The following is a 54,706-nucleotide window of genomic DNA, read 5'->3' as shown; positions in this document are numbered from 1 at the left end:
CGAAGGCAACGCGCGGCTCGGCGCGCTTGCCGGTAAGCACGGTAAGATCAGCGCGGTCCAGCGGCCGGACTGCATCGATGCGCTCGTTGGCGGCGTCGATATAGGCCTGCTCGCGCTCGATGCCGACGAAATGGCGACCAAGACGCTTGGCCACCGCGCCGGTGGTGCCGGAGCCGAAGAAGGGATCGAGCACGATATCGCCGGGTTTCGTCGAAGCCATCATGATGCGGGCGAGCAGCGCTTCGGGCTTTTGGGTCGGATGCAGCTTGTCGCCATTTTCGTTTTTCAGGCGCTCGGCTCCGGTGCAGATCGGAAACAGCCAGTCGGAACGCATCTGGATGTCGTCGTTCGATGCCTTCAGCGCCTCGTAGTTGAAGGTGTAGCTCTTGCCCTTCTGGTCGCGCGAGGCCCAGATCATCGTTTCATGGGCGTTCTGGAAGCGGCGGCCGCGGAAATTCGGCATCGGATTGGTCTTGCGCCAGACGACGTCGTTGAGGATCCAAAATCCTAGATCCTGCATCTTGGCGCCGACCCTGAAAATGTTGTGGTAAGAGCCGATAACCCAAATGGTGCCGTTGGGCTTCAGCACGCGGCGCGCCGCCAGCAGCCAGGCGCGGGTGAAGGCGTCGTAGACCTCAAAACTGGCGAATTGGTCCCAGTCGTCGTCGACGGCATCGACCTTGGACTGGTCGGGCCGGTGCAGATCGCCGTCGAGCTGCAGATTGTAGGGCGGATCGGCAAAGATTACGTCGATGGATTTTTCGGGCAGCCGGTCAAGCGCCGCGACGCAATCACCCTTCAGGATCGTATCCAGCCATTCGGATTGTTGGGGAGCATGGGAAAGTTCGTCGAGAAGACGCACGGCAGACATTTGACACCCAAAGCACGCGTTACTGTTTACTCCCTGTTATGGTTACCGATCAGCGTAAATATTCGGTGAAGGCCTGGGGTGCGGACCCCAGGTAATTTGCGAAGACCGGGCTGTTGGTGTATGTCGCGCCGCCTGAGCGTCTCAGCCCTCCCCTCCCGCTTTCCGGATCGCCATGCCCCAGCCAGACCTTGTCATCTTCGATTGCGACGGCGTGCTCGTCGATTCCGAAATCATCGCCGCGCGCGTCGACGCCGAGCTGCTGACCTCAGCCGGATATGAAATATCGGCTGAGGAGATTTCCGAAACCTACGCCGGGCTGACCTTCAAGGACATCATGATGCGGGTAGAGGAGAAGTCCCGCATCCCGTTCCAGGCTTCACTGATCGACAGGGAGGAAGAATTGGTCGACCGCCGGCTGCGCAGCGACGTGCGAGCCATTGACGGCGTGCACGAGGCGGTCGCCGCGGTGACTGCGCCGCACTGCATCTGCTCGAATTCGCGCACCGGGCGGATCGAATTCATGTTGGAGAAGGTGCGTCTGCTGCCGTTTTTCACCGGGCGCATTTTTTCCTCGCTGGAAACGCCGAGCGGAAAATCGAAGCCGGCGCCCGACGTGTTTCTCTTTGCTGCGGAAAAGCTCAAGGCCGACCCGGCGAACACCTTCGTCATCGAGGATTCCGTGCACGGCGTCACCGGCGCCAGAACAGCCGGCATGCGCGTGATCGGCTTCACCGGAGCGGCGCACAGCTATCCCGGCCATGCGGATGCGCTGACCGAGGCCGGCGCCGAAACGGTGATCCGTCGCTGGGCGGAACTGAAAAGCGTGATCGCCGCCCTGTCCGAATGGTCGGATGCGTGATGCAGACGCTTCAGGCTGGAAATGGCTTCACGCCGCCGCTATTCGGCCGCGGCAATCTTCTTCCTGTCGGTCTTCTTCGCCGGGCCTTCGTCATAGCCGGCGAACGCCTGATAGTTCTGCGCAGTGGGCTCGGGAACGACGACGTTCGAATCGGTGAAGACGAACTGGGTTGCACTTGAGGGATTGGTAACCTGGACCTGATGTTGGTGAAGCTGCGAGTAAAGGACCTCGGTGCCATGCATCACGGCGACACGGATCGGCATTGTAATCGTGCCCGGGCTGAACATCGGTCCCGGAACGACCTTGCCGGCGACCGCGATCTTCATCGACAAAGAACCGTTGGCGCGGCTGCAGTCGCGGGTCACGTCGGTGATCGAGGCCTGGTAGATGATCTTCGCGGAATCATCCTGCTGCTCGCTGCCCGCGTCGAGCGCGGCGGCTTCGGCATCCTGAGCGGCGGCTTTTTTCTTGGGCTTCTGACTGCCCTTGGCATAGGTGTTGAAGAAAGCGGTGCCGTCGCGCAGCGTCACTTTCGGACAATAGGCCTGCAATTGGCTGGCAAGAACCTTCGGGTCCGGAGGTGGAGGCGGTGTCGTGTCCTTCTTTCCGAAGCCGAGCATGCCGTTGCCGCCTGATTGGCAGCCGGCGGCGGTAAGCATAAAGCCGGTGAGCGCCAGACCCGCAACAAGACGAACGTTGAATGAATGAAACGCCATCAACTGCACTTCCCTCTCGCAAAGCGGGTGACGTATATCAACCGCGCGGCAAAAATGCGACTGAGCAAGTGCCGAAATTAACCACTTTGCCGCGGATGAAGCCGCCCGGCAGCAATGGAAATGTGACGATGCGATATGTGAGTACCCGCGGCGAAGCGCCCATGCTTGGATTTTCCGACGCGGTGCTGACAGGTCTGGCGCGTGATGGCGGCCTTTATCTGCCTGACACGTGGCCGCAGTTTTCGACGGCAGAGATCCGCGCCATGCGCGGCCTTGCCTATCCTGACCTAGTCATCCGCGTGCTGTCGCCGTTTCTCGGCGATGAGATCGCGATGCCGGTGTTCGAGCGCTTGGTGCGCGAAGCCTATGCGACCTTCCGCCACGAGGCGGTCTGCCCGCTGGTGCAGACCGGCTCGAACATCTTCGTTCTGGAACTCTTCCATGGGCCGACACTTGCCTTCAAGGACGTCGCCATGCAGCTTCTCGCCCGGCTGATGGACCATGTGCTTGCCGAACGCGACCAGCGCGCCACCATTGTCGGCGCTACATCAGGCGATACTGGCGGGGCTGCCATCGACGCTTTCGCCGGGCGCAATCGCACCGACATCTTCGTCCTGTTCCCGCATGGCAAGGTCTCGCCGGTGCAGCAGCGGCAGATGACGACATCCACCGCCGCAAACGTCCATGCACTGGCGGTCGAAGGCAATTTCGACGATTGCCAAAGCCTGGTGAAGGACATGTTCAATGATCACGGTTTTCGCGACCGGGTGTCGCTGTCCGGCGTCAATTCGATCAATTGGGCCCGCATCATGGCCCAGATCGTCTATTATTTCTCATCGGCGCTGTCGCTCGGCGCGCCCGACCGGCCGGTTTCCTTCACGGTGCCGACCGGCAATTTCGGCGACATCTTCGCTGGTTACGCCGCCAAGAAGATGGGGCTGCCGATCGAGCGTCTGATCATCGCGACTAATGACAACGACATTCTGGCGCGCACGCTGTCGAGCGGCGAATACCGCACGAAAGGGGTCTTTTCGACCACCTCGCCGTCGATGGACATCCAGGTCTCGTCGAATTTCGAGCGCTTGCTGTTCGAGGCGGCAGGCCGCGATGCCTCGGCCGTGCGGCGCTATATGAGTGGCCTCAAGCAATCCGGCGCCTTTGCCATCGAAGCGGGCGAGATCGCCAGGATCCGCTCCGAATTCGATGCCGGCCGCTCGACGATGGACGAAGTCGCCGCCACGATCCGCTCGACGCTCGCAGCCAGCGGCTATCTGCTCGACCCGCACACGGCCGCGGCCATGCATGTTGCAGCTGCCAAGGCCACCAATGCAGTGCCCATGGTGGTGCTGGGCACCGCCCATCCGGCGAAGTTTCCGGCCGCCGTCGAAGCCGCCAGCGGCGTCTCGCCTGCCCTGCCCGCATGGCTAGGAGGGTTGATGACGTCAGAGGAAAAATACACGGTACTTCCATCCGACCTGAAAATGGTGGAAGATTATGTTAGCCGTCACACGCGGGCGGCAAGTTAGGGAGTATTTGCTATATGGGTGTTGAGGTAAGCCGTCTGTCGAACGGCCTGACAGTCGCCACCGAAACCCTTCCAAGCCTCGAATCCGTCGCTCTTGGCGCCTGGGTCAAATCAGGCGCCCGCAACGAGCGTATCGAAGAGCACGGAATGGCCCACCTGCTTGAACATATGGCGTTCAAGGGAACCAGAAGGCGCAGCGCCTTCGAGATTGCCTCGGAAATCGAGGATGTCGGTGGCGAGATCAATGCCGCTACCAGTGTCGAGACCACCTCCTACTATGCCAGGGTGCTGAGCGACGACGTGCCCCTGGCCGTCGATATCCTCTCCGACATCCTGCAGGAATCCGAGTTCGACCCGCAAGAGCTGGAGCGCGAGCAGCATGTGATCCTGCAGGAGATCGGCGCCGCGCACGATACGCCCGACGATATCGTCTTCGACCGTTTCACCGAGACGGCTTTCCGCCACCAGACGATCGGACGCTCCATCCTCGGCACGCCTGAGACCGTCAAATCGTTCACCTCGAAGCAATTGCACAAATTCATCGAACGGCAATATGGCGCCGAGCGCATGGTGGTCGTCGCCGCAGGCGACATCAAGCACGACAATTTCGTGCGCGAGGTCGAGAAGCATCTCGGCGGTTTCCGCAGCAAGTCCGACAACACGATGCCGGAATATGCGCAATATGTCGGCGGCGATTTCCGCGAGGACCGCGACCTGATGGACGCGCAGATCGTGCTGGGGTTCGAGGGCCGCGCCTATCATGTGCGTGACTTCTACGCCTCGCAGGTCCTTTCGATGATCCTTGGCGGCGGCATGTCGTCGCGTCTTTTCCAGGAGGTCCGCGAAAAGCGCGGGCTGTGCTATTCGGTCTATGCCTTCCACTGGGGTTTTTCCGACACCGGCATATTCGGCGTCCATGCCGCGACCGGACAGAGCGACATCGCCGAATTGGTGCCGGTGGTCATCGACGAGTTGCAGAAGGCCGGCGAAAACATACTGCAGGAAGAACTCGACCGGGCGCGCGCCCAGTACCGCGCAGGCCTGATCATGTCCGCCGAAAGCCCGGCCAGCCGCGCTTCGCAGATCGCCCGGCAAATGCTTCTGTTCGGCCGGCCGATCGCCAAGGAAGAGCTGATGGAACGGCTGGCGGCGCTGACGGTCGAGCGGCTGACGGACCTGTCGTCACGACTGTTTTCGACCAAGCCGACGCTAACCGCCGTCGGACCAGTGGGCACACTCGCTCCCTATGAGGCGATCCTCGACTCGCTTTCGGGCACCCAGACCACGGCCCGAAAGCTCGCCGGCTAAGCCCATCAAAGCGCCATGTTCGCGCTCCCTTTCTTTCGCCGCGACCTGCCGGCACTGAAGGGCGACCGGGTCACGCTGCGCGTGCCGCTGACCAACGACTATCGCGAATGGTCGGTGCTGCGCGGAGAGAGCCGCGCCTTCCTGGAGCCGTGGGAGCCGCGATGGAACCCCGACGAGCTCGACCGCACGGCCTGGCGGCATCGCCTCAGCCGCTACCGCGAAGATTACGCGCAGGGAACGGCCATAGCCTTCTTCATCTTCGAGAAGAACAGCGGCAAGCTTGTCGGCGGAATCACCCTCGGCAATATTCGCCACGGCGTCGCGCAAAGCGGCCACATCGGCTACTGGATCGGCGAGCGCTACAGCGGCCGTGGTCTGATGACCGACGCGGTCAAGTTGGTGACGCGTTTCGCCTTCGATACGCTGAGGTTGCACCGGATCGAAGCTGCCTGTATTCCCGACAACGCCCGGTCGATCCGCGTGCTTGAAAAAGCCGGATTCCGGCGCGAAGGACTTCTGCGATCCTATCTCAGGATCAACGGCATGTGGCAGGACCATTACCTCTACGCCCGGATCGAGGACGATCCGCCGGGCGCGGGAACGAAGGACTGATTTTTGACGAATTTCCTGCGAATCGGGTCGCTGTTCGCCTTTATCCTGACGGCAATCGTCACGCTCTGCGCGGCGTCCTCGGCCTTCGCGGTCGAACCGATCAAGATCGCTCGCGACGACGTGGCGCTCGACCTTTCAGGCGCCGTCGAAATCTACCGTAATCAGGGCGAGAATTTCCAGGTATCGACCGCGCCGGGACCGGATGGCATCGTGCGGCGCATCGAGGTCGAGGCCAATGATGCGCGCTCGACCGGCGACTGGGCGGTGTTCGCGCTTGCCAACACCACCGACCAGCAGCTCGACAGGCTGATCGTCGCACCGCATTTCCGGCTGGTGAATTCCGGCATCTTCTGGCCGGATCTCGGCTCGACCCGCATTGCCGCGATCACGCCCAGCGAGGGCTTCGCGCTTGACCGCCAGACCAGCCCCGACGCCGATGTGTTCCGGGTGACGCTGAATCCCGGAACTGTGATCACCTTCATTGCCGAACTTGCCTCGCCCAAACTGCCGCAGGTCTATCTGTGGGATCCGGAATCCTACAAGGACTCGGTCAATTCCTACACGCTGTTTCGCGGCATCGTGATCGGCATCGCCGGCCTTCTGGCGCTATTCCTGACCATCCTTTTCGTCGTCAAGGGAACCTCGATGTTCCCGGCAACCGCAGCACTCGCCTGGGCGGTGCTCGCCTATATCTGCATCGATTTCGGCTTTCTCAACAAGGTCCTGGAAATATCGCCCGGCAACGAGCAAATGTGGCGAGCCGGAACGGAAGTGGCGCTTGCGGCGACCTTCGTGGTGTTCCTGTTCGCCTATCTTAACCTAAACCGATGGCATGGCCATTTCAGCTACGGTGCGCTGGTCTGGATCCTGGGGCTGGTGCTGATCGCAGGCGTCGCAATCGTCGATCCGGCGGTCGCCGCCGGCATCGCCAGGCTGTCCTTCGCCGCCACCGCCCTGACCGGCCTCGGCCTTATCATCTTCCTCGGCATACGCGGCTACGACCGTGCCATCATGCTGGTGCCCAGTTGGGTCATGGTCTTGTTGTGGCTATGCGGGTCGTGGATGGCGATCACCGGCATGCTCGACAACGACATCGCCCAGCCTGCGTTGGGCGGCGGACTGATCCTCATCATCCTGCTGATCGGCTTCACCGTTATGCAGCACGCCTTTGCCGGCGGCGCGCTGCACCAGGGCCTGTTCTCCGATCTCGAACGACAGGCGCTGGCCGTCGCCGGATCGGGCGACACGGTGTGGGACTGGGACGTGATGCGCGACCGCGTCGTCACCAGGCCGGATGTCAGTATCCAACTTGGCCTTGCGCCCGACAGCCTGGGCGGGGCCGCCCGCAATTGGCTGCCGGTGCTGCATGCCGACGATCGCGACACGTTCCGCACCACGCTTGACGTGGTGCTCGAACACCGGCGCGGCCGGGTGTCGCAGAATTTCCGCCTGCGCGGCGCCGACGGGCACTATCACTGGTTTTCGTTGCGCGCCCGGCCGGTGATCGGATCGGACGGCGAGGTCATCCGCTGCGTCGGCACCATGGTCGACGTGACGGAGCAGAAGAAGTCGGAAGAGAGGCTGCTGCACGATGCCGTGCACGACAATCTGACCGGCCTGCCGAACCGGGAATTGCTGATGAACCGGCTGGAGGCGATCATCTCGATCGCGCGCACGGAAGAGAAGGTACGCCCAACCGTTTTCGTCATCGACATCGACCGGTTCAAGCAGGTCAATGACGGGCTCGGCATCTCGGCCGGCGATACGATCCTGCTGACCATTGCACGCCGGCTGCACCGGCTGCTCAAGCCGAAGGATTCGCTGTCGCGCTTTGCCGGCGATCAGTTCGCGCTGATGCTGCTTTCCGAACAGGACCCCGCCCGCATCGCGGCGGTCGCCGACGCCATCAAGCATGCGATCAACAATCCGATCACCTTTGCCAAACGCGAGATCGTGCTGACCGCCTCGATCGGGCTGGTCACCTGGACCTCGGCGCAGAGTTCGGCCGAGGACATGGTCAAGGACGCCGAGCTTGCCATGCACCAGGCCAAGCGCTTCGGCGGCGACAGGATCGAGCCGTTCCGCCCCGCCTTCCGCACCGTCGGCACCGACCGGCTGCAGTTCGAGTCCGACCTGCGCCGCGCCATCGAACGGCGCGAATTCACACTCGCCTACCAGCCGATCGTGCGGCTGGAAGATGGCAGTGTTGCCGGTTTCGAGGCGCTTTTGCGCTGGGACCATCCGCGCCGCGGCATGATCCCGCCGGGCGATTTCATCCCGGTCGCCGAGAGCTGCGGCCTGATCGTGCAGCTTGGCTTGTTCGCCATGCAACAGGCCGCCGAAGATCTGGCGGGTTGGCAAAAGCAGATCGGCGACGTGCCGCTGTCGGTTTCGGTCAACCTGTCCAGCCGTCAGCTCATCCGCCGCGATCTGGTCAGCGACGTCCGCTCGGTGATCGCGCGAGCCAATCTGAAGCCGCGCTGCTTCCGGCTCGAACTCACCGAATCGCTGGTGATGGACAATCCCGAGCAGACAGCGCATGTGCTGAACAAGCTAAAAAAGCTTGGTATCGGCCTGTCGCTGGACGATTTCGGCACCGGTTACTCGTCGCTGGCCTATCTGACGCGCTTCCCCTTCGACACGATCAAAATCGACAAGAGCTTTGTCGATGATGCGACGCCGAAGCGCGCGGTGCTGCTCAAATCCATGGTTAATATGGCGCATGAACTCGGCCTATCGGTCGTGGCCGAAGGCATTTCGGACGAAAGCGATGCGCTCGAACTGCGCCAGATGGGCTGCGAATATGTGCAGAGCTTCATGTTCGGCGCGCCGATGCCCGGCGATCAGGTGCTGAAGACACTGAAGGAACAGTATCCGCTGACTCAGGCTTGATGAAATTCAGGCGTGACCAGCCGCCAGGCTGAGATGCGCGAGGTCGATACCGATCGAAGCGAGAATCCGGTCGTATTTGCGCTCTATATCGGTATCGAACAGAAGTTCCGCACTTGCCGGGCAGGTCAGCCAGCCGTTCTCGGCGATTTCGCTTTCCAGCTGGCCCGCGCCCCAGCCCGAATAGCCAAGCGCCATCAGCGCGTGCCGGGGGCCGCGGCCGGACGAAATGGCGCGCAATATGTCAACGGTCGCGGTCAGGCAGATGTCATCGGAGACGGTCAGCGACGATTCCACCCGATAGTCGCCAGAATGCAGGACGAAGCCGCGGCTGCGGTCCACCGGTCCGCCGTTGCGCACGACGAAATCGCGGGCCTGCGCGGGCAAGCGGATCGCCTCCTGCTCGTTCATGATGCCGAGTTGCACGAGAAGATCCGGAAACAGCATCTGCTGCGTCTGGTTGATGATCAGACCCATCGCGCCTTCGTCGCTGTGCGCGCAAATGTAGATGACGGAGCGCGTGAAGCGGTCGTCCTTCATGCCAGGCATGGCAATCAGAAACTGATCGTCGAGAAAGCCGCGTCCTGCGACCATCCTCTTGTGGCGCAACAAGTCCATACCGGGAGCGTAACGCGTTTCTGGAGCGCCGAAAAGATGCGCCGCGCGCGATTTGACCTCAGCTGCGCATCTAAGGTCACGCCAAGCCGTGCCCGAGGTCACGCAAATATGATAACAGCGACGCCATGAAATCATTGCGCAGCCATGAACGGACGCTCAAATCACCGCCATGCAAAGCTTGAAAATCCTGCTGCTCGGCGCTGCCATTGGATGTGGAACCGGCCTTCCCGCCGCAGCCTCCTCGTCGATCTGGTACAACACCGAAGGCGGCAAAGTGCGGCTTCTGACCAGCGGCAAGCCCGACGAAGCCGGACGTATCCATGGCGTCCTCGACATTGCGCTCAAGCCCGGCTGGAAAACCTACTGGCGCGATCCGGGCGACGCGGGCGTGCCGCCGCAAATCGATATCTCGGCCAGCACCAACATTGCCAACGCGACGCTTTCGTTTCCGCCGCCCCAGCGCCACGACGAAGGCTACGGCAAATGGGCCGGCTATGACCATCCGGTTTCGCTGCCGGTGACGTTCACGCTGTCGGCGCCGAACGAGCCAGCTGTCATCGACGCCGACATCTTTCTCGGCATTTGCGAGACGATCTGCATCCCGGTACAGACGAAGCTGACCGTCGATCCGGCCTCCGATCCGGACAATGTCGAAGACGCTGCGCTGGTGAAGGCGGCGCTGGCAACCCTGCCTGTCCCCGCAAGGCCCGATTTCGGCGTCGACGTCCTGCCGGGCGACCACGAGACACTGATTGTCGAGGCGAGCTTTCCGGGCAATCCGGAGGCGGCGGATTTCTTCGTTGCGGGCGAGCGGGATTACATGTTCGGCGTGCCGGCTCGCAGTGAAAAGGACGGCAAGCTGGTGTTCACCGTGCCGATCCTCGACAGGCCGACGACAACGCCGACGGATGGCGGACTTTACTACACGCTGACAACTGGAGCCGGCGCGGTCGAGGGACTGCTGCCATTCCCTTGATACCGATCAGAGGATGTTCAGTTCGAACACCCTATGATCCAGGCGCCCCTGACGGTTGCGGGAAAGGCCTGAGTTCGCTATCGCAAGGATACTCCCTTCCATTTGGCAAATGAGGACCATCATGACGATTGCCGTTGGCGACAAACTGCCCCAAGCGACCTTCAAGACGATGACTGCCGACGGGGCAAAACCGATCACGACGGCCGAGATTTTCTCGGGAAAGAAGGTAGTGCTGTTCGCCGTTCCAGGCGCTTTCACGCCGACGTGCAGCAACAATCATCTGCCTGGCTACCTGGATAATTACGACGCCATCCTGGCGCGCGGCGTCGACACCATCGCCGTGGTTGCCGTCAACGACGTTCACGTCATGGGGGCTTGGGCCCGCTTCAGCGGCGGCGAAGGCAAGATTCTCTATCTTGCCGACGGCAATGGCGACTTCGCCAAGTCGATCGGCCTCGACGCCGACCTCTCCGGCGGCGGCATGGGACTGCGTTCGAAACGGTTCTCGATGGTCGTCGACGACGGCAAGGTCACTGCGCTCAATGTCGAAACAAAGCCCGGCGTGGACGAATCCGGGGCCGCTCATATTCTCGGACAGCTTTAGATTTCCGCTTGGGCTGTTAAAGCGCGTCGCGTTTAAAGAAATCATTGCATGTCGTTCTCCTAACACCGCTGCACACGTTCGGGCGACATGCATTAGGATTGCCTGTTTTGGGGGACCTCGATGTTTGACATCTTCTGGCGCGCTGTGGCGATCGGCATCGGCGCCACAGCACTCATGGACCTATGGGCGATTTTCCTGAACACGGTGTTTGCCCAGCCGCGGCCGAACTGGGGGCTGGTCGGTCGCTGGGTCTGGCATTTGCGTGACAAAGTCTTCCACGACGACATTGGCAAGGCGGCACCCTACGCGCAGGAATCGGCGCTGGGCTGGGCGTTCCACTATTTTGTCGGCATAGTCTACGGCGTCATCCTGGTCGTGGTGGCGGGAACGGGCTGGCTGGCCGCGCCGACATTCCTGCCGGCCTTCATCCTCGGCATCGTCACCGTGGGCGCCGGCTGGTTCCTGTTGGCGCCCGGCATGGGCGCCGGCTGGGCCGCATCGAAGCGCCCCAACCCCATGCAGATCCGCGCCCTCAATCTGGTGTCGCATACGGTGTTTGCGCTCGGGCTTTTCGGCACGGCGCTGCTGATCCGCTGAATACGGCGGACCAGACTCGTCAGTAGCTCTGGGTCGAGCGGCGCACTTTCTTGCCAGCCGGCTGCTTGGCTTGGGTGCTTTCCCTAGCCGAAACGGACGCGGGCCTGACCGGCTTGTTCTTGAACGGCGCCATGCCGAGCCGCGCCAGTTCGTCGGCACGCTCGTTTTCCGGATGACCGGCATGGCCCTTGACCCAATGCCATATGACCTGGTGGCGATTGCGCGCCTCGTCGAGGGCCTGCCACAGTTCGACATTCTTCACCGGCTGCCTGGCGGCCGTCTTCCAGCCGTTGCGCTTCCAGCCGTCGATCCAGCTGAAAATACCGTCCTTGACGTAGTTGCTGTCGGTGTAAAGATCGACGGCACAGGGTTCTTTCAGCGCATTGAGCGCCGAGATGGCAGCCAAAAGTTCCATGCGATTGTTCGTGGTAGCAGCCTCGCCGCCCGACAGTTCTTTCGTGACGCCGTTGAAGCGCAGGACCGCACCCCAGCCGCCAGGCCCCGGATTGCCCGAACAGGCACCATCGGTGAAGATTTCAACGCGCTTGGTCATGTCAGTCCGTATTCGGAAGGAGATTTGATCGCCCGGTGGAAACGCATCCGCCTGATATATTCGGTCGGGTCGCGTTTGATGACCAGCCCGCCATTGGCAACAGTCAGCCAGTCGTAAAGCCGGGTCAGCATGAAACGCAGCGCCGAGCCGCGCGCCAGCATCGGCAGCGCCGCTTTCTCCTCGCCGCTCAAGGGCCGCACGCTTTGGTAGCCGGCAAGCAGCGCCGTGCCCTTGGTCAGGTTGAAGGAAAAATCCTTCTCGAAGCACCAGGCATTGAGGCAGGTGGCGACATCATAGGCGTAGAGATCGTTGCAGGCGAAATAGAAGTCGATCAGTCCGGACAGTTTCTCGCCGAGGAAGAAGACATTGTCTGGGAAAAGATCTGCATGGATGATGCCTTCCGGCAGGCCTTTGGGCCAATTCCGCTCGAAATCGGCGAAGTCGGCGTCGACTTCAGCCGCCAGTCCCGGTTCGACCTCGTCGGCGCGCGCGTGGGACGCGTTCCACAGCTTGCGCCAGCCGTCGATGGCAAGGGCATTGGGGCGGGTCATCGGGAAATCCGCGCCGGCAAGATGGAGTTGCGCCAGCGCCTTGCCGACCTCACCGCAATGCGCTGCCGTCGGCCGCCGCAGCGAAAGACCTTCGAGGAAGGTGATGATGACCGCCGGCCGGCCTGCAAGCGTTCCGATCACCTCGCCATCCTGCGCGGTCACCGGAAGCGGGCACGAAATGCCCTTCCTGGCGAGATGGCCCATGAGGCCGAGGAAGAACGGTAGGTCGGCCTTGTCGACGCGCTTTTCGTAGAGCGTCAGGATGTAGGAGCCGCTGGTGGTGTGCAGCAGGAAATTCGAGTTCTCAGTGCCTTCGGCGATGCCCTTGTAGGACAGGAGATCGCCGACCGGATAGGCCTTCAGGAACGCGCCGAGCTCACTTTCATTGACGTCGGTATAGACCGCCATGGACCTTACGCGGCCCCGTTGACGAAGGCCATGTCGGCCGCCGTCAGTTCGACGTCGCGTAGCACCCGCATCACCGGAAAATCCTCCGTTTCAGTGGCCGTCACCGCCAGCTCGATCGTCACGTTGAAGCGCTGCCGGAAGGCGTCGATGATCTCGTCAACAATGATTTCCGGCGCTGAGGCACCTGCCGACAGGCCGAGCGTCGAGATGCCGGCAATGTCAGTCCACGGAATTTCGGAGGCGCGCTGTACAAGGAGTGACATCGAGGCGCCGGCGCGTTCGGCCACTTCGACAAGACGCCGCGAATTGGAGGAGTTGGGGGCGCCGACGATCAGGAAGAGATCGGCACCAGCGGCGGTCTCCTTGACCGCCTCCTGGCGGTTGGTGGTGGCATAGCAGATCGATTCCGCGGCCGCCGCATGCAGATCGGGAAAACGATCCTTAAGCACGCGGATGATGCCGGCGGTATCCTCGACCGAGAGCGTCGTCTGGGTGACGAAACCGAGCGCCTGCGGGTCGGCGGGCACCAATTTCGCGGCGTCGGCTTCGGTCTCGATCAAGGTAACGGCGCCATCCGGCAATTGCCCCATCGTGCCGATCACTTCGGGGTGGCCGGCATGGCCGATCAGAAGGACGTGGCGGCCAAGCCGCTGATGGCGCATCGCCTGCTTGTGAACCTTCGAAACTAGTGGGCAGGTGGCGTCGAGATAGAAGAGATCGCGCGCCTGCGCGTCCGCCGGCACCGACTTCGGCACGCCATGCGCCGAAAAGACGACCGGACTTTGGCGATGCTCCGCCGGTATCTCGGACAGCTCCTCGATGAACACCGCACCGAGGCTTTGCAATCCCTCGACCACGTAGCGATTGTGCACGATCTCGTGGCGGACATAGACCGGCCCCCCGTATTTCTTCAGCGCCAGCACGACGATCTGAATGGCGCGGTCGACGCCGGCGCAAAAGCCCCTGGGCTGGCAGAGCCTTATCGTCAGCGGTGGCTTTGTGGTCGTGTGAAGCATGATTCCCGGCCGGTTGGTCGTATCGTGAACTCAAGTCTCGAACTCAAGGCGCGAAATGAGGGGCGCACCCCTGCCCTGTCAAGGGCGCCGATCGTGATCATTAGAGCGACGTGCGTCCGAATGGGCGCACAAAGTACGCTGTAGAGCCGTTCGTGGAACGGCTCTACCTCTTTGTTTCAACGCAATTCCGGACGGAAAATCGTTCACACTTTTCCTGGAATTGCTCTGACACTTTCAAACTACGCATCGTGCTTTCCGAAAATCGATTCCGATTTTCGGGCCGATGCGTCTTTCGCCGGGCGGCGAAGCATGAAGATGAGGACGCCGGCAAGGGCAGCGGCAAGGCCGTACCAGGTTACGGCATATTGCAAATGGCTGTTCGGCAGGTCGATGATCGTAACGCCGCCGACCGGCAGCCCGCCCGGGTTCGGCGTGGCGTCCGCGTCGATGAAGAATGGAACCAGTCCCGCGCCGGCCGGCAGGCTCGCGCTTGCCGCCATCGCATCGCGATCCTTCCAGTAAAAGATGTTCTTTCGCGGATCATTGTCTGGAAGCATCATCGATGGCTTCGCCGGCAGCGGGTTGCGGGCGAGCCCCTTCACCGTCAACGGGCCCGCACCCTGGCTTTGCGGGCGCTTGGCCGCATCCTTGAAATCGTAGGGCACGAAGCCGCGATTGATCAGGGCGAAGCGGCCATCCTCAAGATGTAATGGGGTGAAGACATCGAAGCCGGACTGGCCCTGCCAGGTCGCGAAGAAATGTCGCTCGCCCTCATGCAGGAAAGTACCGGTCACGGTCACCGGCATGTAGTCGACATCGCCGGTGGCGGCAAACCGCTTTTCGACTTCCGCCAACGGCACAGGCGCCGAATGCGTGCGCTCGTTTATGGTCTGGAGAAGACCCTCTTTCCAGTACAGGCGCTGAACTTGCCAGGTGCCGAGCGCCAGCAGAATGACGAACAGCACGAGGCCGAGGCCAAGCAGCAATGCCATCTTCGACCGCGAACGGCCCGCGACCGAATCGGATGTCGTGTTCATTCGCCGAGATCCAGCCTGCCCTCGGCTGCCTTATTGCGATATTGCAGGGTCAAGAGCACGCCCTTGATCAGCCTGAGCGCCCCAAGGCATAGCACCAGTGTCAGCGGTATCCACAGCACGAGATGCAGCCAGAGCGGCGGACCAAGCGTCACCTCCATCCACAACGCCAGCCCGACGACGACGAAGCCGATGATCAGGATGACGAACACTGCCGGCCCGTCACCGGCATCGGCGTAGGAATAGTCGAGACCGCAATTAGCGCAGCGCTTGCCGACGGTGAGAAAGCCGGAAAACAGTCGTCCCTCGCCACAGCGCGGGCAGCGGCCGTGCAGGCCGGCCGAAATCGGATCGACCGGTGGCCAGATCGCCTTGTCGTCGCTCATACCGACACCTTAGTGCCCTTCGCTCCAAAAGATAAGGCGGCCACGTCGCCGCAGCCGCCCCCTCAATTCTTCAAAAAGATTTCAGTGGCCTTCGATCACCGCGCCGGCCGAAGCCCAGACATAGATGGACGCGAACAGGAACAGCCAGACCACGTCGACGAAGTGCCAGTACCAGGCGGCGGCCTCGAAGCCGAAATGCTGCTTTGGCGTGAAATCGCCCTTCATCGCGCGGACCAGGCAGACCAGCAGGAAAATGGTGCCGATGATGACGTGGAAGCCGTGGAAGCCGGTCGCCATGAAGAAGGTGGCGCCGTAGATCGAATCCCTGAAGCCGAACGGCGCGTGCATGTACTCGTAAGCCTGCACCATGGTGAACAGCATGCCTAGGCCAACGGTCAGCACCAGGCCGTTGATCAACCCCTTGCGGTCGCCATGAAGCAGCGCGTGGTGCGCCCAGGTCACCGTAGTGCCCGACAGAAGCAGGATGACGGTGTTGTAGAGCGGCAGGTGGAACGGGTCGAGGACCTCGAGGCCCTTGGGTGGCCAGACACCGCCGGTGAAGGCGGCGCGGGCGTATTGCTGTGCCTCGCCGGGAAACAGGCTGGCGTCGAAGAACGCCCAGAACCAGGCGACGAAGAACATCACCTCGGAAGCGATGAACATGATCATGCCGTAGCGCAGATGCAGCGACACGACACGTGTGTGGTGGCCTTCATGCGCTTCTTTGATGGTGTCCGACCACCAGGCGTACATCGTGTAGATGACGATCAAGAGGCCGATGTAGAACAGCCAGGGATTGGCGATGTTGAAGCCGAAGATGGGGAAATCGCCGCCCTTGAGATACTGCATGTAACAGACGCCGCCGATCGCGGTGACCAGCGCACCAACCGAGCCAAGGAACGGCCACGGGCTCGGGTCGACGAGATGGTAGTCATGTTGTGGTCTTGCGTGCGCGTCTGCCATATCAACCCCCGAGGCTTCCTTCGGTATGTGGAACTTTGTTGCTTGTGCCTTCGGCCGGCACTGACGACGCCACCGGCTTGTTCTTCTCGTTCTTCTCGACCGGGAACATCGTGTAGGACAGGGTGATCGTCTTCAAGTCCTTCAGCTCCGGCGCGTTGACGATGTCGGGATCTACATAGAACACGACCGGCATGTCCAGCGTCTCGCCAGGCTTCAGCGTCGTGTCGGTGAAGCAGAAGCACTCGACCTTGTTGAAGTAAGATCCCGCCAGTTCCGGCTGCACATTGAAGGTCGCGCGAGCGGTGGTGGCGCGGTTGAACTTGTTGGTCGCGCTGTAATGCGCCTGGGCCGTCTCGCCTATCTTGATGGTGACCGAACGGGCGACCGGCTCGAACTGCCAGGGCACGCCGGCTGTGTTGGCGTCGAAGCGGATGGTGATGTCGCGGTCGAGTACGCGGTCGGCATATTGCTGCGTTGCACGTCTCACGGTGCCGCCGTAACCGGTCGCCTGACAGAACATCGCGTAGAGCGGCACCGCGGCATAGGCCATGCCGATCATGCCGCCGAAAAAGGCGATGCAGACGCCGGCGACGATGCGGTTGGTGTTCTTCTTTTGAGGATGGGTCGCTGTTTGGCGATTCATCTTGAGCCTCACATCGTTCCGGTGAGGTTGTGACCGAACTTAACGACGGTCGCGATATAGAAGATGACGACAAGCACCGCCAGCGCCAGGCCGATGGCTACCGAGCGGTTGCGCCGGGCCTTCTGCTGGCGTTCCGTCAGCGTGACGAGTTCAAGCTTCTTGTCGGCCATGATCATGCTCCGCCAGCCAGCACGCGCCCGATGACGCAATCGGCAAGGTAGATGGCGAAGATGGCGAAGAGATAGAGCAGCGAGTAACCGAACAATGCCTTGGCCGGCTTCATCACAGCGTCGTCGTCCGCCATCTGCAGCACTTTCCACGCATACCAGACGAAGCCGGCGCCAAGCAGCACCGCAGCGACGCCGTAGACGGGTGTGGTGAAACCAAGCACCCATGGCAGCACGCCAACCGGCGCAAGGATTAGCGCGTAGGCGAAGATCTGGCGTCGGGTCGAAGCTTGGCCGGCGACATTCGGCATCATCGGGATGCCGGCCCTGGCATAGTCCTGCGACTTGAAGAGAGCGAGCGCCCAGAAATGCGGCGGCGTCCACAGGAAGATGATCAGGAACAGGACGACGCTTTCCAGGCTGACCGTTCCGGTCACCGCGGCCCAGCCGATCACCGGCGGAATAGCGCCGGCAGCACCGCCGATGACAATGTTCTGCGGCGTCCAGCGCTTCAGCCACATCGTATAGACGACGGCATAGAAAAAGATGGTGAAGGCCAGGAGCGTCGCCGACAACCAGTTGACCAGCACGCCGAGCGTCATCACCGACAGCACCGACAACACCAGGCCGAAACTCAGTGCCTCGCCGGGCCGGATGCGGCCAGCCGGCACCGGACGGCCGGCGGTCCTGGTCATCACTGCATCGATGTCGGCGTCATACCACATGTTGAGCGCGCCCGAGGCGCCAGCACCAATGGCAATAGCCAGGATGGCGACCACCGCCAGAAGCGGATTTATGGTCACAGGAGCCGCGACCAGGCCGACAAAGGCGGTGAACACCACCAGCGACATGACGCGAGGCTTCAACAGGGCGAAGAAATCGCCCGCCGTTGCTTCCGACATGCGAAAGCCCGGTTCGTCAGTCAATGTGTCGTCGACAAGGGCCATGCGTACTTAAAGTCCATTATTCCGTTGGCCAAAACCGCCGGCGGACCGGCGGTTCCGTATTCGTCCAGGCAGAAGCCTATTTGATCTTCGGCAGCTGTTCCCACTGGTGGAAAGGCGGCGGCGAAGGCAGCTGCCATTCGAGCGTCGTCGCACCCTCGCCCCATGGATTGGCGCCGGCTACCCGCTTCTTCTGGAAGGCCTCGAACACGCCATAGAGGAAGATGACCACGCCGACAGCCGAGATGTACGACCCGTAGGAGGACACCATGTTCCAGCCGGCAAACGCATCGGGATAGTCGATGTAGCGACGCGGCATGCCGGAGAGGCCGAGGAAATGCTGCGGAAAGAAGACGAGGTTGACGCCGACGAAGGTGACCCAGAAGTGGGTGTTGGCGATAACAGGCGAATACATGTAGCCGGTCATCTTCGGGAACCAGTAGTACCAGCCGGCGAAGATGGCAAAGACCGCGCCCAGCGACAGCACATAGTGGAAATGTGCGACCACGTAATAGGTGTCGTGCAGCGGGCGGTCGAGACCGGCATTGGCAAGCTGGACGCCGGTAACGCCGCCGACGGTGAACAGGAAGATGAAGCCGATCGCCCACAGCATCGGGGTCTTGAGCGAAATCGACCCGCCCCACATGGTGGCGATCCACGAGAATATCTTCACGCCCGTCGGCACCGCGATAACCATGGTGGCGAAGACGAAATAGCGCTGCGTGTCGAGCGACAGGCCGGTCGTGTACATGTGATGCGCCCAGACGATGAAGCCGACCGCACCGATCGCGACCATGGCATAGGCCATGCCGAGATAGCCGAAGATGGGCTTCTTAGAGAAAGTCGAGACGATATGGCTGACGATGCCGAAGCCCGGCAGGATCAGGATGTAGACTTCCGGGTGCCCGAAGAACCAGAACAGATGCTGGAACAGGATCGGGTCGCCACCGCCATCCGGCGCGAAGAAGGTGGTGCCGAAATTGCGGTCGGTCAAAAGCATGGTGATGCCGCCGGCCAGAACTGGAAGCGACAACAGCAGAAGGAAAGCGGTGATCAGCACCGACCAGGCGAACAGCGGCATCTTGTGCAGCGTCATGCCGGGCGCGCGCATGTTGAAGATGGTGGTGATGAAATTGATGGCGCCGAGGATCGACGATGCGCCGGCAATGTGCAGCGACAGGATCGCAAGATCCATCGCCGGTCCCGGCTGACCCGATGTCGATAGCGGCGGATAGATCGTCCAGCCGCCGCCGACGCCATACGCGCCAGGCGCGCTCGGCACGAAGGCCGAGATGATCAGCAGGATGAACGCCGGTGGCAGCAACCAGAACGAAACGTTGTTCATGCGCGGGAAAGCCATGTCCGGCGCGCCGATCATGATCGGCACCATCCAGTTGGCGAAGCCGCCGATCAGCGCCGGCATGACCATGAAGAAGATCATGATCAGCGCATGCGCGGTGGTGAAGGCGTTGTACATGCTCTTGCCGCCGTCGAGCGCAGCGTCGGCGTTCAAGCCGTAGACCATCTGCGCCAGACCGGTGAAGATCTGGATTCCCGGCTCCTGCAGTTCCATGCGCATGACGACCGAAAGGGCACCGCCGACGCAGCCGGCCATGATCGCGAAGATCAGATAGAGCGTCCCGATATCCTTGTGGTTGGTAGAATACACCCACCGGACCCAGCCGTGATACGGCTTATGGTCGTGATCGTCGTGAGCTGCAGCGTCTGCCATGTTCGGCTCCGTTCCCTGATCTTTTCTGGTCGCGGCATCAGTTGCCGGCGGCCGCTACCTTATCTTTGCTGTCGACCTCGGCCATCAGCGCCTTGTTGGCGCCGGGAAGGTCGGTGCCGGCTGCCGCCAGCCAGGTCTTGTACTGGGCGTCGGAGACGACGCGGATCGCGATCGGCATGAAGGCGTGGTCCTTGCCGCAGAGCTCCGAACACTGGCCGTAATAGAGGCCTTCCTTTTCCGCCTTGAACCAGACCTCGTTGATGCGGCCCGGAACCGCGTCGGTCTTGATGCCGAAGGACGGCATGGCAAAGGCGTGGATCACGTCTGCCGCCGTCACCAGCACGCGGGTCATGGTGTTGACCGGCACCACCATCTCGTTGTCGACGGCGAGCAGGCGCGGATAAACGCCACGATCTTCCTTGCCGGCCGCGGCGCGGTCAGAATCCGCCAGGATCGCCGAATTGAAGGAAAGTGTGTTTTCGGTCTGGTATTCGTAGTCCCAGTTCCACTGGTTGCCGGTCGCCTTGACGGTCAGCTTGGCTTCTTCCGGCGGCGTGTATTGCGCGGTCAGAAGCTGAAACGAAGGGATGGCGAGACAGAGCAGAATTACGACCGGCCCGACCGTCCAGATCACCTCGATCAGCGTGTTGTGGCTGGTGCGCGACGGGGTCGGATTGACGCTGGCGCGGAATTTCACGATGCAATAGGCGATAAGAGCGAGCACGAAGAGGGTGATCGGCACGATGAACCACAGCGTGTAGTGCTCGAACCAGGCGATCTGCCGCATCATGTCGGTGGCGGCGGGCTGGAAGGTCACCTCCCACGGCGCAGGCTGGGCGGCATGGGCGGATGCACCAGTGAACAGCGTGGCAGCGGCCCAAACGCTTGCTGAGAATTTGGCGCCTGCTAGGAATTTTCTCATTGCCCTCATTATCTCCCAGTTCCTCGCGATCGGACCGCAAGAATATCGAACAACGCCGGGACGGGAATCCCGGACAGTCCCGAGGCTGGTTCAAACCATACTCTATTTGCCTCTGCAAGAAAGGAGCGGAGGAAACCGTGCGGCATTTTTGCGCGCAAGCGCGGCTGCGTCTTTTGGCAGCGGCCTCGGCGTGGGCCGATCGCGGAAGCCCTAGCGGCGGAGTGTCCCGGCAAAATGCGCCGGGCGGTCGCAATTCGGGCGAATTTGGCACGGAAAAGCGCATAATTGCTTTGGTCGAAGCGGACCGGCAGTGGTCTCGTCCTTTACTTGCCCTTGGCGCGGCTTAAAGTGCCGTGATTCGCAATGGAGCCGTCATGAACTCTTGGCTTTGGGGACTGAGGCCTTCGAGGCTTGGACTTTCGAGAAGCTTGGCGAAGGTCATCTTTCTCGCCGCCGTGTCCAGCGGCTTGTCTGGCATTGGCCTGTCCGGCGTCAGCCAGGCCAATGCCGCGCAGCCAAGCGGCAAGGTGCGGTCGACGCATGGCGCGTGGTCGATCATCTGCGACACGCCGGCCGGCGCCACATCAGAACAATGCGTGATGATGCAGAACGTCGTCGCCGAGGACCGTCCCGAGATGGGGCTTTCCGTCGTCGTGCTGCGCACCGCTGACAACAAGGCCGAAATCCTGCGCGTGCTGGCGCCGCTCGGCGTACTGCTGCCCAATGGACTCGGCCTCAATGTCGACGGCAAGGACATCGGACGGGCCTATTTCGTGCGCTGCTTCCAGGACGGCTGCTACGCCGAGGTCATTCTCGAAAAGCCGCTGCTCGACACGCTGAAGACCGGAACATCGGCTACCTTCATCGTCTTCCAGACGCCGGAGGAAGGCATCGGCATTCCGGTCGAGCTCAAGGGTTTCGCCGACGGTTTTGCCGCCCTGCCTTGAACCTGGTCAGAATCCCAAAATCCTTACCAACGAAAAGAGATTGTGACCGGCTTAAGCGATGACAGTGGTCATTGCCGATTGTCTGGGCGCACCTTCGCGCCTACATCGTGAGGACAATCTCTTTCCACGGACGGACCTGCCATGAACAGCCTGATCGGCCAATTCGACATTTCCGACGATCGCATCAAGCAGATCGTCGCCGACACCATTAACGGCGCCGACGACGGCGAGTTGTTTCTCGAATACAGCGAAAGCGAAGCGCTGATGTTCGACAATGGCCGGCTCAAGACCGCCAATTTCAACACCGACCAGGGTTTTGGCCTGCGTGCCGTCGCCGGCGAAGCCAGTGGCTACGCGCATTCCAGCGATCTTTCCGAAGCATCGCTGCTGCGCGCCGCCGACGCCGTCTCGACGGTCAAGGGCGGCTATTCCGGCACGCTTGCCGCAGCACCCGCCCGCACCAACCGCCATCTCTATGGTGACGAGAACCCGATCCCCTCGCCCTCCTTCGAGGCCAAGGCTAAGCTCCTTCAGGAAATCGATGCGTGGCTGCGGGCCGAGGATTCGCGCGTGCGGCAGGTGACGGCTTCGCTCGCCGCCTCCTGGCAACATGTCGAGATCGTGCGCGCCGACGGCCAGGTGATGCGCGACATCCGCCCGCTGGTCAGGATCAACGTGTCGGTGGTGGTCGGCAATGGCGACCGCCAGGAGAGCGGCTCCTACGGCATGGGCGGACGCAAGGCGTTTGGCGAATTCCTGGTCGAGGAGAGCTGGAAGCACGCGGCCAAGGAGGCGCTGCGGCAAGCGCTGGTCAACATCGAGGCCATTCCGGCGCCCGCCGGCACCTTCGACATCGTCCTGTCCAGCGGCTGGCCGGGCGTCATGCTGCACGAGGCCGTCGGCCACGGGCTGGAAGGCGACTTCAATCGCAAGAAGACATCGGCCTTCGCCGGGCTGATGGGCCAGCAGGTGGCCGCGAAAGGTGTGACCGTCGTCGACGACGGTACCATGGCCGAACGGCGCGGCTCGCTGACCGTCGATGACGAAGGCACACCTTCGGCCCGCAACGTGCTGATCGAGGACGGCAAGCTTGTCGGCTATATGCAGGATCGCCAGAACGCCCGGCTGATGGGCATGAACGCCACCGGCAACGGACGGCGCGAAGGCTATGCCCACCAGCCGATGCCGCGCATGACCAACACCTACATGACATCAGGCGACATGGAGCCGGACGAAATCATCGCCTCGGTCAAGAACGGCATCTATGCCGTTTCCTTCGGCGGCGGCCAGGTCGACATCACCTCGGGCAAGTTCGTGTTCGGCTGCACCGAGGCCTACATGATCGAGAACGGCAAGGTGACGCAGCCGATCAAGGGCGCCATGCTGATCGGCAATGGGCCTGACGCCATGCACCGCGTTTCGATGATCGGCAACGACATGAAGCTCGACACCGGTATCGGCATGTGCGGCAAATCAGGACAGGGCGTACCGGTCGGCGTCGGCCAGCCGCACCTCAGGATGAACCAGATGACGGTCGGCGGGACAAGGGTTTGATGGAAGCATCCCTCTGACTTACTAAGGATACGCCTTGATGGCCGCCGAGAAAAAGCTCGTATTAATCATCTCGACCGAGGGTCAGGTCGCCCTACCCAGCTCGATCCGGAAGCGGAGAAAATGGGGCGCAGGCACACGCCTTCTGGTCGAGGATACCCCGGAGGGCGTGCTGCTAAAGCCTGCACCGGCGTTTACCGCCACGCGGCCGGAGGACGTGTTCGGATCCCTGTCGCATAGAGGCAGACCGAAGACCGCTGGAGGAAATGGATGCTCGGTCAGTTCGAACTGCCTTAAAGCCATGACGCCGGTGTTTTAGGCAGGCGATGATCGGGATCGACGACGCCAAGGCGCGGGGCGTCGTCCTCGTTCCAGCGCCAGAGCGCAACGCATGTGCCGCCGGGCGACATGAAGGATGGGTAAATCACGCCATGCAGCCCATCGGCAAGCAGGCGATCTCTTAGCCTGTGCGTCTCTGGCACAAGGTCTCGATCCAGTATGTCGCGCCACTCACACCGATGAATGTTCGTAGTTATCCCGAGTTCGGCCAGCGTATAGTCGTCCGTCAGGTCGGCCAGTCGCGCGCCTGAAAGTTCGAACTGGGCGATCAACGCCGGATGCTGGACGAAGCCCTGATTGTATTCGGCCCAGGCAGTGGACAGTTCCCGTGCCGCATAGATCGTCGGGGCGCCCAGTGGATTCCAGCGTCCGCCGAAGCGAGCAGCCCCCTCGCCGGAAAGCGGCAGATGCGCCCAACGCGGTACGAAGGCACGCCATAGGCTCAGCCTGATTTCAGGCATAGATGCCGGAGCGGACTGCCTCCAGATAGGCAAGCACCTTGTCCGTCTTGCCTTCCCGAACCAGATCGTAGGCGGTCTTGCCCGCCCAGCCGGGGATCGGCTGATGCTTGAACCAGATCGCCGCACGCTGCTCATTGCCGGCCATTTCACCCGCCATTGCCAGAATGCGAACGACGGGACTAAGTGCGGCGTCGACCTTGCGCGCACCGGTCTTGGCGGCAAGCGTGTTGCGCGCGACACCGATCAGGCCTGCCAGTTCCGTCAGGTTGACGCCGAGCAGTTCGGCAACCCGCCTTGCCGAGAGAAATGGCGTGCGCTCCTCGCCGAAGCGCGACGCTGGAATGTCGAGGGCTACTGCCATGGCGATTTCCTACCGCATTTTGACAACACCTCATCAAAATATGCTCAATCGAGGCGCAATTCAAGCTCAACGGATGCCAACTTGCATTCCTGCCAGCCTATCGTCTTCGCCTCGGCTTCTCCAACAGCGCGACGGCCTCGACATGCGGCGACCACAAGAACTGGTCGATCGGCGTCACGCTTTTCAGTGCATAGCCACCGTCGATGAGGATGCGCAGATCGCGCGCCAGCGTCACCGAATTGCAGGAGACTGCGGCGACCAGCGGCACATCGGAACGGGCGATCTGCTTCGACTGGTCCTCGGCGCCGGCGCGGGGTGGATCGAAGACGACGCCGTCGAAGGCATTCAGCTCCTTGAAAGTCAGCGGCCGCCGGAACAGGTCGCGGCGTTCGCTGGTCACCCGCTTCAGACCGCTGGCGAAACGAAAGGCGCGGTCGAGAGCTGCAAGGGCCGGCGCGTCACCCTCCACCGCGTGGACTTCCGACTTCGCGGCGAGGCGTAGCGCAAAGCTGCCGCAGCCGGCGAAGAGATCGGCGACCTTTTTGGCGCGAGCGAGGTGCCGGCCGACGATGTCCGCCATCGCCTGCTCAGCCGCCTCGGTGGCCTGCAGGAAGGCGCCCGGCGGCACCGCAACAGCGACGCCACCGAACAGCACCACCGGTTTTTTGGGCTCGATGATGATTTCGCCGTCGATCGAAAGTCTGGCCAGCCCCTGAGCGATGACGAAGTTGGAGGCGACGCGCCGCTGGTTCTCGCCAAGCTTGCCGGACTCGTGAACTGCGACATCGAGGCCAGAACCGGTCACCGTGACCGTCATGCGGAACGATTTCGTCGTTGCGCAAACCAATTCGGCGAGTGCTTTCAGACGGTCGAGGCTTGCGACGATCTCGGGCAGCGAGATCGGGCATTCCTCGATGGAAATGATTTCCGACGACAGCGCGCGAACGAATCCGAGAAGCATGCCGTCTCCGCTCCGTCGGGCGGTGAACACGACGCGCCGGCGCGTCTGCGGCGCGCACGGCACCAGCGGGTCAATGTCGCAGGCGATGCCCTTGCTGTTCAGCGCATGCGCAACCTTGTCGCGCTTCCATTGATGATAGGTTTCGGCCTCGAGATGCTGGATGGCGCAGCCGCCGCATTCGGTGAAATGCCGGCAGGCGGGGTCAATGCGAAGCGGCGACGCTTCCACTACCGACATCAGCGTGGCGCGATCCTTTTCGCGCGCTGCGGTGACGGTTTCACCGGGCAGCGTGAACGGAATGAAAAGTTCGCCGGTTTCAGTCTCGGCAACGCCGTCGCCCTGGGAGCCCAGTCTTGTGATCGTGAAGCGCGCGTTCATCGGCCTCAGATCCCCCTGTTCTCGGCTCTGGCGTCCTTGCTCCCGGCGAGCAGGAATTCGCGATTGCCGTCGCCGCCCTCGATTGGCGACAGAAGCAGGCCCAGCGAGCGCCAGCCGGGGATGCCGTCGAGCCAATCCTGCAGCAGGCCGGCAACCCGCGCGGCATCGTAGGGGTCTTTGAGCAAGCCGCCCTTGCCGATCGCCTCACGACCCGCCTCGAATTGCGGCTTGACCAGAAATATTGCTCTGGCGCCGCTCCTTGCAATGGCGAGCGCAGGCGGCAGCGCCAGTTTCAGCGAGATGAAGCTGACGTCACAGACGATGAAATCCGGAATGCGATCCGCAAGATCGGCCGCCGAAAGATCACGGGCATTCAGGCCCTCGATCACCGTCACGCGCGGATCACCAGCGATATCCGGATGGATCTGGCCATGGCCGACGTCGATCGCCGTGACATGTGCCGCGCCGCGTTCAAGCAAGACCTGAGTGAAGCCGCCGGTCGAGGCGCCGACGTCGAGCGCTTCGCTGCCGGCGGGATCGAGGCCGAAATGGTCGAGCCCGGCGATCAGCTTCAGCGCCGCGCGCGACACGTAACCCTGCGCCGGATCATCGATGACGATAAGGCAATCCGCCAAGACGGTCTGGCCGGGCTTGCGGGCGATGACGCCATCGACCATCACCGTGCCGCGCTCGATCGCGTCACGGGCACGAGAGCGGCTTGGGAACAGGCCGCGCGTGACGAGCAGTTCGTCGAGCCGCTGGCGTGTGCTGGCTGGCAAAGGGGAGTTCATCGGCTTTCATGGCGAAAGCCGGTCACGAAGGCAAGGGAAGACAACGAACATCTTCGGAAAGCGGCGATCAGGCCGCCCGTAACTGTTTGATTATCGCAAATGCGTCCGCCACAATGTTAGGAACAATATGCCGTTTTGCTGCCGGAACGTGGAGGACGACGGATGCTGACCGGAACCTGCCATTGTGGCGCGGCCCACTGGACCTTGGAAGGCGATCCCGGCCCGATCACAGCCTGCAATTGCACGCTTTGCCGCCGCTATGGCGCTCTGTGGGCTTACGATTATGTCGAGGAGCGCATCCGCCTTGGGGGACCGGTGAGCTCTTATACGCGCGCCGGAAAGGATGCGCCGTCGCTCGAGATTCTGTTCTGTCCGACATGCGCCTGCGTTCTGGCCTGGCGCGGTCTGCGCTCCAATGACCCTCGTCGTACTCGAATCGCCGTCAATGTGAGGCTTGCGCCACCTGATGCCGTCGCCGACCTCCCAATCGACCACTTCGATGGCCTCTATAAATTCGAGGACTTGCCGCGCGATGGTCGATGCGTGCGCGATATGTGGTTCTAGCTTCTAGAAGATTGTCCGCGAGGCTCAACATTCGACTGCCGGTGCCAAGAGACACTGCAAGCAAAACACCAAATGGCAGCGTAAACAGTCAGTTACGACCGCCCGCCGGCAAAGTGATTCAAGCCGTTGAGATTCTGATTCAGGCGCTTTGTGCGCTGGCGGTGTGTCCCAGCGCCAAGAAGACCGTGCGTACGATGCCGGCAGCGTCCAGCCCGGCGTCGGCATACATCTTCTCGGGCTTGGCGTGATCGACGAAGGTGTCGGGCAACACGAGCGGGCGCACTTTCAGGCCGTTTTCCAACAGCCCTTCATGCGCCAGGAATTGCAGCACGTGGCTGGCGAAACCACCGACCGCGCCTTCTTCCACTGTTACCAGCACTTCGTGCGAGCGCGCCAGGCGCCGGATCAGATCCTCGTCGAGCGGCTTGGCGAAACGAGCATCGGCGACAGTGGTGGAAAGCCCTGCCGCACCGAGCTCCTCGGCCGCAGACAGGCAATCCTGCAACCGCGTGCCGAAGGAGAGCAGCGCAACCTTAGTGCCCTCCCTGACGATACGGCCCTTGCCGATTTCAAGCACCGAGCCACGCTCCGGCATGTCGACACCGACGCCGTTGCCGCGCGGATAGCGGAAAGCAATCGGCCCATCATCATAGCTTGCCGCCGTGCGCACCATGTGGCGCAGTTCCGCCTCGTCTGCCGCGGCCATGACCACGAAACCAGGCAGCGTCGCCAGAAAGGTCGTGTCGAAGGCCCCGCAATGGGTCGCCCCGTCGGCTCCGACGAAGCCGGCGCGATCGATCGGAAAGCGCACCGGCAGTTTCTGGATCGCCACGTCATGGACGACCTGATCGTAGGCGCGCTGCAGGAAAGTCGAATAGATTGCGGCAAAAGGCTTGAAGCCTTCCGTGGCAAGGCCGGCGGCAAAGGTCACCGCGTGCTGCTCGGCGATGCCGACGTCGAAGGTCCTCGCCGGGAACGCCTCGCCAAAAAGGTCGAGGCCGGTGCCTTGCGGCATGGCGGCGGTGACGGCGACGATGCGATCATCTTCCCGGCCTTCTTGAATCAGGCTTTCGGCAAAGACCTTCGTGTAGCTCGGCGCGTTGGCCGGCGCCTTGGCCTGCGCGCCGGTGATGACGTCGAACTTGTTGACACCGTGATATTTGTCGGCGGCCGCCTCGGCCGGTCCGTAGCCTTTGCCCTTCTGGGTCACGACGTGGATCAGCACCGGGCCGTCGGCATTATCGCGGACGTTCTTTAGCACCGGGATCAGGTGCTCGAGATTGTGACCGTCGATCGGACCGATGTGGTAGAAACCCATTTCCTCGAACAGCGTGCCGCCGGTGACGTAGCCGCGTGCATGCTCGACTGCCCGCTTTATGGCGCGATCGGCGCGTTCGCCCAGATAGGAAGTCAGCTTCTTGCCGAAATCGCGCAAGCCCAGATAGGCCTTGCCCGACGCAAGGCGGGCCAGATAGGCGCTCATCGCGCCGGTCGGCGGCGCGATTGACATGTCATTGTCGTTGAGGATGACGATCAGCCGGGCATCGAGTGCGCCGGCATTGTTCATAGCCTCGTACGCCATGCCGGCCGACATGGCGCCGTCGCCGATGACGGCAATGACATTGTTGCGGCCACCGGAGAGGTCGCGCGCCATTGCCATGCCGAGCCCGGCGGAAATGGAGGTCGAGGAGTGGGCGGCGCCGAACGGATCGTATTCGCTCTCGGCGCGCTGGGTGAAACCGGACAGGCCGCCCTCTTGTCGCAGCGTGCGGATACGGTCGCGGCGGCCGGTCAGGATCTTGTGCGGATAGGCCTGGTGACCGACATCCCAGATCAGCCGGTCGTCGGGCGTGTTGAAGACATAGTGCAACGCGACCGTCAGTTCGACCACGCCAAGGCCAGCGCCGAGATGTCCGCCGGTGTGGGACACCGCGTCGATCAATTCGGTGCGAAGCTCCGATGCCAACTGCGGCAGATCACCCTCGTCAAGCGTCCTGAGGTCGGCCGGGATGCGGACCTTGTCGAGAAGCGGCGTATGGAGCTTTGCGTTCACTGGCGGTGGGGCCTGCTTTTTATTCATCTGCGAAATAGGCCGCTGGCCGGCGAATGTAAATGCGTGTCAATGACGCGGTGTAGATCCAAAGTGCTAGAGCGCCCTTAGCGCATCCAAAAAGATGCTTAGCATTCTAATTGTCCGGCAGCGGAATGAACTCTTCTTCATCCCCAGGAACGATGTCGAAGCGGCCTGTCTTCCACTCTTCTTTGGCCTGTTCGATGCGTTCCTTCGACGACGACACGAAATTCCACCAGATGTAGCGCTTGGAGCCGAGCGAGGCGCCGCCGAACAGCATGAAATGCGCTCCGCCCTCCGACGACACGACGATCTCGTCGCCGGGCCGGAATACCAGCAGCCGCTCCGCCGGAAAGCGGTCGCCGGTAATCGAAACCTCGCCTTCCAACGTATAGATGGCGCGCTCTTCGGCATCGGCAGGGATTTTCACGCTGGCACCTGGTGCCAGGCGGAGGTCAGCGTAGAGCGTGTCCGATGCGGTCGCAACCGGAGATCGCAGCCCGGAAAAGGCGCCGATGACGACGCGCCCGCTGATGCCATCGGCATCGATCTCGGACAGACGGATGGCCGCCGTATTCTCGAAAATCGGGGCGACCTCCTCCTTGTCGTCGGGCAGCGCCAGCCATGTCTGCAGGCCCGAAACCGACATAGGCGCGCCGCGCAGCTCTTCCGGCGTACGCTCGGAATGGACGATACCGCGGCCGGCGGTCATCAAATTCACGTCGCCTGGCTGGATTACCATCTCGGTGCCGAGCGAATCGCGGTGCCGGATCTTGCCGTCGAACAGGTAAGTCACCGTCGACAGGCCGATATGCGGATGCGGACGGACGTCGAGCGCCTGGCCGGCCCGCAAAATGGCCGGCCCCATACGATCGAAGAAGATGAAGGGACCGACCAGCCGGCGCCTTGCGGTCGGCAAAGCGCGGCGGACCTGGAAGCCGCCAATGTCCTTAGCGTTCGGAACGACCATCAGTTCGATCTGGTCGCTGGCGAAGGCATCGCCGGCCTGCGGGTCGTTTCCAGGGAAGAAACTCATGCGGTCTTCCTCAGGCGAAGCGGAGTGCGGACCTGGCTTTCGCCTTGGCCGCCACCTCTTCGCGATTGCGCGGATGCTGCGTCGTCTCGAGGCTGTCGAGCAATTCGCGTGCCGATGCGGCAACGGCCTCGACAGCGTGGTCGAACGCATGCTGGTTCTGTTTCGACGGCCGCGTCGTTCCGCTCAGCTTGCGGACAAACTGAAGTGCGGCATCGCGGACCTCGTCATTGGTTGCCGGCGGATCAAAATTGAACAGGGTTTTGATGTTTCTGCACATTGCTTTCCGGACCTCCGTGTCTCGCTTTATCCCTCGTTCTGAGCATGATCTTGTCCGAAAATCGGTTCGCTAACGCAACCTCCGGGTTGGGATCATGCTTACTCCGCGTCCAGCGGCTCTGTCCCGACCGGCTTGCCGTCGCGCGAAAGCCTGATCTTCTCGACCTTGTCCTCGGCCGCCTTGAGCAGCCGATCGCAATGCACCTTCAGTGCCTCGCCGCGCTCATAGATGCGGATCGACTGGTCGAGCGGCACGTCGCCGCGCTCCAGATCATCGACGATTTTCTCCAGTGCGTCGAGCGCCTGCTCGAAGCTCATCGCCTTGACGTCTTCGTTGGTCTCACCATCCATCGTCTATCCTTTCATCAGTCGCCCGACATGGGCGGCGACCGAAAATGCCAATCCCTGCAGATCGTAGCCGCCCTCAAGCAGGCTGACGAGCCGGTTGTCGCTGTGGCGACCGGCTCGCTGCATCAACTGGCCGGTCGCCCAGTCGAAATCGTCCTCGGTCAGGTTGATCTCGGCCAGCGGATCGCGGTGATGCGCGTCGAAACCGGCGGAAATTATGATGAGGTCAGGCGCGAAATTGTCGAGCGCCGGCAAGATACGCGACAGGAAAGCATCGCGGAAAACTTCGCTGCCGGTCTGCGGCGCCAGCGGCGCGTTGACGATGTTGCCGGCGCCGGTTTCGCTCACGGCCCCGGTTCCGGGATAAAGCGGCATCTGGTGCGTCGAGCAATAGAGCACCGACGGATCGTCCCAGAAAATGTCCTGCGTGCCATTGCCGTGGTGCACGTCCCAGTCGACGATTGCGACGCGCTCGGCCTGGTGCTGCCTTTGCGCGTAGCGCGCCGCGATCGCCGCGGTGTTGAACAGGCAGAAACCCATGGCCGTGGTCTTTTCGGCGTGGTGGCCGGGCGGCCGCGCAGCGACAAAAACGTTATCGGCGCGCCCCCGATAAACATCGTCGACGGCCGCGTTGGCGGCACCTATTGCCGTAATCGCAGCTTGCCAGCTTTTCGGGCTGGCCGTGGTGTCGGCGTCGACCCGCGTGATACCGGTCTCGGGTATCGCCGAGCGGACCCGTTCGACGAATTCCTGCGGGTGCGCGTAGAGAATGGTGGCCTCGTCGCCTCCTGGCGCCTCGGCACGATCAAGCGCCGCAAAGGCCTCGTCGTCGAGCACGCGTTCGATGGCGCGCAGGCGGTCCGGCCGCTCCGGATGACCGGGCGGTGTTATATGCTCGAGAAAGATCGGATGGGTATAAAGCCTTGTGACCATGCCCCGATATAGGCGCGCCTGGCGGCTTTGACCATGTTTTGACGCCACCAAAGGCAGACGTTCAACAGGCTTTAGATGCCGGGTGCTGGTTAGGTCTAGCGCGAGCCGTCCTATTATGCCCCGACCTCCGCTCAGGGATGGCCCTCTTCTCCAATCTCAGCCAGTACTTGCGGACGACCAGGCCTGCGGCCTTGCTTGAGCAGCCCCTCTAAAAGCACATTAAACGCCTTCACCGCCTTTTTCGACGTCGCTTCAGGATCCTCCGAATTTGCGATCCACTGCGCCGCATGCAGCGAGGCGCCGCTGACCAGCCTTGCTGCGGCTTCGGGATCGACGGCAACGATGGTTCCCTCGTCCCTTAGCTTTTGAAGGTTTTCGCTCATCGAGCGGATGCATACGTTCTGGCTCGGCCATTGCGAAGGATCGCCGAGCACCGCCGGCCCATCGCGAAGCACAATACGCTGGATCTCCGGTTCCAGCGCCATCTCGATATAGGCGGTGCATTCGTCGACAAAGCCCTGCCAGAGAGTGTCCGCCCTGGCCGACACGATTTTCAGCCGGGCCAACATTTCCGCGTCGATCTCGGCGATAACCGCCTGGAGAAGGCCCTTCTTGTCGCCGAAGTGGTGATAAAGCGCGCCGCGCGTCAGCCCGGCCGATGCGGTGAAGTCGTCCATCGAGGCCTCGGCATAGCCGACGGTGCCAAAGGCATGGCGCGCCGCAGCGACCAGTTTGGCGCGGGTCTCGGCGATCATCTCTTTGCGTGGTTTGTGCGCCATTGCCCCTTCTTTCTCATACGCCTCGTATACCAATTGACATACGCATCGTATGCTATTATCTGATTTGCATACGCCACGTATATAAGTGGCCCGGCTTCAAAAATCCAGGAGTATTCACATGCCCAATCCCTATCGCGAAATCTTCAAGGCAAGGGGAGCCAAGGGCTTCGCGGCGGCCGGCTTCGTTGCCCGGATGCCGATGGCCATGGCTCCGATCGGGATCGTCGCGATGCTGTCGCAGACACATGGCGAGTACTGGCTGGCCGGCGCCGTCTCGGCGACATATGCGCTGGCCAATGCTTTTGCAGCGCCGCAGATATCGCGGCTGGTGGACCGCCTCGGCCAGGCTCGGATCGTTGTGCCCACCACCGTCATATCCGTGCTCGCTTTTGTAGTGCTGATTGCGGCCGCCAATCAGGACTGGCCGATATGGACATTGTTCGCATCAGCGCTGCTGGCCGCCGCGATGCCCAGCATCCCGGCAATGGTGCGCGCGCGCTGGACAGAGCTCTTCCGGGATCGCCCCGAGATGAACACCGCGTTCGCTTTCGAGTCGGCGGCCGACGAGTTGGTCTACATCTCCGGCGCTTCGCTATCGGTGGGCCTGAGCGTCGCCCTTTTCCCGGAAGCGGGAATGTTGGCGAGCACGTTGTTCCTCGCTTTCGGCTCGACCGCCTTCATCCTGCAGCGCTCGACCGAGCCGCGAGTGCGACCGGTCGACCAGGGCGCGAGCGGCTCGGCAATCCGCCTGCGGCCGGTCCAAATCATCACCTTGGCCCTGATCTTTATCGGCGCGACCTTCGCAACCACGGAGGTGAGCACCGTGGCGATCACCAAGGAGCTCGGCCAGCCGGGCGCCGCCAGCTTCGTCATCGGCGTCTACGCGCTCGGATCGTTCGTGGTCGGTATTGTCATCGGTGCCCTGAACCTGAAGACACCGCTGCAAATTCAGCTCGCCATTGCGGTCGCAATCATTGCGCTCACCGCGCTGCCGCTGCTCGTCGCCGACACGGTGCCTCTTCTGGCGCTGGCCGTCTTCGTCAGCGGCGTGGCGATCTCGCCGACCTTCATCACGGCATTCGGCCTGATCGAGCGGCGCGTGCCGGAGGCGATGCTGACCGAGGGTGTCACCTGGGTGATGACCGGCATAGGCATCGGCATGGCGCTCGGCTCCTTCGCCGCCGGCTGGGTGGTGGACGCCTTCGGCGCGCAGAGCGGGTTTCTGGTATCGGTGGCGGCGGGCGCAATCGCGCTGGTCATCGTGCTCGCCGGCCAGCGCAGCCTTGCCACACCGGATTGCGACACCTCCGCATGCGAGGCAGTCGCGGTTCCTGCTGAATAATGTCCGGCTGTTCGTCCGGTCCCGACAGGACCGGACGAATGCCAGCGTCGCTGGGCCCGCCTAGAGAATCTCGGTGTTGGCGATATGGATGCCAAAGCCTTCCAACCCGACATAGTGGCGTTCGCGCGAGGCGATCAGGTTGATCGAGGAAATGCCCAGATCCTTGAGTATCTGGGCGCCAAGGCCGATCTCGCGCCATTCGTTCTCGCGGCGACGTGCCTCTTCATGGTCCTCGCGGTCGCCGGCAGCCGGCCGGTTGCGATCCTGATGGGCGACGCCGACCGAGCCCTCGCGCAGATAAACGATGACGCCGCGCTTGCGCTCCCCCATCGATTTCATGATGCCGTCCAGCCTGTGGCTGGTGCCGAAGACGTCGGTCACCACGTCCTCGGAATGTAGCCGCACCGGCACCTCCTCGCCGTCACGGATGTCGCCGAAGACGATCGCCACATGGTGCATCGAGTCCCAGGGTAGCGTGTAGGTGAAGACCTGCGCCTTGCCGCCAGGCGTGTCGATTTCGGAACAGGCAACCCGCTCGACCAGCGTTTCCTTGCGCTGGCGGTAGGCGATGAGGTCGGCGACCGAAATCTGCTTCAAACCGTTCTTTTCGGCGAAGGCCTGCACCTGCGGTCCGCGCATGACGGTACCGTCGTCGTTGACCAGCTCGGAAATGACACCGATCGGCGGCAGGCCGGCGAGCTTGCAGAGGTCGACCGCAGCCTCGGTATGGCCCGATCGCATCAGCACGCCACCTTCCCTAGCGATCAGCGGAAAGATGTGGCCAGGGCGGACGAAATCGGAAGCGCCGACATTGCCGTTGGCAAGGTTGCGCACGGTCAGCGTGCGGTCGTCGGCCGAAATGCCCGTCGTGGTGCCGTGCTTGAAATCGACGCTGACGGTGAAGGCGGTGGTGTGAGCCGAATCATTGTCGGCGACCATCGGCTGCAGGTTGAGCCGCTTGGCTTCCTCGCGCGGCATCGGCGTGCAGACGATGCCGGAGGTGTTGCGGACGATGAAGGCCATCTTCTCCGGCGTGCAATGGACGGCCGCGACGATCAAATCGCCTTCGTTCTCGCGCCCGTCATCGTCCATGACGACGACGATCTCGCCGCGTTCGAAGGCGCGCAGAGCTTCGACGATTTTCTTCTGGTCGTAAGGCATGGGCGCTCATTTCACTCGCAGGGAGTAGGGGAATAGGGCAGTACGGCAGTAGGGGAAAGGAAAAAATTTGGGCTCAGCGACAACGGGCCCTACTGCCCTACTGCCCTACTGCCCTACTGTCTTCCCGTCTGTCCCCGATGACGCAAATAGTGATCGGCGATCGCGCAGGCAACCATCGCTTCGCCGATCGGCACGGCGCGGATGCCGACGCATGGATCGTGCCGGCCCTTGGTCATGATCTCGACGTCGTTGCCGTCCTTGTCGATCGACTTCCGCGGGGTCAGGATCGACGAGGTCGGCTTGACGGCAAAGCGGGCGACGATCGCCTGGCCGGTCGAAATGCCGCCGAGGATGCCGCCGGCATTGTTGGACAGGAAGACAGGCTTGCCGTCATTGCCCATCCTCATTTCGTCGGCATTCTCTTCGCCGGTGATGCGGGCGGCCTCGAAGCCGCTGCCGATCTCGACACCTTTGACTGCGTTGATCGACATCAGGCCCGAGGCGATGTCCTGGTCGAGCTTGGCGTAGATCGGCGCGCCCAGGCCCGCGGGAACCCCGTCGGCGACGATCTCGACCACCGCGCCGACCGAGGAGCCCGCCTTGCGGATGCGGTCGAGATATTCGGTGAAGACGGCAACCGATGCCGGATCGGGCGTGAAGAACGGATTTTCGGCATCGCCGACGAAATTCCAGTTCCAGTTGGCGCGATCGATCGATTTTTCGCCCATCGATACTAGCGCGCCGCGCACGACCATGCCGGGTACGACCTTGCGGGCCAAGGCGCCGGCCGCCACCCGCGCTGCCGTCTCGCGGGCCGAAGAGCGGCCGCCACCGCGGTAGTCGCGCAGACCGTATTTGGTGTCATAGGTATAATCGGCATGACCCGGCCGATACTGGCGGGCGATCTCGCCATAATCCTTGGAGCGCTGGTCGACATTCTCGATCATCATCGACACCGGCGTGCCGGTGGTGATCATGGTCTCTCCGTCATCATCCAGGATGAAGCCGGACAGGACCTTGACCTCGTCGGGTTCGCGGCGCTGCGTTACAAAACGCGATTGACCGGGGCGGCGCTTGTCGAGCTCGGCCTGAATCTCCTCCCGCGTAAAGCGGATGCCGGGTGGACAGCCGTCGACCACGCAGCCGAGCGCTTCGCCATGGCTCTCGCCCCAGGTGGTGACGCGGAAAAGATGGCCAAACGTGTTGTGAGACATGGAAACCAGCCCTGCCGGCGTCGGAACCGGCTTAGCGCATGACCCCGAAAATCGGAGCGATCTTCGGAACGGATCATGCGCAAATCAAAAGTGCCACAGCATCCTTTGCGCGTCCAATCGGACGCGCGGCGCTGTAGCCTGCGTTCTATTGGCGTTTTCCGCAGTGGTCAAACTGTGATCCGGCGGATTTAGTTTTGACACATTCGGTTGGTTTCTGGTCAGTTCCATCTGCCCGTTGAACACCCGCCGCCACAGTGCCGGCGCAATGATAAGAGGACGATGATGCGTATCCTGATCGGCACCGTTGCCGCCACATTGCTGATTTCCACCGCCGCCTTCGCCGGCCAAACCGAAGGCCTGATCAAAGCGGTCGACAAGGATACGTTGACGCTGACACTCGACGACGGCAAATCCTACAAGCTGAATGCCGAAACCGATCTCGAAGCGCTGAAGCCCGGCATGGATATCGTGATCGCCTACGATGAGACAAACGGCGAGAACATCATCACCGACATGCAATTGCCGGACGCCGATTCAACTGAATAGAATTTCTAGAACGATGTCTCTTCGTTTGACCATGATCTCGAAAGGCGGTTCCCGCCTTTCGAGATCATGGTCTAAAGCCACTCCAGGCGCCGGCCCTCCAGCCTAAGCAGGCGATCCTGCGGCACGTCCAGCCTGACCGCCTCTTGCGTGGACATCCCTAGTACCAGGCGGAACAGCGCGCGCACGACACCACCATGGGTCACACAGACCGTGTTCCGATCGAGTGCGTCGAACCACGGCTTCACCCGTTCGAGCAGCATCTGGTAGCTTTCGGCACCTTCGCCGGGCGGCTGGAAATTCCATTTATCGAGGCGGCGTTGCCTGGTCGAACCGGGATCCCTCGCCTCGAGTTCGGCAAAGGTGAAACCCTGCCAGTCGCCAAAGCTCAACTCGACGAGCAGCGGCTCGGCACGATAAGCTTGGGGATCGAGCCCCATCGCCATGCGAATGCGTTCCATGGTCTCACGCGTTCGCCGCATCGGGCTGGCGACAAAGTCGAACTCTTCGGGGTTATGAACGATTTCAGCCAGCCGATGGCCGTTGCGGGAGGCCTGCTGGCGGCCGAGCGCGTTGAGATCGGTGTCGGCCTGCCCCTGCAGCCGGGCCTCGGCGTTCCACTCCGTCTGGCCGTGGCGCGCGATGTAGACAAGCGGATACATCAGGTCTTCCGGGTGGGATCGGGAGCAGACAAGCAGGATTGGTGTTCGTGGAAGGAACTAATCCTTGACGGTCGAAATGTCGGGCGCGTCGACGGCCTTCATGCCGACGACATGGTAGCCGGAATCGACATGGTGGACCTCGCCGGTGACGCCGCGTGAAAGGTTGGACAGGAAGTAGACGGCCGAATCGCCGACCTCCTCTTGCGTCACGGTCTGCTTCAGCGGTGAATTGTACTCGTTCCACTTCAGGATATAGCGGAAGTCGCCGATGCCGGAAGCAGCCAGCGTCTTGATCGGGCCGGCGGAGATGGCGTTGACGCGAATTTTCTTGGCGCCGAGGTCGACGGCCAGATAGCGTACGCTGGCTTCCAGCGCCGCCTTGGCGACACCCATGACATTGTAGTGCGGCATCACTTTTTCCGCACCGTAGTATGTCAGCGTCAGCAGCGAGCCGCCATCGGTCATCAGCGCCTCGGCGCGCTTGGCGATGGTGGTGAAGGAAAACACCGAAATGTCCATGGTGCGCAGGAAATTGTCGCGCGTCGTCTCGACATAGCGGCCTGTCAGTTCGTCCTTGTCAGAAAAGGCGATGGCGTGGACGAGGAAATCGAGCTTGCCCCAATGCTTGGCGATGTCGTCGAAAACCGCGTCGAGGGTTGCCGGATCGGTTACGTCGCAATGGCCGGCGACATGGGCGTTGAGTTCCGCCGCCAGCGGCTCGACGCGCTTCTTGAACGCCTCGCCCTGATAGGTCAGCGCGATCTCGGCGCCGTGGTCGACGCAGGCCTTGGCGATGCCATAGGCGATCGACCGATTGTTCGCGACGCCCAGGACAAGCCCGCGCTTGCCGGCCATAATGCCTTGTCCACCCGCCATGTGAGCGCTCTCCGCAAGATCTTCTGCTTTGTGGAGTGCCTATCGCACAGGCAAAACGCCGCATCAAGCGCAGACGGCCAGCGAGTTCAAATCAGTCACGCGGCGTGAGCGGCGGACAGGACGGGCGTTGGAGCGAGCTTCAGTGCCTCACTCCGGCCAGCGTGCCTTGACGGCCCAGGCTCGCGCAACCAGACGAATAGGCTGATCTGTTCCAAGCGTATGTGCCAGATGTGCCTTCAGTGCGGCTTGCTTCTCCTGCGGCAGACTGCTGCAATAGCCGGGTGCCGGCCCCGCGCCGAGCGTGAATGGCAGCCAGAACGCCTCGAAATCGGGGAATACCGTTTCGATTTCGAGCGATTCGATAACCGGGGACATCAAACCCGCCGCATGACAGATTTCGGCGAGCCCGTCCCGGGTGCAGAATGGAAACCGCTTGCTTTCGTCCAGCGCAGCGGCGTCGCGATCGATTGCAGCCGCGGCTTTCCAGAAGGCATCGATGAAGCCCATCCCGCCGCCGGGATAGTCCCAGACATAGAATGCCAGCAACCCACCCGGCTTCAAAACCCTGCGCAACTCGGCCAATGCCGCCTGCCTGTCGGGGATGAAATTCAAGACTAGCGCCGAAGCGACGATGTCGAAACTGGCATCGCTGGCCGGAAGGGCTTGCGCGCTTGCGATCTCGAATCGGACGTGCTCGTCGTGAATTGCCGAGCGGGCGTGCGCCAGAAATCCTTCCGACGGGTCGGTCGACAGGATCGATCGCGGCGCACATTGGCCGAGGATCGCCGCCGTCAAGGCGCCCGTGCCGCAGCCGACATCAAGCCAGGCGGCGTCCCGCGACGGGCCAAGCCAATCTACGAATTGATCGGCGATCCGCCTGCTCCAGCGGCCCATATAGTAGTCATAGTTCTGACCAACGCTCCATGCATCGAATTCGGCAGACTTGTTCATTCTCTCTCTCCGCAGCAGGGTCAGCATCCTCGACGCACACGGTAACAGTCCCGTGCCTCAGGTGAGGCTGTCTCGTATCCAGGTGCGGGGGTTTGAGCCGAAATTACTGCCTATTCGGCAACTTTTCGCCAGGGGAAGAGCATTCCCACCTGTTTGCGGTAGAGACGGTACCGATCGCCGAACAGCGTGACGAGATCCCGCTCCTCGAGGAAAATGCCAAGCAGGATGTAACCGGTCGTGCCGAGCGAAAACAGAAGATGGCCCCACGTCATCGACGGCGTCGCCCAGAAGGCCAGCAAAAAGCCGACATAAATCGGGTGCCGGACCCATTTGTAGAAGAGCGGCGTCCTGAAGACGGGAGGCGGCAGTTCCTTCTTGCGCAACGCGGCGAAGGCCTGCGATAGACCGAACAGTTCGAAGTGGTTGATCAGCCAGGTGCTGATCAGCAAAATCGCCCAGCCAAGCCAGAATACGCCATGGATGACGGCGGTCCAAAGTGGGTTCTCGACCGTCCAGACGGGTCCGGGGATCGGCCGCCATTGCCAGTAAAGCAGCAGCAGGATGAGGCTGGCCAGCAGCACATAGGTGCTGCGTTCAGCCGAGCTTGGCACAAGCCGCGTCCACCATCGCTTGAAGGCCGGGCGCGCCATGACGCTGTGCTGCGCGGCGAAAAGACCGAGCAGCAGCGTGTTGACGATCACGGCTTCGACCGGACTTCCCACGATTCCGGAATCGATCGATTTCGGAACCACCAGATTGCCGACGAAGCCGACCGCGTAGAGAAATGAGCCCAAAAATATGAGGTATGCGACAATGCCGTAAATAAGGGTGATTACGCCCGCCATGCTCCCCCTCCTTGCAAGCACAAGAATTCGGTCGGTCGACCGAATTCACATAGGACCACAGTTAGAGAAAAGAGTCAACTTGATCGGTCGCTCGACCGAAGTAAGGTGGTGAGACGCGAGCCTGGACAGGAGAAATCATGAATCACCAACAGCGTGCCCGTTCGAGCAACGGGCACACCGCATGACAGACGTCGCAGACAAATCCGATGCAACGGGATCGAACAAGGTGAGGCGCGACACACGCGCCGACCTGCTGGCGGCAGCCGAGATTTGCCTGCATCGGGACGGTTTCGCTGAGTTGTCGACGCGGCGCGTTGCCGAGACAGCGGGCGTTCCCCTCAGCCAGATCCACTATCATTTTGGCTCCAAGGAGCGCCTGATCCTGGCCCTGCTCGATCATTTGAACGAGCGCCTGCTAAAGCGCCAGGCGGAAACATTTGCAGCACCGATGCCGCTGTGGCGCCGTTGGGAACGTGCCTGTGATTTCCTCGATGAGGATCTGGCGTCTGGCTATGTTCGCGTTCTGCACGAGATGATCGCAGCCAGTTGGTCGAGCCCCGAGATCGCCAAGGCGGTGCGCCGCGATCTGCGCGGCTGGTTTGAGCTCCTGGCCGGGCTGGCGGAAGAGGCGGGGCGACAATTCGGCGGTCTTGGGCAATTTTCCGCCGCCGAAGTGACCAGCCTCGTCAGCGCCGCCTTTCTTGGAAGCGAGACGATGATCCTGCTGGAGATCGAGAGCCGGCACGTTCCGGTGAGGCAGGCGCTGCGCCGCTTTGGCGAAACGATCCGGCGAATGGAGGAAGCGGCTCCAAAAAACTAGATCGTGCACCAGGGACGCAGGCAGCGGAGGTCGCGACCCGCAAGAGGCGTCACCGTTTTCGGTTGCGCATCAGCGCTTCGAGATCGCTGTCGCCGTTTTCAGGCAGCATCAACCGCACATGTGCGTAGAGATCGCCGTGACCGCCACCTTTTTCCGGCAGGCCCCTGCCCTTCAATCGCAGGACCTTGTCCGAGCTCGACCAGGCGGGAACATTGACGGCAAGCTTGCCGGTCGGTGTCTCGACCGCCACCTTGGCACCCAGCACAGCATCCGCCAGTGCGACCGGCAGGTCTGCATGAAGGTCGCGGCCTTCGACACGATAGCGCGGGTGCCGCCGGAAGCGGATCTTGACCAGCGCGTCGCCCGGCTGCCCCGGCCCCTGCTCGCCCTGGCCCTTTAGCCGGATGGTCTGGCCGTCCTCGACATAGGCTGGTAGTTTGACGGCGACTTTGCGTCCGTCGGGGAACATCGCCGTGACCTTCTCGGCGGTCGCCGCTTCCTCGATGGTAACGTCGAGCGTCACGTTCAGATCGGCGCCGGTCGGCGCCTGTCGGCCAGCGCCCATGCCGGCGCCGCGAGAGAAGGTCTCGCCGAAAATCTGACTGAAGATGTCGCTGTTGCCGTCGAACGGGTCGCCGCCCGGACGGCTTGAGCGAAACTCGAAGCGCGAGCCACCAGGTCCTTGCTGCCGGCGAAAACCGGAGAAAGGATCGGCGCCGCCCGCGGCACCCTCGAAGCCCTGGAAGCGCGGCTTGCCGTCGGCGTCGATCTCGCCGCGATCAAAAGCCGCACGGTTCTTCTCGTCGCCGACGATCTCGTAAGCCTGGTTGGCCGCGGCAAACCGCTCCTTCGCCTTGGGATCCGGATTCTGGTCCGGATGATACGCCTTGGCGAGTTTACGGTACGCCGATTTTATGTCCTTGGCCGATGCGTTCTTAGCAACGCCCAGCACCTCATAGGGGTCGCGCATGCTTCCTGCCCTGGAGATGGAGTTGAGTCCACGATTGCCACCTATATGCGCTCGCATAGGAAGAAATTCCAGTGGCGCGCGGTCGTATGATGGCGGAAAATCAGAGCGCCTTGAAGTCCTGTATCCGCCAGGCGCCGGCGCCCGCCAGGCATACCTCGCCCTTGAACAGCGCGACGCCGTCGAAACTTTCGCGCGAGGCGGTGAAGCGGCGGCAAAGCTGGCCGTTGTCCCTGGACTCCGCCAGTTCGGTGATCGAGCCGCGCGAACCGGTATCGGAATTCGCCCAGGGAACGGCCTGCCCGCCAAGTTCCTGGATATCGGCGGAAGACACCGCGTTGCGAATCGTCGTCTGGTCCGAGGCGCGATCCTGATCGATCGGCGAGGCCGAAGCAGGCGTGCTGCTGGTCAGGATCGTACGGTCGACCTCGGCCTGCTCCAGGCTGAAGCCGCCGGCACCGCACGCAGCAAGCGGCAGGACGGCCAACGCGATCACGGCGGCCTTGACCGCGGCCTGGGCGCTGGCCGAAGCAATAAGGCTCCATTGCCCGCTGTCAAAAGGTTGCGCGATGCGCGACAATCGGCAATCTCCCCAGCCGGCAACAGAATTTGGAAAAACTATGAGCGAAACCGAGTTAACAAGCGGTGACTTTACCGAGGCTACCGAGCCATTCCGCCTCTTTGCCGCATGGCTCGACGATGCGACGAAAAGTGAGATCAACGATCCCAACGGCGTGGCGCTGGCGACCGTCGATGCCGAGGGCATGCCGAATGTGCGGATGGTGCTGCTCAAGGGGTTCGATGAAAGCGGATTTGTCTTCTACACGAATTTCGAAAGCGCCAAAGGCCGCGAGATTCTTGGCAGCATGAAGGCGGCGATGTGCTTCCACTGGAAATCGCTGCGCCGGCAGGTGCGCGCGCGTGGACCGGTGGAGATCGTTACCGAGGCGGAAGCGGACGCCTATTATGCGACGCGTCCGCGCGGCAGCCGCATCGGCGCCTGGGCGTCGAAACAGTCGCGGCCACTGGAGAGCCGCTTCGCACTGGAAAAAGCCGTTGCCGAATACACGGCGCGCCACGCGATCGGCGAGATCCCGCGACCGAAACACTGGTCTGGCTTCCGGATCGTGCCGCAGACGATCGAGTTCTGGCACGACCGGCCTTTCCGGCTGCACGACCGCCTCGTTTTTTCCCGTAACGCTGAGGGCGGCTGGGACAAGACAAGGCTCTATCCCTGAGCCTTTTCGAAGAATCCCTGAGCCTTTTCGAAGACTGGGCGGCAAGATATGGTTTCATGCCGCTCCGGTCGCAAAAGGGTGAACCATGAGCCTGTTCCTGGCATTCCTCGGCGTCTCGTTCGTCGTCCTCGCAACACCCGGACCGGACACGGCCATCACCATTCGCAACGCACTTCTCGGCGGGCGCGCCGGCGGCGTGTTCACCGCGCTTGGTATCGCCAGCGGCCAGACGATCTGGGCATTGGCCACCAGCGCCGGCATTGTCGCTTTGCTCGTCGCTTCGGAACCGCTTTTCCTCGCCGTCAAATATGCCGGTGCTGCCTATCTCGTCTATCTCGGCGTCAAGGCGCTGCAAGAGGCGCTGCGGCCGTCCCACGAAGCGGAGGCGCTGGCTGTCGCCAAGCCTTCGCGGCGGCTGACGGCAGCAAGCGCTTTTCGCCAGGGCCTGATCAGCGATCTCGGCAATCCAAAGATGGCCGTGTTCTTCGCCAGCCTTTTGCCCCAGTTCGTGCCACCAGGCGAGGAAAGCTTCGCGGCGTTGCTGGGTCTGGGCGCGGTCTTCGCCATCATGACCTTTACCTGGCTGGCGCTTTACGCGACGGTCGTCGCCAAGGCCGGGGATTTCCTGCGCCGGCCATCGATCCGCCGCGTCATCGAAGGCGTCACCGGAATGGTGCTGATCGGCCTCGGCATCCGCATCGCGACCGAGCACCGCTAGCCGCGATCATGGTTCACCCTTTCTTCCTGGTCATGAAGGCCGTCAAGGCGGCGCGCGCCTCGTCGGATTTGAGCCGTTCGCGGAAATGCTCGCTCTCCTCACGGATGCGAGCGACAAGGTCTTCACGCGAGCCGCGCATCAGGTCACGCGCGATCTTCAGCGCTTGCGGTGGCTTGGCCGCGATCTGACCGGCGGCGGCAAGCACGGAGGTTTCAAGCTCGTTCTCCTCGACCACCGCGTAGATCAGTCCGGCGGCCTTCGCCCGCTCGGCCGAAAAACCTTCGCCGAGACCAAGCAGCGCGAAAGCGCCTTGCCGGCCCAGAATCTCAGGCGCAAGCAGGCTCGACCCGGCCTCGGGGACCAGGCCGAGATCGACAAAGGGTGTGCGGAACATTGTGCGCGGCGTGGCGAAGGTCAGGTCGCAATGCAGGTTGAGCGTCGTGCCGATGCCGACCGCGATGCCATCGACGCCTGAAACCATGGGCTTTTCCGTCCTGGCCAGCGCCATCAGGAAATCCCAAACCTCGGTGCCGCCCTCGCCGCCGGTGGCAATAATCATGAAATCGGCAAGATCGTTGCCGGAAGAGAAGGCGCCGGGCACGCCCAAAAAGACATGGACGCGGATCGCCGGATCGGCGTCGCCCTCGGCAAGAGCTTTGGACATTGTCGCATACATGGCGCGCGTCAGCGCGTTCTTCTTGTCCGGGCGGTTCATGCGGATGATCTGGATGGCGCCCTGGCGCTCGACGAGGATATGCTCTGTCACGGGTGATCCTTTGTGAACGTCAGGCCCTTGTGGAGCGTCAGGCCCCAGTGAAACGTTAGGCAGAAATCAGCGTCTTGCCGGCGGCGGCAAGGCTTTCGCCGCCGCCGATCACGCGCTCCTTCAGCGCGCCCGCCTCGCCAAGCAGGTTTTCGGCGAAGAAACGGCAAAGGGCGATGCGGCTTTGGTCGGAAAGCGCGCCGCGTGCCAGATAGGCGCCGCCCGCCGCGAGCGAGATCAGCCTCAGATACGGCGTCGCACCGGCCAGCGCCTCGTCCGAGCGCCCGTCGGCAAGCAGCCCTTGCAGGAAGCGCGTCGCTTGGCTGAGGTCGTCGAGCGCCTTGTCGAGACCATCGGCGGTGCGGCCAAAACCTTGAAGATTTGACGTCCGCACTTGATTGGCGACCGCTTTTAGCTCGGCGATGTAAACATGAACGTGCTCGCCGCCGCCAAGCGGCAGCTTGCGCACCACCAGGTCGATCGCCTGGATGCCGTTGGTGCCCTCATAGATCGGCGCGATGCGCGCATCGCGATAAAGTGCTGCCGCACCCGTCTCCTCGATGAAACCCATGCCGCCATGCACCTGCAGCCCGAGCGAGGCGACCTCGACGCCGACATCGGTGGAAAAGGCCTTGGCCAGCGGCGTCAAAAGATTGGCTCGCTCCTGCCAATGGGTGGCCTCCACGCCACTGGATATCCGCGCATGATCGATGGCATGCGCGCAGGAATAGCTGACGGCGCGCGCGATCTGGGTCAGCGCTTTCATGGTCAGGAGATTGCGCTGCACGTCAGGGTGATGGACGATCGGCGCCATGCCGCCGCCATCATAGCTTGCGGCCTTGCCTTGCCGGCGGTCATTGGCATAGGCGAGCGCCTTCTGCGTTGCCGTTTCGGCGACCGCCACGCCCTGCATGCCGACGGCGAGCCGCGCACTGTTCATCATGGTGAACATGCAGGCGAGGCCCTTGTTTTCCTCACCGATCAGCCAGCCGATCGCGCCAGGCACCATGCCTTCGAAACCGTCGCCATAGATCATGGTGCATGTCGGCGAGGCGTGGATGCCCAATTTGTGCTCCAGCCCGGAGCAGAAGACGTCGTTGCGTGCGCCCAGCGCGCCATCGTCGCCGACAAGGAATTTCGGCACCAGGAACAGCGAAAGACCACGCGTGCCGGCCGGTGCATCCGGCAGCCGCGCCAGCACCAGATGGATGATGTTGTCGGTGAAATCGTGCTCGCCATAGGTGATGAAGATTTTTTGCCCGAAGATGCGGTAGGTGCCGTCGCCGGCCGGCTCGGCGCGGGTGCGCAACGCATTCAGGTCCGAGCCCGCCTGCGGTTCCGTCAGGTTCATCGTGCCCATCCATTCGCCGGAGACGAGCTTTTCCAGATATTTGGCCTTCAGCGCCGGCGAGGCGTGCTTGTCGAGCGCTTCGACCGCCCCCATGGTCAGCGTCGGGCCGATACCGAAAGCCATGGCGGCGGAGTTCCACATTTCGAGCGCGGCGACGCCCAGCATGGCCGGCAGCGCCTGGCCGCCGAACTCCTCCGGTGCGGACAGAGCGTTCCAGCCGCCGTCGATCCAGCGACGATAGAGTTGTTTCCAGCCGGGCGGCGTGGTGACGGCCGCGTCCTTCAGCACCGCGCCTTGTTCGTCGCCGATCTTGTAGAGTGGCGCAACCTCCTCTGTGGCGAAGCGGCCGGCTTCCGCCAGAATGGCATCGACGAGGTCTTCGCCAAGGTCACCGAAGGTGCCGGCGTCGAGCGCCGGTTTCAGGCCGGCCACATGCTTCAGCGTGAAGGCGATTTCCTCGACTGGTGCCCGATACATGCCGCTCGCTCCTCCTCCGTCCGGCACGCAACTTAAGATCCGTGCCGCCACAAAGCTACCCGCTTCGGGGTCTCCGCTTTCACCTTCTTTTTACGTAAACGTCAATTTTTGTCACGCAGATTTTGCAATTGTTGCGACACACGTTAAATTCGGCAAAAGCCGGACAAGTTCGACCGGCGACGGATCAAGAATACCGGATCGGACCGCCCGTGCTCGCCAGACCTGACGCCTATCGCTGCATTGAATGCGGCCTGCCCTACCGAGCGGCAGGTTTTTGGTACCATCACGGCAAGATCGAGGATGGCGCCGCCTATTGGTCGGATCGCGGCATTCTGTGTTCGCCGCAATGCTCGCTGGCCCATAACCGCAAACGCGAGGCCGAGGGAACGCTGCCGCAAGCGCCGGCGCCCGATCCGTTCCAGATCCAGCCGCTCTCGCGCCGTTGATGCCCAGCGAAGCCATCACTGGCAAAATTGCGGCATTCGCTGCGGGCCGCCGAAAGCATTTCCTTAACCATGGCGGTTCAGGATTGGGCTTTGGCCAGCAAGGATCTGCTGTTTGAAACCGCCGGCGCACTCTCTTCGCCGCCTAGGTCTCCTCGTCGCCGCGGTCGGGACGGCGATGGCGTTGGGGCCGGCAAAAGCCTCGGATTTTTCCGAGCCGTGGAAGAATGCCGACCGGGCGCTGGTGATCGACGCCTACGAATATAATTCCATCGACTGGGCCGAGCTTGCGACCGACAAGCGCATTGTCGGCTTCATCAACAAGGCCTCGGATGGGATGCCGCCACCCTATCTCTGTTTCGGCGCCGAGACCGAGACGAGGCTCTGCAAGACACTGTGGAAGCGCCATGCGGTAGCACAGGAACTGTTCCAGACGCGCAAGGTGGTGGCCAAGGCGCTCGGCCTGAAATGGGGCGCTTATCATCTCGCCCGCCCCGGCAATCCGGTGGGACAGGCCAATAATTTCATCAACTTCGCGAAGCCTGGGCCGGATGACCTGCTTGCCCTCGACATCGAGGATGATGACCCCACGAAATGGATGTCGCTCGAGGATGCCGAGGAGTTCGTGCGCCATGTGCATCGGCGGATTGGCCGCTTTCCCGTGCTCTACACCAACGGCAAGACCGCCAAGCACATCGCCGACAACAAGTACAAATACCGGCTCCTGTCGCGGCTACCGCTCTGGTATGCGCGCTACAAGCCAGACATCGGCGTGCATTTCCCGATGGGCAACTGGCAAGGCTACGCACTCTGGCAGTTTTCGGCAAAAGCGAATTGCGGACGGTTCCGCTGCCCTTACCGGGTGGCTGGCACGCCCAACGACATCGATGTCAACGTCGCACCGATGGATGCCGCCGCATTGCGCGCGCAATGGCCCTTCGGCGGCCTGATCGACGTGCAGCCGGATTACCTCGCCTCGATACCGGTGCCTCTCTCGCGCGAGGCCGGGCTAGCCGGCAATGCCATTACCTACGCCACCGTGGCGGTACCACCGCCGAGCTTCACCGAAATGATCGCCACGTTCAGCGCACGCTGGACCAGATTCCGCAGCAGCTTTCAAATGCCTTTTGTAGAGGCAGCGCCGCGCCTTCCGCACGGGATTGCCGAATATGTGGCCTGGACGCGGAAGGAAAAGCCCTCCGCATCGGCCTCCGAAGCGGCGCGCGCCGCCAGCGATCCGGTCAGCACCGCATCGACCGAGTTCGACCGTGGGCTGCGCTGAATTCTAAAGCCGTTGAAGGGTCAGCGTGCCTGCTCGCGCGCCACGGCCTGCCAGCCGATGTCGCGGCGGCAGAAGCCTTGCGGCCAATCGATCCGGTCGAGCGCGGCATAGGCTCGCCTCTGCGCCTCGCCGACCGTGCCGCCGACAGCCGTGACGTCGAGCACACGGCCGCCATTGGCGACCAGCGCGCCGCTGTTGATGGCGGTGCCGGCATGAAAAATCTCGACGCCATCGCCCGCGGCCTCTTCGACGCCGCGGATCACCGAACCCTTTTCCGGCGTGCCGGGATAGCCCCTGGCCGCCATCACCACGGTAAGCGCCGCCTCGTCGCGCCAGCGCACTGAGCTATGCGCAAGCTGGCCGTCGGCAGAAGCGTTTAGCAGGACCAAGAGATCATCCTTCAGCCGCATCATCAGCACCTGACATTCCGGGTCACCGAAACGGGTGTTGTATTCGATCAGCTTCGGCCCCTTGTCCGTGATCATCAGGCCGGCGAACAGCACGCCGGAAAACGGCGCGCCAAGCTCGGCCATGCCGCGCATGGTCGGCTCGACGATCTCTCGCATGGTGCGGTCGATCATCTCCGGCGTCATTACCGAAGCCGGCGAATAGGCGCCCATGCCGCCGGTGTTCGGGCCGACATCGCCGTCACTGAGGCGCTTGTGGTCCTGTGCGGTGCCGAACGGCAGCGCGGTGACGCCGTCGCACAGGCAAAAGAAGCTCGCTTCTTCGCCGGTGAGGAACTCCTCGACCACGACCTCCGCGCCGGCCTGTCCGAAGGACCCGTCGAAACAGGCATCGAGTGCCGCCAGCGCCTCGGCCAGCGTCATGGCGACGGTGACGCCCTTTCCGGCGGCGAGGCCGTCTGCCTTGATGACGATCGGCGCGCCCATCTTTTCGACATAGGCCCTGGCCGACGTCAAGTCGCCGAAACGGCCATAGGCGGCGGTCGGGATGTCGTATCTCGCGCAAAGGTCCTTGGTGAAACCCTTCGAGCCTTCCAGCCGCGCCGCAGCCTTGGACGGGCCGAACACGCGGACCCCTGCGGCGCAAAGATCGTCGGCAATGCCGGCGACCAGCGGCCCTTCCGGCCCGATGACGACGAGGTCGATCTTTTTCTCCGTGCAGAACCGGGCCACGGCCGCATGATCTGCAATGTCTAGCGTCACCAGTTCAGCTTCGCGGCCGATGCCCGGATTGCCGGGGGCGGCGTACAGCTTGGTCAGCAGCGGCGAGGCCGCGATCTTCCAGGCCAAGGCATGTTCGCGGCCGCCGGAGCCGATCAACAAAACACGCATGCCCAGATTCCTTGCCATTCCATGATCAGCACTGCGCTATTGCGCCCCGGACGACGGGTCAAGACATTTGGCAGACTTTGAGAGCAATTCCACGCGGGAACGGGAATGTATCGGCCCGGCTTGACGCTTGACGGCATTCGCCGCGGCTGCCACTTCAGCACAATGGAAACCGTTCAGTCGAAAGCGGCCCAGGGCCGCGTCGCCGATGCGCCGAGCGGCCACTGGGTCTACCGCATTCTGCCACGCTGGCTGTGGCCCTATGCGCAGCTTGCGCGATGGGACCGGCCGATCGGCTGGCAGCTGCTGCTGTGGCCGTGCTGGTGGTCGGCCGCCCTTGCAGCGAGCGCCTACCCTCGCCCCGGCGACCCGGTTCTCTCGCTGCTGCCGGCGCCATGGTATCTCGTGCTGTTCCTGGCCGGCGCTATCGCCATGCGCGGCGCCGGCTGCACCTACAACGATCTCGTCGACCAGGACATCGACAACCAGGTGGAACGCACGCGCTCGCGGCCGCTGCCGGCGGGGAAGGTCACACGCCGGCAGGCCTGGGCATTTCTCCTTATCCAGGCTTTGGTCGGCCTCGCTGTGCTTCTGCAGTTCAACAGCTTCGCCATCCTGCTCGGCGTCTGTTCGCTCACGATCGTCGCCATTTATCCGTTCATGAAGCGATTCACCAATTGGCCGCAACTCGTTCTCGGCCTCGCTTTTTCCTGGGGTGCGCTGATGGGATGGGCGGCGGAGTTCGGCGACATCGATGGCCCGGCGGTCATGCTTTATATCGGCTCGATCCTGTGGGTGATCGGCTATGACACGATCTATGCGCATCAGGACAAGGAAGACGACGCCATCGTCGGTGTGCGCTCGACCGCACGCCTGTTCGGCGATAACACCAAGGCCTGGCTCGTCGGGCTCTATGGCGGAGCGCTGGTCTGCTTCGCCATCGCCTTCGCGTCGGCGCAGGCGCCGGTACCGGCTCTGGCCGGGCTTATCGCCGCCGGCGCTCATATGACGCGGCAGATCGCCGTGCTGGACATCGACCATCCGGACCAGTGCCTGCGACTGTTCAAGTCGAACAACCAGGTCGGCTGGCTGATCTTCCTTGGCCTGATCGGTGGCGCTGTCTGGGTGGCGCTAAAGCCGCTGGTTTAGGCTATGTCGATATTCAGGTGATGCCGGCCTGCAAACGGCGGCTTCCTGCGCTTCCGGTGCTCACGTACCCAAAAGTACGCTCCGCTCCGGTTCTCGGAAGCCACCATTTTCGGCTCGGCCTGACCTGAATCTCAACACACCCCGAAGCGCGTCATGTTTCAACGAACTTTTGCACGACATGCACTATTGCTCGCGCGAGATAATTTCCTTGCCGCCGATGACCAGTCTGAGGCCGAGGTCGCCGGCCCTGCGGCGGGCGAGGAAGCGCGGGCGGCGCGTGTTCGAAACGCGACCCTTGCGGCGATCTTGCGCCGGTAGCGTCTTGATGGCAGCGCCTAGCGATTCCTCCAGCGTACGGGCGATGCCGTCCGATTCGATCAGAAGCATCGGCAGACGGTAGGCGTCGGCCCAGGCGCGCCAGTCGGCGGCGACATCCTCGAGATCGTCGGCGACCAGCAGCGGCACCGACAGCATCGGATCATTGTGCAGAAGCTCCAAGGTCACCGTGACATTGCCATCCGAATCCTCCATCGCGCGGGCGGCTACGCCGCGAAACGCGTTGGCGGGCAGAGCAATGATCGCCGGCACGCCGCTCATCTCCAGCATGCGGCGAATGACGGCGCCGCGGTGGTCGATGGTGAAGGTAACGTCGCCATAGTCGTCGCGCGTGGCGTAGCTCACCACCTGCGGCAGGCGGAATGGATCGAGGCGCATGTTGCGCCCGGCCCAGACTGGCTTCAGTCCAGTGTTCATATTGTGCCTTTCCTGTCTCTCCTGAGAGCCGGTCTTCCGGGTCTCCGGGCCGGTTTTTCCAGCCTCGTTGTGGAGAAACATTAGCGCGGGCTTCTTATCGCTGCGCTTAAGAAAGTCGGTTAAATTTTGCTGATCTCAGAGGGATGGTTATCGGAATACGACCAGGCACAGGATATCGAAAGGATCAGATAACCTTACCGGGATTCATGATGCCGGCGGGATCGAAGGCCGTCTTCACCCTGCGCATCAGATCGATCGCCATCGGCGGCGCCGTCGCGATCAATTCATCCCGCTTCAGCTGGCCGATGCCGTGTTCTGCCGAGATCGAGCCGTGGAAGCTGCGCACGACATCGTGCACGGCCTTATTCATGGCGTGATAGAGCCCGAGAAACGCGTCGTCATCGCCGCCGACCGGCCGGGAAATATTATAGTGGAGATTGCCGTCCCCCATGTGGCCGAAACAGACCTCGCGCGCACCCGGGCTGACCGATTGCACCGCGCCCGCCGCCTTTTCGATGAATGACGGGATCGAGGCCACCGGCACCGAGATATCATGCTTGATCGAGGCGCCCTCCGGCTTCTGGGCCTCGGGCAGCACCTCGCGGAAATTCCAGAAGGCGTCGCCCTGGGCGAGACTTGCCGCGATCACCGCGTCGCCGACGATTTCCTGTTCGAGGCCTTCCGACAGCACCTCCTCGATCAAGGCTCTCGCATCCTCCGACGAGCGCCCCGACGAGATCTGCATCAGCACATACCATGGCCAATCCCCGACCAGCGGCCGCACGACCCCTGGCGCGTGCAGAAGCGTGAAGTCGTAGGGCCTCTGTCCGATCAGCTCGAAAGCAGTGAGCGCGGCCCCGGCACGGTCCATCGCCAGGCTTAACAGGGACAGCGCCGCCTCGGGCGAGGACAGGCCGGCAAACGCCACCTCGCGCCCTTTGGGCTTGGGGAAAAGCTTGAGCACTGCAGCGGTGATGATGCCGAGCGTACCCTCGGCGCCGACGAACAGGTTCTTCAGATCGTAACCGGTGTTGTCCTTCTTCAGCTTGCGCAAATCGTCGAACACCTCGCCCGTCGGCAGCACGACCTCGACCCCGAGGCAGAGCTCACGCGCATTGCCATAGGCAAGCACGCCGGTGCCGCCGGCATTGGAAGAGAGATTGCCGCCGATCTGGCAGGAGCCTTGCGCGGCAAGCGACAGCGGAAACAGCCGGTCGGCCGCATCTGCCGCCTCCTGTAGCGTCTGCAGGATGACCCCGGCCTCGACAGTCACCGTGTTGGACAGGACATCGATCTCGCGGATGCGGTTCAGCCGCGATAGCGACAGCACGATCTCGCGCCCGGACATGTCAGGCACCTGCGCGCCGACCAGCCCGGTATTGCCGCTTTGCGGCACGATCGGCGTTGCCGTCTCGGTCGCCAGCCGCATGATGCGGCTGACCTCGTCGACGCTGCCGGGCCGCAGCACCAGCGCCGTCCGGCCATGCCAAAGGCCGCGCCTCTCCGTCAGGTAAGGCGCGATGTCCTGCTGGTCGCGAAGCGCATATTTGTCGCCGACAATGGCCGCAAAGCGATCAATGAGGGCGGGGTCGATATCGCTGGATATGTCGTTCATGGATGGAAACTATGGTGCTCAATCGATCTTGTCACGAGGGGCGGCGGCGCGCGAAAGCCTATCGTTGATCGCCTCGCCCAGCCCGTCGAACGGGATCGGCTCGACAGCGATTGTCCCGGCGCCGCTGCGATCGAGATCCTGCATGTGGGCAAAGAGGTTGGCTGCGGCCTCGCGCAGGTCGCCGGTCTCGGACAGGTTGCGAAAAGCGGCAGCGCTTTGCCAGCCTTCGGCACGGCGGCCGCCGAACGCCAGCAAGGCTTCGCCCTTTGCGACTTTTGCGGCGTTGACCCGCACCGCAGCACCCGGCGCGTAATGCGAGGCCAGCATGCCCGGAGCCTCAATGCCTGTCGCACCGCGCAGCAGCGCCATGCCGGCAGCCGCTTCGATCTCCTCGGCGGCAATGCCGCCTGGCCGCAGCAGTCGCAGCTTTCCGCCCTCGACCTTGACGATCGTCGATTCGAGCCCCACGGACGTTGCGCCGCCATCGACCACCAGCTTGATTTTTGCGCCGAGATCGGCCGCCACCGCTTGGGCCGTCGTGGCGCTGATCCTTCCTGAAGAATTGGCGCTGGGCGCCGCAAGCGGGCGTCCGAGCCTGGCGATCAGCTCGCCGCCGAAGCCTTTCGGCATGCGCAGCGCGATCGTGTCCAACCCGGCAGTGACCAGTGGATGGATGCCGTTGCCCGGCCGCTGCGGCAGCACCAGCGTCAGTGGTCCCGGCCAGAATGCCTGCGCAAGTCTTTTCGACAGCGGATCGAACAGTGCGATGCGCTCGGCCATCGGCAGATCGGCAACGTGGGCGATCAGCGGGTTGAAGCGCGGCCGGCCCTTGGCCTCGAAGATGCGCGCCACGCCGACCCCACTGGTGGCGTCGCCGGCCAGCCCATAGACGGTTTCGGTCGGAATGGCGACGACATCGCCGCCTTCGAGCAGCGCCAGCGCCCGCTCCATCGCCTCGCTGGCGGCAAGTATCTCAGCCACTGTCATCACCTTACAGATGCGGGACCTTACAGATGCGGGACCTCACAGATGTGGGTGCGTAGTACGGTGACGTTCTCGGGGCAAGCCCGGCACGAGGCAAGTCCGGCGGTTGGCGGATTACCAATCGCTAAAATGCCATCTTTCCTCGCAAGCCCGCATCAATTCCCCGACGGTATGGTGCCGGCCTGTTGGGCAAGGGGAACTATCATGGTCTGGGTGCGTATCCTGGGAGCGCTTGGTCTCACTCTGGCGGCGGGCGGAGCACAGGCTTCGTCCTTCATTGTGCCAGGTGCACCATCCTCGACGCCGTCCGTCGTCAAGCTTGGCGCGCCTGAACCGGTGAAGGTGGCTGAGAGCTCCTCCACCCCATCGATCGTGGCGCTCGGTGAACCAGTGCCCGATATCACCTATGAAAAAGTTGCTGCGATCCCGAGCCAGCCCAAGCATGATTCCATGCAAAGCCCGATGATCATTCGTGGCGGCATCGTCGGCAACGCCTTCGCAACGCCGGCTCCCAGCGCCGCACCTGCTGCGACCACCGCTGCCGCAGCATCTGGGGCGGGCAGCAGA

59 protein-coding genes (2 of these 59 only partly in view) are annotated in these 54,706 nt (G+C 62.6%); 21 read left to right on the top strand and 38 right to left on the bottom strand.

Annotation, left to right across the window (positions count from 1 at the left end; all coding sequences use genetic code 11):
- A protein-coding gene (locus tag ABID19_RS31155; RefSeq protein WP_354494442.1) for a site-specific DNA-methyltransferase crosses the window boundary here: on the bottom strand, window positions 1-871 show its 5' portion. 263 nt of this gene lie to the left of the window's left edge; only the first 871 of its 1,134 coding nucleotides appear in the window; it begins with the start codon at window positions 869-871; the stop codon falls past the left edge of the window.
- A gap of 172 nt (window positions 872-1,043) precedes the next feature.
- On the opposite strand from ABID19_RS31155, the gene ABID19_RS31150 reads away from it, so the two are divergent.
- Window positions 1,044-1,730 (top strand): HAD family hydrolase, encoded by a 687-nt coding sequence (locus ABID19_RS31150; protein ID WP_354494440.1) that lies wholly within the window; start codon window positions 1,044-1,046, stop codon window positions 1,728-1,730.
- A 38-nt stretch (window positions 1,731-1,768) separates the two neighbouring features.
- On the opposite strand, the gene ABID19_RS31145 is transcribed toward ABID19_RS31150, so the two are convergent.
- Complete coding sequence (locus ABID19_RS31145) at window positions 1,769-2,446, bottom strand: hypothetical protein (protein WP_354494439.1); 678 nt, start codon at window positions 2,444-2,446, stop codon at window positions 1,769-1,771.
- 128 nt (window positions 2,447-2,574) lie between these two features.
- Between ABID19_RS31145 and thrC the strand changes: the two genes are divergently transcribed.
- From thrC to ABID19_RS31125, 4 genes are read left to right on the top strand one after another with little or no spacing between them, the layout of a single operon-like run.
- Window positions 2,575-3,972 carry a threonine synthase gene (gene thrC, locus ABID19_RS31140; RefSeq protein WP_354494437.1) on the top strand — a complete coding sequence of 466 codons (1,398 nt, stop codon included), beginning with the start codon at window positions 2,575-2,577 and terminating at the stop codon, window positions 3,970-3,972.
- Between the two features lie 14 nt (window positions 3,973-3,986).
- On the top strand, window positions 3,987-5,279 hold the full coding sequence (locus tag ABID19_RS31135) for a M16 family metallopeptidase (protein WP_354494435.1): 1,293 nt from the start codon (window positions 3,987-3,989) through the stop codon (window positions 5,277-5,279).
- A 15-nt stretch (window positions 5,280-5,294) separates the two neighbouring features.
- A complete protein-coding gene (locus tag ABID19_RS31130; protein ID WP_352938616.1) occupies window positions 5,295-5,891 on the top strand; it encodes a GNAT family N-acetyltransferase in 597 nt (198 codons plus the stop codon).
- Window positions 5,892-5,894: 3 nt separating this feature from the next.
- Window positions 5,895-8,783, top strand: coding sequence for an EAL domain-containing protein (locus tag ABID19_RS31125; RefSeq protein WP_354494433.1), 2,889 nt, complete (start codon window positions 5,895-5,897; stop codon window positions 8,781-8,783).
- Window positions 8,784-8,789: 6 nt separating this feature from the next.
- Here ABID19_RS31125 and ABID19_RS31120 read toward each other — a convergent pair whose 3' ends face one another.
- The gene (locus tag ABID19_RS31120; RefSeq protein WP_354494431.1) at window positions 8,790-9,398 is read right to left on the bottom strand and encodes a YqgE/AlgH family protein; all 609 of its coding nucleotides are present in this window, start codon (window positions 9,396-9,398) and stop codon (window positions 8,790-8,792) included.
- Window positions 9,399-9,567: 169 nt separating this feature from the next.
- Between ABID19_RS31120 and ABID19_RS31115 the strand changes: the two genes are divergently transcribed.
- The 3 genes from ABID19_RS31115 to ABID19_RS31105 all read left to right on the top strand — a co-directional run bounded on the left by ABID19_RS31115 (window position 9,568) and on the right by ABID19_RS31105 (window position 11,575).
- On the top strand, window positions 9,568-10,374 hold the full coding sequence (locus tag ABID19_RS31115; protein ID WP_354494429.1) for a protein-disulfide reductase DsbD domain-containing protein: 807 nt from the start codon (window positions 9,568-9,570) through the stop codon (window positions 10,372-10,374).
- A 121-nt stretch (window positions 10,375-10,495) separates the two neighbouring features.
- A complete protein-coding gene (locus ABID19_RS31110) occupies window positions 10,496-10,978 on the top strand; it encodes a peroxiredoxin (protein ID WP_354494427.1) in 483 nt (160 codons plus the stop codon).
- Between the two features lie 120 nt (window positions 10,979-11,098).
- A complete protein-coding gene (locus ABID19_RS31105) occupies window positions 11,099-11,575 on the top strand; it encodes a DUF2938 domain-containing protein (RefSeq protein ID WP_354494426.1) in 477 nt (158 codons plus the stop codon).
- A 19-nt stretch (window positions 11,576-11,594) separates the two neighbouring features.
- Here ABID19_RS31105 and rnhA read toward each other — a convergent pair whose 3' ends face one another.
- The 11 genes from rnhA to coxB form a co-directional block, all read right to left on the bottom strand.
- The gene (rnhA, locus tag ABID19_RS31100) at window positions 11,595-12,128 is read right to left on the bottom strand and encodes a ribonuclease HI (protein ID WP_354494424.1); all 534 of its coding nucleotides are present in this window, start codon (window positions 12,126-12,128) and stop codon (window positions 11,595-11,597) included.
- Entirely contained in the window at window positions 12,125-13,087 is a 963-nt protein-coding gene (locus ABID19_RS31095; RefSeq protein ID WP_354494422.1) for a homoserine kinase, read from the bottom strand. The genes rnhA and ABID19_RS31095 overlap by 4 nt, the downstream gene beginning before the upstream one ends.
- A gap of 5 nt (window positions 13,088-13,092) precedes the next feature.
- Window positions 13,093-14,103: a 4-hydroxy-3-methylbut-2-enyl diphosphate reductase gene (gene ispH, locus ABID19_RS31090; protein WP_354494420.1), complete on the bottom strand. Its 1,011-nt coding sequence runs from the start codon at window positions 14,101-14,103 to the stop codon at window positions 13,093-13,095.
- 239 nt (window positions 14,104-14,342) lie between these two features.
- On the bottom strand, window positions 14,343-15,140 hold the full coding sequence (locus ABID19_RS31085; protein ID WP_354494419.1) for an SURF1 family protein: 798 nt from the start codon (window positions 15,138-15,140) through the stop codon (window positions 14,343-14,345).
- A complete protein-coding gene (locus tag ABID19_RS31080; RefSeq protein ID WP_354494417.1) occupies window positions 15,137-15,523 on the bottom strand; it encodes a DUF983 domain-containing protein in 387 nt (128 codons plus the stop codon). The genes ABID19_RS31085 and ABID19_RS31080 overlap by 4 nt, the downstream gene beginning before the upstream one ends.
- A gap of 81 nt (window positions 15,524-15,604) precedes the next feature.
- Window positions 15,605-16,486, bottom strand: a complete 882-nt coding sequence (locus ABID19_RS31075) for a cytochrome c oxidase subunit 3 (RefSeq protein WP_354494415.1) — start codon at window positions 16,484-16,486, stop codon at window positions 15,605-15,607.
- A 1-nt stretch (window position 16,487) separates the two neighbouring features.
- Entirely contained in the window at window positions 16,488-17,129 is a 642-nt protein-coding gene (locus ABID19_RS31070) for a cytochrome c oxidase assembly protein (protein WP_354494413.1), read from the bottom strand.
- 8 nt (window positions 17,130-17,137) lie between these two features.
- Window positions 17,138-17,299 (bottom strand): hypothetical protein, encoded by a 162-nt coding sequence (locus ABID19_RS31065; RefSeq protein ID WP_077381685.1) that lies wholly within the window; start codon window positions 17,297-17,299, stop codon window positions 17,138-17,140.
- 2 nt (window positions 17,300-17,301) lie between these two features.
- On the bottom strand, window positions 17,302-18,243 hold the full coding sequence (locus tag ABID19_RS31060; RefSeq protein WP_354494411.1) for a heme o synthase: 942 nt from the start codon (window positions 18,241-18,243) through the stop codon (window positions 17,302-17,304).
- A gap of 76 nt (window positions 18,244-18,319) precedes the next feature.
- Window positions 18,320-19,972 (bottom strand): cytochrome c oxidase subunit I, encoded by a 1,653-nt coding sequence (gene ctaD, locus ABID19_RS31055; RefSeq protein ID WP_095486177.1) that lies wholly within the window; start codon window positions 19,970-19,972, stop codon window positions 18,320-18,322.
- Between the two features lie 37 nt (window positions 19,973-20,009).
- Window positions 20,010-20,894 (bottom strand): cytochrome c oxidase subunit II, encoded by an 885-nt coding sequence (coxB, locus tag ABID19_RS31050; RefSeq protein ID WP_354494409.1) that lies wholly within the window; start codon window positions 20,892-20,894, stop codon window positions 20,010-20,012.
- A 374-nt stretch (window positions 20,895-21,268) separates the two neighbouring features.
- Here coxB and ABID19_RS31045 point away from each other — a divergent pair, with 374 nt between their 5' ends.
- The 3 genes from ABID19_RS31045 to ABID19_RS31035 all read left to right on the top strand — a co-directional run bounded on the left by ABID19_RS31045 (window position 21,269) and on the right by ABID19_RS31035 (window position 23,711).
- Window positions 21,269-21,841, top strand: coding sequence for an invasion associated locus B family protein (locus ABID19_RS31045; RefSeq protein WP_354494408.1), 573 nt, complete (start codon window positions 21,269-21,271; stop codon window positions 21,839-21,841).
- A 141-nt stretch (window positions 21,842-21,982) separates the two neighbouring features.
- Complete coding sequence (tldD, locus tag ABID19_RS31040; protein WP_354494407.1) at window positions 21,983-23,395, top strand: metalloprotease TldD; 1,413 nt, start codon at window positions 21,983-21,985, stop codon at window positions 23,393-23,395.
- Between the two features lie 37 nt (window positions 23,396-23,432).
- Entirely contained in the window at window positions 23,433-23,711 is a 279-nt protein-coding gene (locus tag ABID19_RS31035) for an AbrB/MazE/SpoVT family DNA-binding domain-containing protein (RefSeq protein WP_435528781.1), read from the top strand.
- On the opposite strand, the gene ABID19_RS31030 is transcribed toward ABID19_RS31035, so the two are convergent.
- The 4 genes from ABID19_RS31030 to ABID19_RS31015 form a co-directional block, all read right to left on the bottom strand.
- Window positions 23,686-24,192, bottom strand: coding sequence for an RES family NAD+ phosphorylase (locus tag ABID19_RS31030; protein ID WP_354494405.1), 507 nt, complete (start codon window positions 24,190-24,192; stop codon window positions 23,686-23,688). The two genes, ABID19_RS31035 and ABID19_RS31030, sit on opposite strands and share 26 nt — an antisense overlap.
- Window positions 24,185-24,553: an antitoxin Xre/MbcA/ParS toxin-binding domain-containing protein gene (locus tag ABID19_RS31025; protein WP_354494403.1), complete on the bottom strand. Its 369-nt coding sequence runs from the start codon at window positions 24,551-24,553 to the stop codon at window positions 24,185-24,187. Before ABID19_RS31025 ends, ABID19_RS31030 begins: the two co-directional genes overlap by 8 nt.
- A 97-nt stretch (window positions 24,554-24,650) precedes the next feature.
- A complete protein-coding gene (locus tag ABID19_RS31020) occupies window positions 24,651-25,892 on the bottom strand; it encodes a class I SAM-dependent RNA methyltransferase (protein ID WP_354494402.1) in 1,242 nt (413 codons plus the stop codon).
- A 5-nt stretch (window positions 25,893-25,897) separates the two neighbouring features.
- Window positions 25,898-26,683, bottom strand: a complete 786-nt coding sequence (locus ABID19_RS31015; protein ID WP_354494400.1) for a TlyA family RNA methyltransferase — start codon at window positions 26,681-26,683, stop codon at window positions 25,898-25,900.
- A 162-nt stretch (window positions 26,684-26,845) separates the two neighbouring features.
- On the opposite strand from ABID19_RS31015, the gene ABID19_RS31010 reads away from it, so the two are divergent.
- Window positions 26,846-27,247, top strand: coding sequence for a GFA family protein (locus ABID19_RS31010; RefSeq protein WP_354494398.1), 402 nt, complete (start codon window positions 26,846-26,848; stop codon window positions 27,245-27,247).
- Window positions 27,248-27,386: 139 nt separating this feature from the next.
- Here ABID19_RS31010 and dxs read toward each other — a convergent pair whose 3' ends face one another.
- From dxs to ABID19_RS30980, 6 genes are all read right to left on the bottom strand, one after another.
- Complete coding sequence (dxs, locus tag ABID19_RS31005) at window positions 27,387-29,327, bottom strand: 1-deoxy-D-xylulose-5-phosphate synthase (protein ID WP_352938667.1); 1,941 nt, start codon at window positions 29,325-29,327, stop codon at window positions 27,387-27,389.
- A gap of 106 nt (window positions 29,328-29,433) precedes the next feature.
- On the bottom strand, window positions 29,434-30,354 hold the full coding sequence (locus tag ABID19_RS31000) for a pirin family protein (RefSeq protein WP_354494396.1): 921 nt from the start codon (window positions 30,352-30,354) through the stop codon (window positions 29,434-29,436).
- A 10-nt stretch (window positions 30,355-30,364) separates the two neighbouring features.
- Window positions 30,365-30,631: a DUF2277 domain-containing protein gene (locus ABID19_RS30995; protein WP_354494394.1), complete on the bottom strand. Its 267-nt coding sequence runs from the start codon at window positions 30,629-30,631 to the stop codon at window positions 30,365-30,367.
- Between the two features lie 98 nt (window positions 30,632-30,729).
- Window positions 30,730-30,981, bottom strand: a complete 252-nt coding sequence (locus ABID19_RS30990) for an exodeoxyribonuclease VII small subunit (protein ID WP_352938671.1) — start codon at window positions 30,979-30,981, stop codon at window positions 30,730-30,732.
- A 3-nt stretch (window positions 30,982-30,984) separates the two neighbouring features.
- Window positions 30,985-31,911 carry a histone deacetylase family protein gene (locus ABID19_RS30985; protein ID WP_354494393.1) on the bottom strand — a complete coding sequence of 309 codons (927 nt, stop codon included), beginning with the start codon at window positions 31,909-31,911 and terminating at the stop codon, window positions 30,985-30,987.
- A 131-nt stretch (window positions 31,912-32,042) separates the two neighbouring features.
- Complete coding sequence (locus tag ABID19_RS30980) at window positions 32,043-32,690, bottom strand: TetR/AcrR family transcriptional regulator (protein WP_354494391.1); 648 nt, start codon at window positions 32,688-32,690, stop codon at window positions 32,043-32,045.
- Window positions 32,691-32,808: 118 nt separating this feature from the next.
- On the opposite strand from ABID19_RS30980, the gene ABID19_RS30975 reads away from it, so the two are divergent.
- The gene (locus ABID19_RS30975; RefSeq protein WP_354494390.1) at window positions 32,809-34,032 is read left to right on the top strand and encodes an MFS transporter; all 1,224 of its coding nucleotides are present in this window, start codon (window positions 32,809-32,811) and stop codon (window positions 34,030-34,032) included.
- Window positions 34,033-34,092: 60 nt separating this feature from the next.
- Here the strand turns inward: ABID19_RS30975 and ribB are convergent, their stop codons facing one another.
- Both ribB and aroC read right to left on the bottom strand, forming a co-directional pair.
- Window positions 34,093-35,193, bottom strand: coding sequence for a 3,4-dihydroxy-2-butanone-4-phosphate synthase (gene ribB / locus ABID19_RS30970; RefSeq protein WP_354494388.1), 1,101 nt, complete (start codon window positions 35,191-35,193; stop codon window positions 34,093-34,095).
- 113 nt (window positions 35,194-35,306) lie between these two features.
- Window positions 35,307-36,407 (bottom strand): chorismate synthase, encoded by a 1,101-nt coding sequence (gene aroC / locus ABID19_RS30965; RefSeq protein WP_354494386.1) that lies wholly within the window; start codon window positions 36,405-36,407, stop codon window positions 35,307-35,309.
- Between the two features lie 282 nt (window positions 36,408-36,689).
- Here aroC and ABID19_RS30960 point away from each other — a divergent pair, with 282 nt between their 5' ends.
- Window positions 36,690-36,953, top strand: a complete 264-nt coding sequence (locus ABID19_RS30960; protein WP_354494384.1) for a DUF1344 domain-containing protein — start codon at window positions 36,690-36,692, stop codon at window positions 36,951-36,953.
- A 71-nt stretch (window positions 36,954-37,024) separates the two neighbouring features.
- Here the strand turns inward: ABID19_RS30960 and ABID19_RS30955 are convergent, their stop codons facing one another.
- From ABID19_RS30955 to mddA, 4 genes are all read right to left on the bottom strand, one after another.
- Entirely contained in the window at window positions 37,025-37,612 is a 588-nt protein-coding gene (locus ABID19_RS30955; protein ID WP_354494382.1) for a histidine phosphatase family protein, read from the bottom strand.
- Window positions 37,613-37,669: 57 nt separating this feature from the next.
- Window positions 37,670-38,488, bottom strand: coding sequence for an enoyl-ACP reductase FabI (gene fabI, locus ABID19_RS30950; RefSeq protein ID WP_354494380.1), 819 nt, complete (start codon window positions 38,486-38,488; stop codon window positions 37,670-37,672).
- A gap of 147 nt (window positions 38,489-38,635) precedes the next feature.
- On the bottom strand, window positions 38,636-39,439 hold the full coding sequence (locus ABID19_RS30945) for a class I SAM-dependent methyltransferase (protein ID WP_354494378.1): 804 nt from the start codon (window positions 39,437-39,439) through the stop codon (window positions 38,636-38,638).
- 110 nt (window positions 39,440-39,549) lie between these two features.
- Entirely contained in the window at window positions 39,550-40,284 is a 735-nt protein-coding gene (mddA, locus tag ABID19_RS30940) for a methanethiol S-methyltransferase (RefSeq protein WP_354494376.1), read from the bottom strand.
- Window positions 40,285-40,465: 181 nt separating this feature from the next.
- On the opposite strand from mddA, the gene ABID19_RS30935 reads away from it, so the two are divergent.
- Window positions 40,466-41,104 carry a TetR/AcrR family transcriptional regulator gene (locus ABID19_RS30935; protein WP_354494374.1) on the top strand — a complete coding sequence of 213 codons (639 nt, stop codon included), beginning with the start codon at window positions 40,466-40,468 and terminating at the stop codon, window positions 41,102-41,104.
- 49 nt (window positions 41,105-41,153) lie between these two features.
- On the opposite strand, the gene ABID19_RS30930 is transcribed toward ABID19_RS30935, so the two are convergent.
- Together ABID19_RS30930 and ABID19_RS30925 are read right to left on the bottom strand one after the other, a co-directional pair.
- Window positions 41,154-42,074 (bottom strand): DnaJ C-terminal domain-containing protein, encoded by a 921-nt coding sequence (locus tag ABID19_RS30930; RefSeq protein ID WP_354494373.1) that lies wholly within the window; start codon window positions 42,072-42,074, stop codon window positions 41,154-41,156.
- Window positions 42,075-42,174: 100 nt separating this feature from the next.
- Entirely contained in the window at window positions 42,175-42,651 is a 477-nt protein-coding gene (locus ABID19_RS30925) for an RT0821/Lpp0805 family surface protein (protein WP_354494371.1), read from the bottom strand.
- Between the two features lie 40 nt (window positions 42,652-42,691).
- Here ABID19_RS30925 and pdxH point away from each other — a divergent pair, with 40 nt between their 5' ends.
- Both pdxH and ABID19_RS30915 read left to right on the top strand, forming a co-directional pair.
- Window positions 42,692-43,309 carry a pyridoxamine 5'-phosphate oxidase gene (gene pdxH / locus ABID19_RS30920; protein WP_354494369.1) on the top strand — a complete coding sequence of 206 codons (618 nt, stop codon included), beginning with the start codon at window positions 42,692-42,694 and terminating at the stop codon, window positions 43,307-43,309.
- Between the two features lie 85 nt (window positions 43,310-43,394).
- Window positions 43,395-44,027, top strand: coding sequence for a LysE family translocator (locus ABID19_RS30915; RefSeq protein ID WP_354494368.1), 633 nt, complete (start codon window positions 43,395-43,397; stop codon window positions 44,025-44,027).
- A gap of 13 nt (window positions 44,028-44,040) precedes the next feature.
- On the opposite strand, the gene ABID19_RS30910 is transcribed toward ABID19_RS30915, so the two are convergent.
- Window positions 44,041-44,793, bottom strand: coding sequence for a crotonase/enoyl-CoA hydratase family protein (locus ABID19_RS30910; RefSeq protein ID WP_354494367.1), 753 nt, complete (start codon window positions 44,791-44,793; stop codon window positions 44,041-44,043).
- Window positions 44,794-44,848: 55 nt separating this feature from the next.
- The gene (locus tag ABID19_RS30905) at window positions 44,849-46,618 is read right to left on the bottom strand and encodes an acyl-CoA dehydrogenase (protein ID WP_354494366.1); all 1,770 of its coding nucleotides are present in this window, start codon (window positions 46,616-46,618) and stop codon (window positions 44,849-44,851) included.
- A 209-nt stretch (window positions 46,619-46,827) separates the two neighbouring features.
- Here ABID19_RS30905 and ABID19_RS30900 point away from each other — a divergent pair, with 209 nt between their 5' ends.
- Both ABID19_RS30900 and ABID19_RS30895 read left to right on the top strand, forming a co-directional pair.
- Window positions 46,828-47,064 carry a hypothetical protein gene (locus ABID19_RS30900; RefSeq protein ID WP_354494365.1) on the top strand — a complete coding sequence of 79 codons (237 nt, stop codon included), beginning with the start codon at window positions 46,828-46,830 and terminating at the stop codon, window positions 47,062-47,064.
- A 175-nt stretch (window positions 47,065-47,239) separates the two neighbouring features.
- On the top strand, window positions 47,240-48,343 hold the full coding sequence (locus ABID19_RS30895) for a glycoside hydrolase family 25 protein (RefSeq protein WP_354494469.1): 1,104 nt from the start codon (window positions 47,240-47,242) through the stop codon (window positions 48,341-48,343).
- A gap of 20 nt (window positions 48,344-48,363) precedes the next feature.
- On the opposite strand, the gene purD is transcribed toward ABID19_RS30895, so the two are convergent.
- Window positions 48,364-49,641: a phosphoribosylamine--glycine ligase gene (purD, locus tag ABID19_RS30890; RefSeq protein ID WP_354494364.1), complete on the bottom strand. Its 1,278-nt coding sequence runs from the start codon at window positions 49,639-49,641 to the stop codon at window positions 48,364-48,366.
- Window positions 49,642-49,803: 162 nt separating this feature from the next.
- On the opposite strand from purD, the gene ubiA reads away from it, so the two are divergent.
- A complete protein-coding gene (gene ubiA, locus ABID19_RS30885) occupies window positions 49,804-50,787 on the top strand; it encodes a 4-hydroxybenzoate octaprenyltransferase (protein WP_354494467.1) in 984 nt (327 codons plus the stop codon).
- 183 nt (window positions 50,788-50,970) lie between these two features.
- Here the strand turns inward: ubiA and ABID19_RS30880 are convergent, their stop codons facing one another.
- The 3 genes from ABID19_RS30880 to ABID19_RS30870 form a co-directional block, all read right to left on the bottom strand.
- Window positions 50,971-51,540, bottom strand: coding sequence for a DUF6101 family protein (locus ABID19_RS30880; protein ID WP_354494363.1), 570 nt, complete (start codon window positions 51,538-51,540; stop codon window positions 50,971-50,973).
- Window positions 51,541-51,724: 184 nt separating this feature from the next.
- Entirely contained in the window at window positions 51,725-53,155 is a 1,431-nt protein-coding gene (locus ABID19_RS30875; protein WP_354494362.1) for an FAD-binding oxidoreductase, read from the bottom strand.
- An 18-nt stretch (window positions 53,156-53,173) separates the two neighbouring features.
- The gene (locus ABID19_RS30870) at window positions 53,174-54,136 is read right to left on the bottom strand and encodes an L-threonylcarbamoyladenylate synthase (protein ID WP_354494361.1); all 963 of its coding nucleotides are present in this window, start codon (window positions 54,134-54,136) and stop codon (window positions 53,174-53,176) included.
- A gap of 207 nt (window positions 54,137-54,343) precedes the next feature.
- On the opposite strand from ABID19_RS30870, the gene ABID19_RS30865 reads away from it, so the two are divergent.
- Window positions 54,344-54,706, top strand: the 5' portion of a protein-coding gene (locus tag ABID19_RS30865; protein WP_354494360.1) for a hypothetical protein. The gene runs 90 nt beyond the window's last position; only the first 363 of its 453 coding nucleotides appear in the window; its start codon is at window positions 54,344-54,346; the stop codon falls past the right edge of the window.

The organism is Mesorhizobium robiniae (assembly GCF_040545535.1).
GTDB lineage: Bacteria > Pseudomonadota > Alphaproteobacteria > Rhizobiales > Rhizobiaceae > Mesorhizobium > Mesorhizobium robiniae.
The sequence above is the reverse complement of the archived record's forward strand: the minus strand, read 5'-3'. Positions and strand labels throughout refer to the sequence as shown.

Coding starts and splice junctions, on each gene's coding strand:
- ABID19_RS30985 (WP_354494393.1), bottom strand. CDS start 31,911: ATGGTCACAAGGCTTTATACCCATCCGATCTTTCTCGAGCATATAACA.
- purD (WP_354494364.1), bottom strand. CDS start 49,641: ATGCGTGTTTTGTTGATCGGCTCCGGCGGCCGCGAACATGCCTTGGCC.
- ubiA (WP_354494467.1), top strand. CDS start 49,804: ATGGAAACCGTTCAGTCGAAAGCGGCCCAGGGCCGCGTCGCCGATGCG.
- ABID19_RS31110 (WP_354494427.1), top strand. CDS start 10,496: ATGACGATTGCCGTTGGCGACAAACTGCCCCAAGCGACCTTCAAGACG.
- aroC (WP_354494386.1), bottom strand. CDS start 36,407: ATGTCTCACAACACGTTTGGCCATCTTTTCCGCGTCACCACCTGGGGC.
- coxB (WP_354494409.1), bottom strand. CDS start 20,894: ATGAGAAAATTCCTAGCAGGCGCCAAATTCTCAGCAAGCGTTTGGGCC.
- ABID19_RS31095 (WP_354494422.1), bottom strand. CDS start 13,087: ATGGCGGTCTATACCGACGTCAATGAAAGTGAGCTCGGCGCGTTCCTG.
- ABID19_RS31105 (WP_354494426.1), top strand. CDS start 11,099: ATGTTTGACATCTTCTGGCGCGCTGTGGCGATCGGCATCGGCGCCACA.
- ABID19_RS31000 (WP_354494396.1), bottom strand. CDS start 30,354: ATGAGTTTCTTCCCTGGAAACGACCCGCAGGCCGGCGATGCCTTCGCC.
- ABID19_RS31145 (WP_354494439.1), bottom strand. CDS start 2,446: ATGGCGTTTCATTCATTCAACGTTCGTCTTGTTGCGGGTCTGGCGCTC.
- ABID19_RS30975 (WP_354494390.1), top strand. CDS start 32,809: ATGCCCAATCCCTATCGCGAAATCTTCAAGGCAAGGGGAGCCAAGGGC.
- ispH (WP_354494420.1), bottom strand. CDS start 14,103: ATGCTTCACACGACCACAAAGCCACCGCTGACGATAAGGCTCTGCCAG.
- ABID19_RS31065 (WP_077381685.1), bottom strand. CDS start 17,299: ATGGCCGACAAGAAGCTTGAACTCGTCACGCTGACGGAACGCCAGCAG.
- mddA (WP_354494376.1), bottom strand. CDS start 40,284: ATGGCGGGCGTAATCACCCTTATTTACGGCATTGTCGCATACCTCATA.
- ABID19_RS30880 (WP_354494363.1), bottom strand. CDS start 51,540: ATGAACACTGGACTGAAGCCAGTCTGGGCCGGGCGCAACATGCGCCTC.
- ABID19_RS30930 (WP_354494373.1), bottom strand. CDS start 42,074: ATGCGCGACCCCTATGAGGTGCTGGGCGTTGCTAAGAACGCATCGGCC.
- ctaD (WP_095486177.1), bottom strand. CDS start 19,972: ATGGCAGACGCTGCAGCTCACGACGATCACGACCATAAGCCGTATCAC.
- ABID19_RS31020 (WP_354494402.1), bottom strand. CDS start 25,892: ATGAACGCGCGCTTCACGATCACAAGACTGGGCTCCCAGGGCGACGGC.
- ABID19_RS31010 (WP_354494398.1), top strand. CDS start 26,846: ATGCTGACCGGAACCTGCCATTGTGGCGCGGCCCACTGGACCTTGGAA.
- ABID19_RS31130 (WP_352938616.1), top strand. CDS start 5,295: ATGTTCGCGCTCCCTTTCTTTCGCCGCGACCTGCCGGCACTGAAGGGC.
- ABID19_RS31030 (WP_354494405.1), bottom strand. CDS start 24,192: ATGCCTGAAATCAGGCTGAGCCTATGGCGTGCCTTCGTACCGCGTTGG.
- ABID19_RS30895 (WP_354494469.1), top strand. CDS start 47,240: ATGGCGTTGGGGCCGGCAAAAGCCTCGGATTTTTCCGAGCCGTGGAAG.
- fabI (WP_354494380.1), bottom strand. CDS start 38,488: ATGGCGGGTGGACAAGGCATTATGGCCGGCAAGCGCGGGCTTGTCCTG.
- ABID19_RS31075 (WP_354494415.1), bottom strand. CDS start 16,486: ATGGCAGACGCGCACGCAAGACCACAACATGACTACCATCTCGTCGAC.
- ABID19_RS30990 (WP_352938671.1), bottom strand. CDS start 30,981: ATGGATGGTGAGACCAACGAAGACGTCAAGGCGATGAGCTTCGAGCAG.
- ABID19_RS30960 (WP_354494384.1), top strand. CDS start 36,690: ATGCGTATCCTGATCGGCACCGTTGCCGCCACATTGCTGATTTCCACC.
- ABID19_RS30945 (WP_354494378.1), bottom strand. CDS start 39,439: ATGAACAAGTCTGCCGAATTCGATGCATGGAGCGTTGGTCAGAACTAT.
- ABID19_RS30915 (WP_354494368.1), top strand. CDS start 43,395: ATGAGCCTGTTCCTGGCATTCCTCGGCGTCTCGTTCGTCGTCCTCGCA.
- ABID19_RS30995 (WP_354494394.1), bottom strand. CDS start 30,631: ATGTGCAGAAACATCAAAACCCTGTTCAATTTTGATCCGCCGGCAACC.
- ABID19_RS31135 (WP_354494435.1), top strand. CDS start 3,987: ATGGGTGTTGAGGTAAGCCGTCTGTCGAACGGCCTGACAGTCGCCACC.
- ABID19_RS31070 (WP_354494413.1), bottom strand. CDS start 17,129: ATGAATCGCCAAACAGCGACCCATCCTCAAAAGAAGAACACCAACCGC.
- ABID19_RS31015 (WP_354494400.1), bottom strand. CDS start 26,683: ATGAACTCCCCTTTGCCAGCCAGCACACGCCAGCGGCTCGACGAACTG.
- ABID19_RS31080 (WP_354494417.1), bottom strand. CDS start 15,523: ATGAGCGACGACAAGGCGATCTGGCCACCGGTCGATCCGATTTCGGCC.
- dxs (WP_352938667.1), bottom strand. CDS start 29,327: ATGAATAAAAAGCAGGCCCCACCGCCAGTGAACGCAAAGCTCCATACG.
- ABID19_RS30875 (WP_354494362.1), bottom strand. CDS start 53,155: ATGAACGACATATCCAGCGATATCGACCCCGCCCTCATTGATCGCTTT.
- ABID19_RS30980 (WP_354494391.1), bottom strand. CDS start 32,690: ATGGCGCACAAACCACGCAAAGAGATGATCGCCGAGACCCGCGCCAAA.
- ABID19_RS31120 (WP_354494431.1), bottom strand. CDS start 9,398: ATGGACTTGTTGCGCCACAAGAGGATGGTCGCAGGACGCGGCTTTCTC.
- ABID19_RS31060 (WP_354494411.1), bottom strand. CDS start 18,243: ATGGCCCTTGTCGACGACACATTGACTGACGAACCGGGCTTTCGCATG.
- ABID19_RS31025 (WP_354494403.1), bottom strand. CDS start 24,553: ATGGCAGTAGCCCTCGACATTCCAGCGTCGCGCTTCGGCGAGGAGCGC.
- thrC (WP_354494437.1), top strand. CDS start 2,575: ATGCGATATGTGAGTACCCGCGGCGAAGCGCCCATGCTTGGATTTTCC.
- pdxH (WP_354494369.1), top strand. CDS start 42,692: ATGAGCGAAACCGAGTTAACAAGCGGTGACTTTACCGAGGCTACCGAG.
- tldD (WP_354494407.1), top strand. CDS start 21,983: ATGAACAGCCTGATCGGCCAATTCGACATTTCCGACGATCGCATCAAG.
- ABID19_RS31045 (WP_354494408.1), top strand. CDS start 21,269: ATGAACTCTTGGCTTTGGGGACTGAGGCCTTCGAGGCTTGGACTTTCG.
- ABID19_RS31115 (WP_354494429.1), top strand. CDS start 9,568: ATGCAAAGCTTGAAAATCCTGCTGCTCGGCGCTGCCATTGGATGTGGA.
- ABID19_RS30905 (WP_354494366.1), bottom strand. CDS start 46,618: ATGTATCGGGCACCAGTCGAGGAAATCGCCTTCACGCTGAAGCATGTG.
- rnhA (WP_354494424.1), bottom strand. CDS start 12,128: ATGACCAAGCGCGTTGAAATCTTCACCGATGGTGCCTGTTCGGGCAAT.
- ABID19_RS31150 (WP_354494440.1), top strand. CDS start 1,044: ATGCCCCAGCCAGACCTTGTCATCTTCGATTGCGACGGCGTGCTCGTC.
- ABID19_RS30955 (WP_354494382.1), bottom strand. CDS start 37,612: ATGTATCCGCTTGTCTACATCGCGCGCCACGGCCAGACGGAGTGGAAC.
- ribB (WP_354494388.1), bottom strand. CDS start 35,193: ATGCCTTACGACCAGAAGAAAATCGTCGAAGCTCTGCGCGCCTTCGAA.
- ABID19_RS31035 (WP_435528781.1), top strand. CDS start 23,433: ATGGCCGCCGAGAAAAAGCTCGTATTAATCATCTCGACCGAGGGTCAG.
- ABID19_RS30935 (WP_354494374.1), top strand. CDS start 40,466: ATGACAGACGTCGCAGACAAATCCGATGCAACGGGATCGAACAAGGTG.
- ABID19_RS31085 (WP_354494419.1), bottom strand. CDS start 15,140: ATGAACACGACATCCGATTCGGTCGCGGGCCGTTCGCGGTCGAAGATG.